The following is a 46,164-nucleotide window of genomic DNA, read 5'->3' on the forward strand; positions in this document are numbered from 1 at the left end:
CTGGCGGATCTTCGGCGTCACCCTGCTGATCACCGTCGTGACAGTCGCGGTAGAGCTGGTCCTGGGCTTCGCCCTGGCGCTGGTGATGCACCGGGCGCTGAAGTCGCTGCGCGGAGCGCTGCGCACCGCGATCCTGGTGCCCTACGGCATCATCACGGTAGTGTCCGCGTTCGCCTGGTACTACATGTTCGACATCAACTCCGGCTTCGTCAACAACTGGTTCAGCTGGGTCCCGGGCATCGACAGCGACCTCGACTGGTTCTCCAACTTCGGCACCGCGATCACCGTCATCATGGCCTCGGAGATCTGGAAGACCACACCCTTCATCGCGCTGCTGCTGCTGGCAGGTCTCGCTCAGGTCCCCGACGAACTCGTGGAAGCGGCCCGGGTGGACGGGGCCACCAAGGTCCAGCAGTTCACCCGCGTGATCATCCCGAACATGAAGGCAGCCATCATGGTCGCCGTCCTCTTCCGCGCCCTGGACGCCTTCCGCATCTTCGACAACGTGTTCATCATGACCGGTGGTGACGCCAATACCGAAGTGCTGGCCCTGCTGGCCTACCGCCAGTCGATCTCCCGACTGGAGATCGGCCTGGGCTCCGCGGTCTCCGTGGTGCTGTTCATCTGCGTGCTGCTGCTGTGCCTGCTGGCCGTCAAAGGATTCAGAGTGGACCTCGCCAGCGGCACTGATTCGTCCGGCGGCAAGAAACAAGGGGGGAAGTGATGGCAGGCTCCAAGGGCCTCACCGGCCGGCAGAAACTGGGCTGGGCGGTCGTCTCCGTCGTCGTTCTGGTCTACGCCCTCTTCCCGGTGGCGGCGATCTTCGCCAACAGTTTCAAAACGCAGGCAGACCTGGGGAACCCGTCCTTCTGGCCGAGGAACTGGACGCTGACCCACTACGAGATGATCTTCGTCGGCGGGGCCCAGGAACTGTTCCTGACCTCACTGCGCAACAGCATCGGCATCACCCTGATCGCGACCTTCGTGGCCGTGGTGCTGGCGACCCTGTGCGCCTACGCCATCGCCCGGCTGAACTTCCCCGGCAAACGCATTATTCTCGGTGCAGCCCTGGCAGTCTCCATCTTCCCCGTCATCTCTGTGGTAACCCCGCTGTTCAACCTATGGCGGACCATCGGGCTGTATGACACCTGGCCGGGTCTGATCATCCCCTACCTGTCGCTGACCCTGCCGATCTCCATTTGGACACTGTCCGCGTTCTTCCGGCAGATCCCCTGGGAATTGGAGCAGGCGGCCCAGGTGGACGGCGCCACCCAGTGGCAGGCCTTCCGCAAGGCGATCGTCCCGCTGGCCGCACCCGGGGTCTTCACCACCGCCATCCTCGCCTTCTTCATCGCCTGGAATGACTTCGTCTACGGAATCTCACTGACCTCCACCGAAGCTGCGCGGCCGGTCCCGGCAGCGCTGGCGTTCTTCCAGGGCGCCAGCCAGTTCGAAGAACCCACCGGGGCAATTTCGGCCGCGGCGATCGTGGTAACTATCCCCGTCGTCGTACTAGTGCTGCTGTTCCAGCGGCGAATCGTCTCCGGCCTGACCCAGGGCGCGGTCAAGGGCTAGGGCTTTCAAAGGCCAAGGAAAGGAAACGTCTCATGGCATCGATCACGATGAAGAATATCGTCAAGGAGTACGACGACGGCTTCCCAGCGGTCAACGACATCTCCATAGATATCGAGGACGGGGAGTTCGTGATCCTCGTCGGCCCCTCCGGCTGCGGAAAGTCCACCTTGCTGCGCATGATCGTCGGCCTGGAGGACATCACCTCCGGTGAGATGCTCATCAACGGGGAACGCGTCAATGACAAGCCGCCGCGTGAGCGCAACCTGGCGATGGTCTTCCAGAACTATGCGCTCTATCCCCACCTGACCGTCTTTGAGAACATCGCCTTCCCGATGCGGCTGGCCAAAGGCCAGTTCAGCGATTCCGAAGTCAAGGAGAAGGTCCAAAAGGCCGCCGGGATGTTGGAGCTCACGGAGCACCTGGAGCGCAAACCTGCCAACCTCTCCGGCGGTCAGCGCCAACGCGTGGCGATGGGAAGAGCCATCGTCCGGGACGCCAACGCGTTCCTCTTTGACGAGCCGCTGAGCAACCTCGATGCCAAGCTGCGCGGACAGATGCGCGCCGAGATCTCTCAGCTGCAGCGCAGGCTCAACACCACCAGTGTGTATGTCACCCACGACCAGACGGAGGCGATGACGCTCGGTGACCGCGTCGCAGTGCTGAAGAAGGGGCTGTTGCAGCAGATCGCCTCGCCCCGAGAACTGTACGAACAGCCTGCGAACCTCTTCGTGGCAGGGTTCATCGGCGCGCCCTCGATGAACTTCCTGCCCGGCACCGTGGAGGATGGTCCGGTCGGATCCATGAGCCTGAACACGCCGCTGGGCTCCATCGAGCTGCCCGAGGAGCTGGCCGCCGCCGGCAAAGGCAGGGACATTGTGCTGGCAGGCATCCGCCCCGAGTTCTTCGCCGAGGCCTCCACGGTGGATGAGAGCAAGCGGGGCCGAGGGTCGATCGTCCGGGCAGAGCTGACCCACGTGGAATGGCTGGGCAACGAGCAGTACGGCTACATCAGCTATGAGAACGACCCCCGTGTGGTCGACACCCTGCAGAACCTGGCACATGACATGGATGCCGATGACCTGCGCACACAGCTGGTGGTCGCGCTCGACGCCACCTCTCGGGTCCGCGGTGGTGACTCCGCGGACCTGTGGGTCGACACCCGGCGCATCCACCTGTTCGATCCCTCCACGGGCGAGAACCTCACCCGTGATGAAGAGGCCGGTGCGGAGCTGACTCGCCTGGCGGCCGAGGACCGCAAACGCGACCGGGAGAGAACCGCCGCCGACTGACCCCGGGCTCTGCCGCAGGGGTGCTAAGTTGTACTCGGAACCATTTCCCGTGATGAGAAGGAGCGCCCTGATGAGCAACATTCCCGCAGATCTGAAGTACAGCGCCGAGCACGAATGGATTGGCGCAGCAGACGCCGAGGGTGTCGTTCGCATCGGAATCACGGACTTCGCTCAGGATGCGCTCGGTGAAGTGGTTTACGTGGAGCACCCCGAAGTGGGTGCCGCTGTCTCAGCCGGCGACGTCGTCGGCGAGGTGGAGTCCACCAAATCGGTCTCCGACATCTACGCTCCGGTCACCGGAGAGGTCACTGCGGTCAATTCCACGCTGGATGATCAGCCCCAGACCATCAACTCCGACCCTTACGGCGAGGGATGGCTCTTCGAGGTCAAACTCTCCGACGCCTCCGAGACTGACAGCCTGCTCAGCGCCGAGGACTACACCCAGCAGGTGGGCTGAACCGCCCCAGCTGTTATATAGTTGTTATCCTCACTTCGGACCTGACCCTGCGGGCGGTCCGTCGGCCATCACAGGTGCAGTCGCACCCCACATGCACAGAGAGGAGGGCCAGGTGACTGAGCAGCACAAGAAGCAGCAGCCCGTCCCAGAGAGCGCGTCGGAGACCACCTCGGTGGCTCTGCCGCCGGCCAACTTGGGTCCCCTGGAAGCTCACCTCTCGGAGCAGGACATTGCCGCCATCAGTGCCCTGCCGAAGAGTTCTGCGCTGCTGATCGCGCACACCGGAGCCAACCAAGGTGCACGATTCCTGCTGGACAAGGATGAGATCACCGTAGGACGGCACCCCGAAGCTGACATCTTCCTCGACGATGTCACCGTCTCGCGGCGGCATGTGCGGATCGTCCGGGGGCAGGGCGGGTTCGAGGTACTGGATTTGGGAAGTCTCAACGGCACCTACGTCAATAACGACCGGGTGGACCGCTACCGGCTGTGCACCAATGACGAGGTTCAGGTCGGGAAGTTCCGCCTGACTTTCTACTCCGGAGGCAGCTGAACCCTCCGGGGAGTGACAAATGACTGATCTTCGGCGACTCGCACGATATTCTGAGGCTGACTTCTTTCCTTCCCCTGAACCTGAAAGAGGATGCGCCCGTGAGTGCAACACCTGCTCGTCAGCCTAAACCGGCGGCGAAGGCCGGGCCCGCAGATACCCATGTCTTCACCATTTCGGAAGTGCTGCGTGAACTCCAGCGCGAGTTTCCGGACCTCTCAGCATCGAAGCTGAGGTTCCTCGAAGAGCGGGACCTGGTGGAGCCGGCCAGAACCCAATCCGGCTACCGCAAATACTCGGCATCCGACGTCGAACGCCTGCGTTTTATTTTGGCGCTGCAGCGGGACCGCTATATGCCCCTGGATGTCATCAAACAGACGATGGACGCCATCGACGTCGGCGAGCAGCCGGAGGCGCTGCCGGAGTCAGCACCGGTGGGTCCCAAGGAGGTCACCGGGGAACTCGCCGCCCAGATCACCGGGCGCAGCCGCCCGATGAGCCGCAAAGAGCTGCGCGCCCTCTCCGGTGCCACCCGGGGCATGCTGGACACTCTGGAGAAGTTCCGCATCATCAGCGCCGACGTTCAGGGCAACTACAGCCATCACGATCTCAAAGCAGTCAAAGCCGTCCGGGTCCTGGCTCGTTACGGCCTGGAGCCCAAGCACCTGGTGACGCTGCGCCGTTCCGCAGATGCGGAGCTTGACCTCATCGGACGGGCCATGGCCCCGCATGCGGCCCGGAAGGACGCCGCGGCACGGGCCCGGGTCGCCGAATCCTCCAAAGAGATGCTGCAGTGCCTGAAGGATCTGCGCGCCTCCATCATGGACGCCGCTGTGGAGCGAATCGACCGCCGGTAGCCCTCCGAGGGGCCCGTAGGGGGTCCATCCCTCCGCCGTTCCGGCATACACTGGAAGTATGGAGGACCCGCAGGTGCAGCTCGAGGTGGTGGGTGTTCGGGTGGAACTGCCCAGCAATCAGCCTGTGCTCATCCTGCGCGGGGTAGATCCGGGGACTGAGAACCTCCACGTGGCCGTGGTGGTGGGACCTGCCGAAGCGGCCGCCGTCGCCCGGGCCTTGCAGGGGGAGGTGCCACCGCGCCCCATGACTCATGATCTGCTCACCACTGTGCTGGAGAGCTGGGGCCGCGGGATCGGCGGGGTGGAGATCAGGCTCCTGGACAGCAGCACCTACGCCGGCTCGCTCCGGCTCAACAGCGGCACCACCATCGACGCCCGCGCCTCCGACGCCATCGCGGTGGCCGTGCGGGCTCAGTGTCCGATCAGCATGGCTCGGACCACCTTGGAGGCGGTCTCTGTGACTCCCCGCTACCGTTCCTCGTCCAGCGAGCCGTCACCGGGGGCCAGCCCCGAGGCCCAGCAGCTCGCCGGCCGCGGCCCCATCTCCGAGGATGAGATCCGCGAGTTTCAGAAGTTCCTCTCTGAGGCTGACCCCGAAGACTTTGACAGGTCATGAGACACGCCGAGCCGGAGTGCACCTGTCACCACATCCCGACGTGGCGCGGATAGACTGGCACTATCATCCGCAGCTACGTGACGCACACCACCAGAGAGGTGCCTGAGTGAAGGACCAACGCGCTGAACTACCGCGCACCCGCCAGCACTCCCGCCCCACGGCTCAGGACACCCTGTTTGACGACGGACTTCCTGACCTGGATGAGGACATGGGCTACCGCGGCCCGGTAGCGTGTTCGGCCGCCGGCATCACCTACCGCCAGCTGGACTACTGGGCGCGGACTAAGTTGGTCGAGCCCTCTCTGCGCAACGCCTCCGGGTCCGGGTCGGCCCGGCTCTACTCCTTCCGGGACGTGCTGGTGCTGAAGGTGGTCAAGCGGCTGCTGGACACCGGGGTGTCACTGCAGCAGATCCGCGCGGCGATCGAGCACCTGCGCGAGCGCGGGGTCGAGGATCTCGCAGAAATCACCCTGATGTCTGACGGTGCCAGCGTGTACGAATGCACCTCCACGGACGAAGTCATCGACCTGGTCCAAGGTGGCCAGGGCGTCTTCGGAATCGCCGTGGGCCGAGTCTGGCGTGAGGTCGAAGGCAGCCTTGCAGAGCTGCCCAGGGAACGCAGCGAAGCCGCTGAGAGCGCGGAGGCAGCCCCGGCCGCCACCCCACCGGCCATGGATGAGCTGTCACAGTTGCGCGCCAAGCGCCAGCAGGCCTCCTGATCGAGGCTTCCCCCGACCGCAGCGCACAGGTTCTGCTGTGCTGCCCCTCCAGCATTAGGATGGACCCGTGCAGATTCTCAGTGTCTCCAGTCTGAAAGGCGGGGTCGGCAAGACCTCGGTCACCATGGGTTTGGCGTCGGCGGCCCTCCACGGGGGCGTCAGGACCCTGGTCATCGACCTGGATCCGCACGCCGATGCCACCACAGGCCTGAACGTCTCGCGCGGCGCCGGCCGGGAGGCGGCCCAGCTGCTGAAGGAGTCGCGCAAGGCCAGCATCTCAGACCACGTGGTCCGCTCCGGCTGGGTGGATCTGATGGATGCCAAGCAGCAGAAGACCGCTGTGCTCGACGTCGTGGTCGGCTCAGCGCTCTCCGCCACCTTTGACCGCCCAGACATTCGTCCCCGAGACATGAAACGGCTGAAGACCCTGCTGAGCAGAGTCAGCGGGTATGACCTGGTGCTCGTGGATTGCCCGCCGTCACTGTCCGGGCTGACCAGGATCGCCTGGGCGGCAGCCCACCAGGTGCTGCTGGTCGCTGAGCCCTCCCTGTTCTCCGTAGCCGGCACCGAACGCACCATGCGCGCCATCCGGATGTTCTCCAATGAGTTCGCCCCCCAGCTCACCCAGGCAGGGGTGGTGGTGAACAGGGCGCGGGCCGACTCGGCCGAACATGAGTACCGGCTGCTGGAGATGGAGCGCCTCTACTCGGACAAGCTCCTGCTTCCGGTGCTGGAGGAAAACCCGCATTGGCAGCAGATCCAGGGTGCGGCCTACCCGGTCCACCAGTGGCCGGGCGACCAGGTGCGGGATATGGCGAAGAGCTTCGATGAGATCCTCAAGCAGCTGGTCCCCGCCAAGAGTCTCACCTCGTGAGGCCCGGCACTCCCTATGACCTGGCCATCATTGGGTCCGGCTCCGGGAATTCGCTGATCACGCCTTATTGGGATGATAAGCGGGTGGTCTTGGCTGACCAGGGCATCCCGCACACCGGTGCTTTCGGCGGAACCTGCCTCAACGTCGGGTGCATCCCTACCAAGATGTACGTCCGCCCCGCGGCGCTGGCACGCTCACCGGAGGAGGCCGCCCGTCTGGGGGTGGAACTCTGCGAGGCGCAGGCCGACTGGCCACGCATCCGGGACCGGATCTTCGGCCGGATTGACGCGATCTCCGAGGCAGGCCGCGAGTACCGCGAGCGGCTGGAGCATGTGGATCTGATCTCGGAACGAGTCACCCTCACTGGCCCCCGATCGTTCCGCACCGCCTCCGGTGCGGAAGCCTCCGCCGAGCAGATGGTGATCGCCGCTGGCTCCCGCCCGGTGATTCCTGAGGTCCCGGGCACCGGGCTGCCCCAGGTGCACACCTCGGAGACCATCATGCGGATTCCGCAGCTGCCGGAGAAGATCCTCATTGTCGGCGGCGGATACATCGCCTGCGAGTTCGCCGGCATTTTCTCCGGACTCGGATCCGAGGTCATCCAAGTCAATCGCAGCGTCGGGCTGATGAACCAGCTCGATGCCGAGATTGCTGCCGCCTACTCCGCCCAGGCGGAGGCGAACTGGACGGTCCACTACCAACGGACCTTGGCCGGCGTCGTCGAAGATGCCCACGGCAGGGCAGTAGCGCAGCTGGTGACCAGTGACGGCCGTATCGAAGAGATCACTGCTGATGTGGTGCTCCTGGCCATCGGACGGGTGCCCAACAGCGACGCCGTCGGTGCGGCCGAGGCAGGCCTGGACATTCACCCGGACGGGAGGATCGCGGTCGATGAGTACCTGCGCGTGCAGCAGGATGGCGCGCCGGTCGAGGGCGTCTACGCCATCGGGGACATCTCCTCACCGCCCATGCTCAAGCACGTGGCCAACCACGAGGCGCGGGTCGCGGCGCACAATCTGGAGCACCCGCAGCACCTGCGGCGAGTCCGGCATGAGGTCATCCCCGCCGCGATCTTCTCTCACCCGGAGATCGCCCACGTCGGGCTCACCGAGGACCAAGCGGCGCAGCAGGTCGGGGCCGAGCACCTGACGGTGAAGACACAGCGCTACGCCGACACCGCCTATGGCTGGGCCATGGAGGACCAGTACGGGATCATGAAGGTGATCGCTGATTCCCGCAACGGGCAGATCCTGGGCGCACACGCCATGGGCTACCACTCCTCGAACCTGATCCAGCCCATCATCCACGCCATGAGCTTCGGCCAGGATGCCTACACGGCAGCCCGCGGCCAGTACTGGATCCACCCGGCCCTGATGGAGGTCACCGAGAACGCCCTGCTGGGTCTCGACGTGCCGGCACCGCCCGACGCCCCGCTGTAGCGGAATGACTGGGACCGGTGTCCGGTTGGCATGGGAGGAACCCCTGTAAGCTGACTGAAAGGACCTCAAATGGCCGAGCGTGTGGACTTCTGGTTCGACCCCATCTGCCCCTTCGCCTATGCGACCTCCCGCTGGATCCTCGAAGTGGAGAAAGTCCGTGACATCGAGGTGCAGTGGCATGTGATGAGCCTGGGCGTGCTCAATGAGCAGAAGAACCCCGCCCCTACGGAGGACGAGGATGTGCTGGCGCGCTGGATCCCGGCTCGGACCTCCACTGCAGTGGCGCAGACCGCGCCGGAGAAGATTGGTGACTTCTACAGCGCGATTGGGCACGACATTCATGTCAACGGTCACCGCGACTTCGAAGCGGCCTCCCGCCGGGCGCTGGCGGAGATCGGCCTGGACGAGTCCCTGGTGGATGAGGCGAAGACCGACACCTACGACGACGCCATGCGCACCTCACATGAGTCCGGCATCTCACAGGTCGGGCAGGATGTGGGCACCCCGATCCTGGCCATCGCTGGTACTGCTTTCTTCGGGCCGGTCATCACACGGGTCCCCACCGGGGAGACCGCAGGCAAAATCTTCGACGGCGCGGTAGCGATGGCGGAGTACCCCTACTTCTTCGAGCTCAAGCGCTCCCGCACCGAACGCCCTCAGTTCAGCTGAGCCTGGGCGGTGCCCCCATGGGGGGCGCCCCAGTTCGGGTGGTGCGCTGCGCCGGGCCCTGGGGGAGCTCCATCATCAACCTCAGCCCACATCGGCATCGTCAGCGCTGCCCCGGGGCGCTGGGGGAGAGCTCCGCCCTAGAACCCGGCGGCGTATCTCGTGGTGGCATGTGCGCACCGCGGAAGCCTGGTGACGCAACATCCGAGACGCAACATTCGATGGGACACCTCCCCGGACATCGACCATATATCCCATCGGATGTCCCACAACAGGCCGCTCCTGAGGCACAGACGCAACATTCGTGGGGACTCAGGGGCAGACAAGCGGCCAGTGTCCCACTGAATGTTGCAGCAGCCTGCGTTATCCACAGGCAGGGGCGGACGCTCTGCACCGATTCCGTTGCTCTGCCAGGATGAGCACTATGCCACGCCACACAGCGCGCACACGGGCAGGACCCGCTCAGCCGGTGCGAATGACCTTGTGCTGAGCAGCCTGCGCCACCGGGCGGATGACAATCTGGTCCAGGTTCACATGGTGCGGCAGGGTGACCGCACGGGCGATCACCTCTGCCACGTCCTCGGCCACCAGCGGTTTCTTCACCCCGGCGTAGACCTTGTCCGCCGCCGCGGCGTCGCCCCGCAGCCGTTTGGCAGCGAACTCCTCGGTCCGCACCATGCCCGGCAGGACCTCAATGACTCTCAGATTGTGCTCGGCCTCCTCCAGGCGCAGCACCCCGGTCAGCGAATGCTGCCCGAACTTTGCCGCGTTGTACCCGGCCCCGCCCTCGTAGGCCACTGTGCCTGCGGTCGAGGTCAGGTTCAGGACTGTGCCTTCTCCGTGGGCCCGCAGCATGGGCAGGAACGCCTGGGTGACGTTCAGGGTCCCCAGCACGTTGACCTCGTACATCCACCGCCAGTCCTCTGCCCGGCCCTCAGCGACTGATTCCACCCCGAGGGCGCCGCCAGCATTGTTGATCAGAGTGTCGATCCCACCGTCTTCGCTGACCGCCTCCAGCAGGGAAGCGACCTGGTCAGGGTCAGTGACGTCGCAGACCACCGGGATGATGCCCTCCTGTTCGGCCAGGTGCTCCAGCTTCTCTGCCCGACGAGCAGCAGCGAAGACCCGCCACCCCTCAGAGGTCAGGCGCAGTGCGGTGGCCGCGCCGATCCCCGAGGAGGCTCCGGTGACAAGGGCGCGGCGGGGGGCTGATTCGATGTTCATAAGAACACCCTAGCCAGAAGGCTCGGAGCGGAGGATGCTGTTTCCGACATGTGAGACGGACCGGTGAGCCTGAGCATGCGTGGCACAATGGCCCCATGGCTGAGAACATAAAGGGCACAGACACGCCCGCATACAAGACCCCTGAAGTCCCCGAGAAGCCCGCACTCGAAGGGCTGGAGACCAAGCTCAGCGCAGCCTGGTCCCAGGAGGAAATCTTCCACTTCGACGATCGCGCCCCCCGCGACGAGGTGTACTCCATCGACACCCCGCCGCCCACGGCTTCCGGGTCACTGCATGTCGGCCACATGTTCTCCTACACCCACACCGATGTGGTGGCCCGCTACAAGCGCATGCGCGGCAAGAAGGTCTTCTACCCGCTGGGCTGGGATGACAACGGTCTGCCCACCGAGCGGCGCGTGCAGAACTACTACGGCGTCCGGTGCGACCCCTCCCAGCCGTACGACCCGAACTACACGCCTCCGGAGAAGCCGGCCAAGAATCAGCGCGACTGGGACATGATCTCCCGGCGCAACTTCATCGAGCTGTGCGAGACCCTCACTGTCGAGGACGAGAAAGTCTTCGAGGACCTGTTCACCACCCTGGGCCTCTCAGTGGATTGGCGCCAGACCTACCGCACCATTGACGATGACTCCCGGACTGCCTCACAGCGGGCGTTCATCAGGGATGTGCACTCCGGCAACGCGTACACCGCCGAGGCACCGACCCTGTGGGACGTCACGTTCCGCACCGCTGTGGCCCAAGCGGAGCTGGAGGCCAAGGAGCGCCCCAGCGCCTATTACCGCTACCCCTTCACCGACGACGCCGGCAACGAAGTCACCATCGCCACCACCAGGCCCGAGCTGCTTCCCTCCTGTGTGGCGCTGGTGGCCCACCCCGACGACGAGCGCTACCAGGGGCTCTTCGGAAGCACCGTCACCTCCCCGCTGTTTGATGTGGAAGTCCCGGTTCGGGCGCATCCGCTGGCGGACCCGGAGAAGGGCTCGGGGATCGCCATGATCTGCACCTTCGGTGACATGACGGACGTGACCTGGTGGCGGGAACTGAACCTGCCCACACGTGCGGTCATCGGCCGTGACGGCCGGCTCTCGGCAGAGACCCCGGAGTGGATCACCACCACCCGGGGGCGGGAGAACTACCAGCAGCTGGCCGGCAAGACCGTCCACTCGGCCAAGGAGGCCGCCATAGAGCTGCTGCAATCCGGCGGGCTGCTGCGTGCAGAGCCGGAGAAGATCACCCACGCGGTGCACTTCTACGAAAAGGGTGACAAGCCCCTGGAAGTGGTCACCTCACGCCAGTGGTACATCCGCAACGGCGGCCGGGACGCCCAGCGGCGGGAGCAGCTGATTGAGCGCGGCCGCAAGATCACCTGGAACCCCGGTTTCATGCGCTCGCGGTACGAAAACTGGGTGGAGGGCCTCAACGGAGACTGGCTGATCTCCCGCCAGCGGTTCTTCGGGGTGCCGATCCCGGTGTGGTACCCGCTCAGCAGCGCGGGGGAGCCCGACTACGACCACCCGATCCTGCCCGAGGAGCACCAGCTTCCCGTAGACCCGGCCGCCGAACCGGCACCGGGTTACACCGAGTCTCAGCGCGGCGAGCCCGGCGGATTCATGGGTGAGCCGGATGTCTTTGACACCTGGGCGACGTCGTCCCTGACTCCCCAGATTGCCGGCAAATGGGAGCGGGACCCGGACCTGTTTGAGCGGGTTTTCCCGTTCGACCTGCGCCCTCAGGGCCATGACATTATCCGCACGTGGCTGTTCTCCAGCGTGGTGCGCGCCAACACTCTGCATCAGACGGTGCCGTGGACCAACACCGCCATCTCCGGCTGGATTCTGGATCCGGACCGGAAGAAGATGTCCAAGTCCAAGGGAAATGTGGTGGTCCCCAACGAACCGCTGGAGCAGTTCGGCGCGGACGCTGTGCGGTATTGGGCCGCCTCGGCCAGGCTGGGGGCGGACACCGCGTACGAAATCAGCCAGATGAAGATCGGCCGCCGGCTGGCCATCAAGCTGCTCAACGCCTCCAAGTTCGCCTTCGGCATGGGGGTGACCGAGGAGCACATCGTCGGACCCGGCACCGATTCCAGCGTGATCACCGAACCGCTGGACCAGGCGCTGTTGGCGAAGTTGCGCACTGTGGTGCAGCAGGCCACCGAGCACTTTGACGACTATGACTACGCCCGTGCGCTGAGCCTGACCGAGAGCTTCTTCTGGTCCTTCACCGATGACTACGTGGAACTGGTCAAAGACCGGGCGTATGGGGCACAGGGAGAGCAGGCCCAGGCCTCAGTGCGGGCCACCCTGGCCACAGCGCTGGACAAGCTGCTGCGTCTGTTCGCCCCCGTGCTGCCGTTCGCCACTGACGAAGTGTGGCGCTGGTGGCGCCGCGGATCGGTGCACGCCGTGAGCTGGCCCCAGCCCGCCGAGCTGGACGCCGTGGCAGGTTCCCCTGCCGTGCTGGACGCCGTGGCCGCCGGGCTGACCAGCCTGCGCCGGGCCAAGGCCGAGGCCAACGTCAAGCAGCGCACGGAGATCCTCTCGGCGCGGATCACGGGTTCGCAGCAGGAGATGGAGTCGGTCCGCTCAGCACTGCGGGATCTGCAGGCAGCCACCAAGTCACAGGTCCTTCAGCTGGAGAGCGCCGACGACGCCGCCCCGGAGATCGTGGTCTCGGAACTGCAGCTGGCCGAGGCCGGCACCGCCTGAGCCCACCACCGCTTGAGCCCACCACCTCGGGTGACTCGCTCGTGCCCGGTTGGCCATCACCACAGGATTCGTTTGGGCGAGTACCCAACCGGAGCCGACCACGGTGGTCCGTGTCGTCGATGGTGACACGGTCGATGTACGCCTCGATGGTGAAGTGGAGCGTGTCAGGCTCCTGAACATCGACACTCCGGAGACGAAACACCCGCAACGCGGGATGGAATGTCTGGGGCCCGAGGCGACCGCGTTTCTGGAGGATCGGCTCACTCCCGGGGAGGAGATCGAGCTCGAGTTCGATGTTGATCAGCGGGATCGATACGGCCGGGTGCTTGCCGGAGTATTCGCCGATGGCAGTCTGGTCAACGCTGAGATCGCCCGCGCCGGATTCGGCGCCGCTGTCTACTACGCTCCGAACCGGCGCTTTCTTCACGAGGTGCAGCAGGCCGAGGATGAGGCACGAGCCGAGGGCGTAGGCCTGTTCAGTGACGAGATTGAATGCACGATCCCGGCGGCTATTGTGGCATTTGAGCAGCAAGCGGCTGCGGTCCCAACGGCACCACCTGAAGAAGAGGCCGCATTGGAGGAGGTCCTGGCTGCTGTGGCTGTGGTGGCCGCTGCTGCAGTTGTGCTCAATGAGAGCTTCGACGGTCTCGAAGCCCACCCGACCTCAGCGGTGGGCCGGGCGTTCCGAGACGACTTGGACGACCACCGTCAGCGACTCGATCAGACCATGAGCGAAATGTCGGAGCTTGAGGAACGCACCACTGTGCAGATTGAGCAGATCCGAGAAGCGGAGCGAGTAGAGCGCGAGCGGGAGGAAGCCGAACGTGAGGCGGCCCGGGTCGAGGCTGAACGGGCCGAGGCTGAACGGGAAGAGCTCGAACGGCAGGAGGCTGAGCGTGCGGCCGCTGCGCAGGCTGAGGCTGAACGGGCTGAGCAGGAACGGCAGGAGGCCGCGAACCGAGAAGCAGACCGCGGGCGTGACGCACCGGCAGTCCCGCAGCCCGACCCGGCAGATGCTCCCGCGCCACCCCGACCGCCGGCCAACCCTCCGCCACCGCCGGCACCCAATAACCAGGCACCGCCGAGTCCTGCTCCTCCGGGACCAGAGACGGGCCCTCCGGGTCATTTTCATAAGGACGCACCGACGACCTACACCGGCCCTCGGTGCTTTGCCCCCGGCGGAAAGTGGTGGAAGCCCTGCGGATAGTGAGGCTGAGCCTCACTCGTGCTCGGCCTCGGCGGAGCGGACCTCCAGAACGCCGTCCAATTCGCTGAGCCGGCGGTGCAGGTGGTCGGGGGAGAGGTACTGGGAACGCGAGAAGCTCAGCTGCGCGTCGACCACCGCACCTTCGCTGGTCTCCTTCCGGCGGGTGTGGTTTAGACCCACCTCGTAACCCAGGCTGGAGGCGGTGGTGAGCACATCGCGCAGGATGCCCTGCCCGTCCCGGTACCGCACTTGGAACCGATGGGTACGCCCACGTTTAGGGATGCGTCGCGCTAAGCGGGTCACGACTGTCACTGCCAGCAGGTAGAACGCCACCGTCAAGGCAGCAATCAGCGGCATGCCCGCCCCGCAGGCCATGCCCACCGCGGCAGTGACCCAGATCGATCCCGCCGTGGTCAGCCCCGAGACGATGTTCTGGCGCACAAAGATCACCCCGGCGCCGATGAAACCGATCCCGGAGACGATCTGCGCGGCAATGCGGGAGGGGTCCAGGATGACGTCGCCGCCCAGCAGATGTGAAAAGCCGTAGGCCGAGACCAGGGTGAACAGCGCCGAGCCCAGCCCGACCAGAATGTGGGTGCGCGCCCCGGCGGATTTCTGGCCCAGCTCACGTTCCAGACCCACCACACCGGAGAGGACGAACGCGCTCGCCAGCAGCAGAGCCTCCGTGGCGAGCGAGTCGGGTATCAGGTCAATGTTCATTCCACTTACGGTAGGCTCCCAGGCTTGAGTCAGGCTGGAGGTCCGCCTGGGCGTTTCACTGGCCGAATATGCCGGCAGATCTCACCCTGCAGCCGCATTGACTCGGCATTTTCGGCCACTGAGCGCGATTGGGACGGCGTGCGGGTTTCGCGTAGAATCCGAGGCAGCAGCTTTGACCCGGCCATCACCGGTGAGCTTCCGGAAGAACTGGAGAATCTGGCATCAGCCTCTCCACAGTAGACCCGGACGGGTAAGCCCGTCACAGCAGTCATGAAGCGGCTCGAATCCTTGGACAGCACCGGGGTTTCGGCAAGCAAGGTGGTACCGCGCACGCGGCCGGGGGTCCCCTCCCGCTCCAGGCGTCCTTGCAGAACCGGCCACAGCGATGCATCAGGATGCCTTCATGACTGAGAACACCTCTCCCATCTACCCGCGCGCCACCTCGGACGCCCAGCCCAAGGTGCACACCGCTGTGCGTTTCCCGGAGATTGAGCAGCGCATCCTGAAGTACTGGGACGCCGACGGCACGTTCCAAGCCTCAGTGGAGAACCGCCCGGAGGACAACGAGTTCGTCTTCTACGACGGTCCGCCCTTCGCCAACGGTCTGCCGCACTACGGCCACCTGCTCACCGGCTACGTCAAGGACCTCGTGCCGCGGTACCAGACCATGCGCGGCAAACGGGTGGAACGCCGCTTCGGCTGGGACACCCACGGGCTGCCCGCTGAGCTCTCCGCCATGCAGGACCTCGGCATCGCGGACAAGGCGGAGATCGAGGCCATGGGTATTGAGCATTTCAATGATGCCTGCCGCGCCAATGTCCTGAAGTTCACCAATGAGTGGGCCGCCTACGTGAACCGGCAGGCCCGCTGGGTGGACTTCGAAAACGACTACAAGACGCTGAACGTGGAGTTCATGGAATCGGTCATCTGGGCCTTCCAGCAGCTGCACCAGAAGGGCCTGACCTACCAGGGCTTCCGCGTGCTGCCCTACTGCTGGAAGGACGAGACTCCGCTGTCCAACCATGAGCTGCGCATGGATGACGAGGTCTACAAGGACCGGCAGGACCCCTCGGTGACTATCACGTTCCCCATCACCGGCGGCGGCAAGCTGGGTGAGCAGCTCAAGGGCGTGAACCTGCTGGCCTGGACCACCACCCCCTGGACGCTGCCGACCAACTTCTCCGTGGCCGTGGGCCCGAATGTCGAATATGCGGTGGTTGAGGCTCCGGCCGATGGTCCGCTGCCTGGCCGGCACATGGTGGCTGCTGAACTGGTGGGCGCCTACGCGGGGGACTTGGGCTTCACCGAGCACGACGGCGTCTCCGCGGCTGAAGCCGCCCAGGCAGCCGTGGTGGGCCGCTACCAGGGCAAGGACCTCGCCGGAATCGAGTACGAGCCCCTGTGGCACTACTACACCGACGCCGAAGCCTGGGGGACTCAGCACGCCTGGCGGGTATTGGTGGAGGACTACATCACCACCACTGACGGCACCGGCTTGGTCCACCAGGCCTCCGCCTACGGTGAGGAGGACCAGCGGTCCTCCGAGGAGGCCGGCATCCCGGTGATCCTCTCAGTCGACGCCGCCGCCCAATTCCTGCCGATGTTCGCCGAGCCCACCCCGCGCGGAGACGCTCCGCTGGCTGACATCGCCGGGCTGCAGGTCTTCGAGGCCAACCGTGTGATCATCAACCGGCTCAAAGCAGACCGGCGGCTGGTGCGCGAACAGTCCTATGTGCACTCCTACCCGCACTGCTGGCGCTGCCGCAGCCCACTGATCTACAAGGCGGTGACCTCCTGGTATGTGGCTGTCACCCAAATCAAAGAGCGCATGCTGGAGCTCAACGACCAGATCAACTGGATCCCGGAGAACGTCAAGCACGGCCAGTTCGGCCGGTGGCTGGAGAACGCACGGGACTGGTCCATTTCGCGCAATCGATACTGGGGCAGCCCCATCCCGGTATGGGTCTCGGATGACCCTGACTACCCGCGCACGGAGGTCTACGGCTCCCTCGAGGAGCTCAAAGAGGCCTTCGGCGACTACCCCCGCAATTCCGCAGGTGAACCGGACCTGCACCGGCCCTGGATCGACCAGCTGACCCGGCCGAACCCCGATGACCCCACCGGGAAATCCACCATGCGCCGGGTGGAGGATGTCCTCGACGTCTGGTTCGACTCCGGCTCCATGCCATTTGCCCAGGTGCACTACCCCTTCGACAACGCCGACTGGTTCGACGGCCACAACCCGGCGGACTTCATCGTGGAGTACATCGGTCAGACCCGCGGCTGGTTCTACACCATGCACATTCTGGCCACCGCACTGTTCGACCGGCCAGGCTTCAGCAACGTGATCAGTCACGGGATCGTGCTGGGCTCCGACGGCCACAAAATGTCGAAGTCGCTGCAGAACTACCCGGACGTCAACGAAGTCTTCGACCGGGACGGCTCCGACGCCATGCGGTGGTTCCTGATGAGTTCGCCCATCCTGCGCGGGGGCAACCTGGTGGTCACCGAAGCCGGGATCCGCGAAGGCGTCCGCCAGGTGCTGCTGCCGATGTGGAACGCCTGGCACTTCTTCGCCCTCTACGCCAACTCCGCCCGGCACGGTCAGGGCTATCAGGCTCAGCCGGTGGAGAACGACGACGCCCGGCTGACTCCGCTGGATCACTACATCCTGGCTGCCACTGGTGACCTGGTGCGGGATGCCACTGGTGCGCTGGATGAATTCGACGTCTCGGGGGCGTGTGATGCGCTGCGCCGGTTCGCCGAGCTGCTCACCAACTGGTACATCCGCCGGTCCCGGCAGCGGTTCTACGACGAGGACTTCACTGCCTACGATGTGCTCTACACCGTGCTGGAGACCTTCACCCGGGTGGCGGCGCCGCTGCTGCCGCTGATCTCTGAAGAGGTGTGGCGGGGACTCACCGGTGGTCGCAGCGTCCATCTGGCAGACTGGCCGGACCCAGCCCGCTATGTCCGCGATGAGCAGGCGGTGGAGCTGATGGACCTCACCCGCGCAGTGACCTCCGCGGGGTCCGCACTGCGGAAGCAGGCCCAGCGCCGGGTCCGTCAACCCCTGGCGAGCTTGACCGTGGTGGTGCCAAACGCCCAGGCGCTGGCCGGAACGTACGAGCAGATCATCGCTGATGAGCTGAACATCAAACACGTGGAGCTGCTTGACGCCGAGCAGGCACCGGCGGAGAAGTTCGGAATCGGTCAGCAGCTGGTGGTCAACGCCCGCGTGGCGGGCCCACGGCTGGGCAAGGAGGTCCAGCACGCTATTCGCGGCGCCAAGTCCGGCGATTGGTCAGTCTCCAACGGGGTGGTCACCGCTGGCGGGCTCGCCCTGCAGGAGGGGGAGTACACGCTGAGCACCACCGTGTCGGAGGAACTCGGTGACCAGGCGGTCACGGTCCTGGACCGGAACGCTGGGGCGGGTCAGGGCTTTCTGGTACTGGACACCCGGCTGACCGACGAGCTGATCGCCGAGGGCACCGCACGCGACGTCATCCGCACCGTCCAGGCCGCTCGCAAGGATGAAGACCTGGAGGTCTCAGACCGCATCGCCACCACACTGACCGCTTCACCGGAGGTGATCGAGGCTGTGGAGGCCCATGCGGACCTGGTGAAGGCCGAAACGCTGACCGTGCAGCTCTACCTGGTGGCTGGGGAGCAGACAGAGGTCACCCATGCCAGCGTCGTCGCCATCAAGGAGTCCCATGCCTGAATCAGCCCAACCCGTCGACGCGTTCTCCGTGGAGAGCATCTACGCTGAGATGCTCTCCCGCGCCCCGGAATCGGACATGCGTCCCCGCCTGGAGCCCATGCAGCGGGCCATGGACGTCCTGGGAGAACCGCAGCGGGCCGCGCCGGTGATCCACGTCGGCGGCACCAACGGCAAGACCTCCACCGCCCGCATGATTGAGGCGGGCCTGCTGGCTCATGACCTGCGGGTCGGCCGCTACAGCTCCCCGCACATGGGCAAGGTCACCGAACGCATCGCCATTGACGGTAAGCCTGTCTCGGACGAGACATTCGTGCGGATCTGGGATGAGATCCGTCCGCACATCGGGCTGATCGACGCGCAGCTGGCTGAGCAGGGGGAGCGGCCGCTGACCCTCTTTGAGCTGCTCACTGTGCTGGCCTTCGCGATTTTCGCCGATGAGCCCGTCGATGTGATGGTCCTCGAAGTCGGTCTGGGCGGATCCTGGGATGCGACCAATGTGGCTGATGCTGCGGTGCAGGTCATCGGCCCGATCAGCCTCGACCACACCGAGATGCTCGGTGATTCGGTCGACGAGATTGCCGAGGAGAAGGCCGGAATCATCAAACCCGGCGGGTTCCTGATCTCCGCAGCCCAAGAGCGCGACGCCGCCGATGTGTTGCTGGAGGCTGCCCAACGGGCCGGGGTGCCCTTCCGCTTCGAAGGCGTCGAGTTCGGTGTGGAGTCCCGGCTCCCCGGGGTGGGTGGCCAGCAGGTGACCGTTCAGGGGCTCGCCGGGCGCTACCCGGACCTGATGCTGCCGCTGCTGGGAGCCCACCAGGCGGAGAACTTCGCTCTGGCAGTGGCGGCGCTGGAGGCCTTCATCGGCGGCGGGGAGCAGCAGCTGGCGGTGGAGAATCTGCGCACCGCATGTGAGCACATCACCTCTCCGGGCCGGTTGGAGACGCTGCGCTCAGCTCCTGCCATCATCGTCGACGCCGCCCACAACCAGGCGGGAATCGAGGCCAGTGCGCAGGCGCTGAAGGAGAGCTTCGGGCTCACCGGGCTGACCCTGGTTGTCAGCATCCTGCGGGAGAAGGACGTCCGGGCCATGCTGCGGGAGCTGTTCGAGCAGTACAGCGACCTCGCTGACGCGGTCTGCTTCACCGCCTCCACCTCGCCACGGGCCATCCCCGCCGCCGAGCTGGCCGAGCTGGCCCTGGACGCCGGTTTCCCGGAGGCCGCAATCCACACCACGGAGCGGCTGGATGAAGCAATCAGCTGGGCGGTCGCCCACACGGATGAGGCCGGCGCCACCGAGACCGGCGGGATCCTCGTCACCGGTTCGATCACCGCAGTCGCCGAAACCCGCGCACTCTTCGGGGCCGTGGATCGCGGTATCGCTGACCCCGAGGCCGCAGGAGAGGAGACTTAATGGCCTGGCAGACACGCTCGCAGCGCGAGTGGGAACCCGGGCAGGTCCGGCCGCCCCGCTCGGTGAAGGCCCTTTTCGCCTCCACCGTGCTGTGTCTGGAGGCTGCACTGATGTTCTTCTTCGGCCTGGCGGCCTGGGGGCTGAACCAGAACGAGTGGTACGCCTGGTGGATCTTCACCGCGGCCTGCGTGGTGGCGCTGCTGTGCGTGGCCCTGTGCGCAGTGCTGCACCGGCCCTTCGGCTATCCCGCCGGGTGGGTGATGCAGGGACTGATCATCGCCACCTTCGTCAGTGTGGCTCTGATCACCGCAGAAGGGCTCATTGTGCCGCTGGCGCTGCTGCCAGGGCTGGGCTTCGCCGCGTGCTGGTGGTACGCCGTCTCTCGGGGTGCGCAGGTAGACGTCGAAAAGATGGAAAGATACCGAGTAGAAGAAGAACTTGCCGCGGAAGCGGGGAGGGAGGAGAACCCATCATGACCGAACGCACACTGGTGCTCATCAAGCCCGATGGCGTGGAGCGAGGCCTGACCGGTGAGATCCTGCGCCGGATTGAAGCGAAAGGTTATACTTTCGCCGAGCTGCGCAAGCAGCAGGCCAGCGCGGAGCAGCTGGCTGCGCACTACGCCGAGCATGAGGGCAAGCCCTTCTACCAGCCGCTGGTCGACTTCATGCTCTCCGGGCCCGTGGTGGCGGCCGTGGTGACCGGCAACGAGGTCATCAAGGGGTTCCGCTCCCTGGCAGGCGCCACCGACCCCACCGGCGCAGCCCCGGGAACCATCCGCGGCGACCTGGGCCGCGACTGGGGAGAAAAGGTGCAGAAGAACCTCGTTCACGGCTCCGACTCGGTGGAGAGTGCCGAACGGGAGATCAGCATCTGGTTCGGCTGAGCAGCTCTTGACCCCGTCTTGCCGCGACTCATACCATCGAGGTGGAAGGTGGAGGGCCGCACACCAGCGGTACCAGTGAGAGGAGCTCAGCGATGACACACATCACCTCAATGTTGAACGCCTACCCCCAAGGGATCGGCTCCCTTGACCGGGACAAGCTCGCAGCCTGCATCGCGGCCTGTTTCGAATGCGCCCAAACCTGCACCGCCTGCGCAGACGCGTGCCTTGCGGAGGACATGGTCGCCGAGCTGACCTCCTGCATCCGCAAGAACCTCGACTGTGCCGATATCTGCGCAGCCACCGGGGCGGTGCTCTCCCGGCAGACCGGCAACAATGCCGAAGTCACCCGTGCCATGCTAGAAGCCTGCCGCACCGCCTGCGAAACCTGTGCCGATGAGTGCGGACAGCACCAGGAGCACCACGATCACTGCGGCATCTGCGCCGAGGCGTGCCGCCGCTGCGCGCAGGCCTGTGCCGAGCTGCTGGCCGCCCTGGACTGACCACCACTGAAGAGAGCGTATGACCCCACACCACGTCGACCGTGCCCCCTGCAAATCCGCCTTGGCCGGAGCAGCCGCTGCGGCGATCCTTCTGCTCTCCGGGTGTGCCGGAGGCGGCGAAGCCCAGGAGCAGGAGGTTGCCGAAGGCGGCGCCGACGTCGGGACAGCCTTCGGCCATATCCACGGCTTAGGCGTGGACCCCGCGACTGACGAACTCTTGGTGGCCACCCACTACGGACTGTTCGATCTCGCTGACGAGTCGCCGCAGCAGATCAGTCCCACCAAAGACTTCATGGGATTCGCCGTGGCCGGGCCTGACCACTACTACGCCTCCGGCCACCCCGGCCAAGGATCGGAAAAACCTGACCCCATGGGGTTGATCGAATCCACTGACGGCGGCGAGACCTGGCAGGAGATCTCCCTGCAGGGAGACTCCGACTTTCACGCCATGGCCGTCTCCTCGGAGGGAATCATCGGGTTCGACGCTATGGACGCAGCGCTCCGGTTCACCCCCGACGGCGAGGACTGGACGGAGGTTGAGACGCAGATGCAGCCGGCGCACCTCAGCGCCGCCCCCGAGGGGCCGGTAGTGCTGGCTACCACCGAGCAGGGCGTCCAGCGTTCCACGGACGGAGGTCTGACCTGGGAGCTTGCTGAGGAAGGTCCGGTGCTGCTGGTCACCGCGTTCATCGATACCGACACCGCTGTGGGCATCACCCCTGAGGGGCAGGTGCACCTCAGTGACGACGCCGGATCCACCTGGGAGGAGACTGGTGGGACGACCGGCCAGCCGGTGGCAGCTGCCGGTCAAGAGACGGACGGAGAGCTGCGGCTCTGGGTCGCTACCCAGGACGGCGTCGAGCTTTCTGAAGACGCAGGCGAAACCTTCTCCGGCATTATGGCGGTGATGGAGCAGGGATGAGCTATTCACGCCAGCGACAGTCCTGAGCGAGATTTCCTGCGTAGCTACGGTACCCCACCGTGAAGTCGGCAGAACTTTTCCCACCGGCTTGTGATTAATCTGACCAGGCTTTGCCGGGGGGTCACATGCCTCGTGGAGTGGTTTAGACGCACTGTGTCGCCGACGGCTTGGGCCGATAGCATCGCGGCACCGAGTGCTGGGAGATGGGATTCGCTATTCAGAAGGAACGATGTAGCAAATATATCGGCGGCCAGCTGCATGAAGTGATCGTTGCCGCTCACGTCTCCCGACAGCATTAACCGGGGGGGCGGCACCTGCGGGTAGCTAGCTGCAATCATCCTGTCCGCAAACAGCACGCCCTCGACCGCTGCCCAGGCCATCGAAGTTTCGTCCGCGTCCGCGGTGAGTTCCAGGAAACCGGCTCGAGATTTCTCTGTCCAGAAGGGGGCCCTCTCAGGCCGTACGTGTGGGATAAAGACTGGCGCGCAGTCAATCGTTTCAGCGTCGGCGCCCATTGCTCGGTCGACCATGGCCGAGACCGCGCGTCCCCCCTTACCGTAGCCCAGGGTCCTCGCTGCCACTGACAATGCCAGGCCCCCGTTGGCCGCTCCGTGCTGCAGCCACTGGTCACGTTGGACATAGGCCCGCTGCAGGTGTTGGTGGTCCTGTGCGGGGTTGTTCCGGTGGTCGGTGACGACGTGGGTGGTCCCCAGCGTGACGAGACGTGTTTCACCCTCGCCTAGGTCTGCAGCAAAAGCAGCACAGGCGGTGTCCCCGGCCCCGGTGACCACCGGCGTGCCGGGACGCAGCCCTAGATCATGCGCCGCGTCGACCGTGAGTTGGCCAAGCACGCTCGAGGAGGGTTGGATCCGCGGAAAGATGTCAAGAGGCAAGCCTAGTCGCTGGATCAGATCTCCTTGCCACCTCCAATCGCCCACAGTGTCGAAGGGCCCGAAGTAAGAGGCCTGCGTAGGATCAATGGCTCTTTCGCCCGTGAGGCGGTGGCCGATGTATGTACCCACAGCACCCAGCGTCGTCACGTCCTTGGCAGCCTCCGGTTCCTGCTCCATCATAAGGAGGTATGCTGCCGCGATAAAGGTGGACGGCGAGATCCGGTTTCCTGACCGGTGAATCTCTTCCTCGGTCAGGAGCGGTCGCAGTTTCGCCACCGTGTCTGCCAGTCTTGGGACCTCATAGCGATAACCAGCGGCCAGGTCTTTGCCAGAAGCACCCATTGGCACGGCCACAGGCGAGTGCACTGAGAGTCCGATTGCAGACAAGTTAATCTGGTCGGCATCCAGCTGGCGGCACGCCTTCTGGACACTTTTCCACCACGAGCCTGGGTCAACGCGTCCGGGAGGCAACTGATACTCTGCGGGATGGGCGGCGCGAACTCTCCGGACAGGTTCGCCAGCATCCGTCAGCACGACGGCTTTGGTAGCCGTGGTGCCGACGTCGATACCCAAAAAGTGTCGTGGTGTCACCATGATGGTTTAGGCCAGCTTCTCGGCCGCCGAACCTGCAGTTGCCCCGTCATGCACGATAGCGCGGAGGGCCTTGATCATCTTAGTTGGGTTCTCGGCGCCCCAAACGTTGCGGCCGAAGGTCAGTCCGGCGGCCCCGGCCTGCATCACAGAATCAGCCATCTCCAGCACCTCCTGGTCGGTATCAGCTTTAGCACCACCGGCAACCATTACCAGGGCAGGCGTGCCTGCGACCACCTCGGCGAAGCTCGCGGAGGAACCCGTGTACCAAGTCTTCACGATGTCCACCCCCAGCTCTGCTGCCGCACGCGCTGCATAGAGTACGGATTCGGGGCTGTTCTTGCGCTCGCCCCAAAGTTCCCCACTCGGGTATGCATGGCAGACGGTGGGCATTCCGACTTCGGCAGCGCGCCCCACCGTCGCGGCAAGCATCTCCAACATCTGTGGTTGAACCTTCGAGCCAGCGCTAATGCCGACTGCGACGGCGTCGGCGCCCAATCTGACGGCGTCGTCCACGGTACCGATGGCGGCGTCAATCGTCGCGTGGAAGTCCACTGAGAAAGAGGACGCCTTGAGGATCCACGGGAGGGGCTGCGGGTCGCCCGCGAAAAGGCTGCCGCCGACACCGCGGGTCACCGTAACGGCGTTGGGGTTACCGGCTTTTACATCTTGGTACGTTTTCTCGATGGCGGCCAGCTGCGGGGCGACGCCGCGGGGAACGGCCTGGTCGAGCGCCACCACCAGGGCCCTGCCGGTGACACCGAAAAGCCGACGCAGACGGATGGCTCGTCCGAGTCCACTTGTTACCCCGAAGGAAGTGAAGGGAGAAATTTCGTTGCTCATTATGAGGGTCTCCTCTAAAAGTTGTTAAACGTGGGAATATCGGGAGTTAGGAGCGGGCGGTGATGCCAACTCGCAGATCGTGGCCGGCCTTGGCTGCTTCTATTGCGGCCTCGGTTTCATCGATTGCCATGATGGTGGTTATAAGGTCTTCCACCTGCAAGACGCCGTCGGTGACCAGAGAGGCGACAAACTCGAAGTCGGAAAGGTGGCAGGAGGAGCTGCCCACTATGGAATATTCGTTGTAGTGAACCTCATTGGCTGGCACCGCGAGAACATCCTCACCGGTCGGGAAGCCGGCGAAGAGATTCACCTTGGCTCCCGGGCTCAGTGCGTCTAGGTAAGGTTCAAATGCATCGGCACGACCCACCGCCACGACCATCGCCTCGACGCCATCACCACGAGTAAACTCGAGGATTTCGCGGGCTGCGGTATCTCCGGGAGCCAGCGTGCACTGGGCACCCGACTTCGCGGCGACCGCTAACCTCTGCGGGGATGGGTCTACCGCCACAATCCGTTCGACACCGAGGGTACTGGCCAGCCGAATGTGCATGAGGCCCAGTGGTCCGCACCCTACGACGAGTAGCGAATGCGCCGCTGGAGCGTCGATAAGTTTGAGTCCGTTATACGCGCAGGCTAGCGGTTCGATGATGGAGGCGCTTGTTGGGTGGACGCCGTTGACCTTCACGAGGTTGCCCGCGCGCGCCGCCGCCGCCGGGACGTGGACATATTCGGCGAAACCGCCGGGGATCTGGTAACCAAAGGCTTGACGGTTTCGGCAGATGTTGCTCCGCCCACGAATGCAGGCGGTACAGCGACCGCAGGGGACGATCGGATAGACGGCCACTAAATCGTCGACAGTAAGCCCTGGGGCTAGAGGTCCGTTGCACTCAACGATGGTTCCTGAGAATTCGTGGCCCATCACCGTCGGGTAGGTGACGTTCTTTTTTTTCTTTCCCTCGAAGATTCGAACGTCCGTGCCGCAAACGAGTGCGGACTCCACCCGGAGTAGGCAGTCGCCGGGCTTCAGGCGGGGTATCGGTTGCTCCTTGATACTCATGTCCAAGGGGCCGTTTAGGATGGCTTGTTTCACAAGATTGACCTTTCAGTTGCCGGTGGAGGGGCAGTGCCCCGGCGCCGTTTGGGAAAATACGGAGTGTGGCGGCACCGTTCAAGTGACCACCTTCTGGTCTTCGCTTAGGCGAGAGAGCGGACATACGGTCAGGTAGAGTTTGTCCGCGGACCGGAAGGGTGACAGAGCCTGCTCATCGGCATCTGCGTCTGTCAGGATTTGGCACGCAGAGGGTAATGCTGTCCAATAGGTGGACCACGTGGTGTTCAGCTTGGATGAGTCAGCGACGATCACGGTGTGCCGGGCCTGGGCCACCATGAGTTGCTTGAGCGAGTTCTGTTCCAGAGTTCGTGAAGAGAATCCTCGTTCGACGTCGAGACAGTCTGTGCCGAGGAAAGCAAAGTCGGCATACACATTCCGCACCATAGTCTCCGCTAGGGGACCCACCAGTGCTTGGTTAGTGTGTCGTAGCACTCCACCCAGAGCAACGACCTGAATGTCCAGCTCCGACTCGACGAGGACGTTGAGAGCGTTTAGACCGTTGGTAAACACCGTCAGTTGGGGGATACGAGCCAGGTAGTGGCTCAGTCGCCCTGTCGTCGTGCCAGCATCGAGGAGCACTGTCGCTCCGGGCGGTACAAGAGCTGCGGCCTCTCGCGCGATCGCATCCTTACCCGCCGCGTTGCTTATTTCGCGTTCCCGGAGGGTTTGCTCCGTTCGGGGATGGCCGAGAACCGCACCCCCGTAGGTTCTGGTTATCAGTCCGTTTCGTCCCAGCGAGTCCAGGTCTCGCCGAATGGTGGCGACTGAGACGCCAAAGGTCCGGCTGAGGTCCTCAACATGAATGCTGTCGGTGCTGTACCGGAGCTTGTCGAGAATAAGCTCCCGTCGCTCCTCTGCGGCCGTCCGGTTTCGCTGCGCCAAAGTGACCCCCTTCATGGATGCCACCTAAATGATCACATCAATCATAAGTATGAGTCAAACGCGCATGACAACTAACACAATCGGCACGGCACCAGCAAGCAAACTGGCTAGACCCGTCTACCCTGACCGAGACTATTGCGCGTTTCAATCACGAAGCGCCGACACCATGTGATCCAGCTACTTGGTAGCCAGCAGGCGCTGGTGGACTTGAAGGTGCAGTCTGCGCAAAAGTCCCCTTGGCCCTGGCCAAAAAATGTGGCACAGATCTCAAAAAACCCTTGCACACCGTATTTGGTATACCGTATGCTCGCTTCATGAAGCCGACATTTGCGCCCGTCGTGGAACGCAAGCTCAGTTCACACCTGTACCGCGAACTTGAAAACGCGATCGTGGACTGCTCGTTCGCGCCCGGCGCTCCTTTGAGTGATCGGGAACTGGCTGCCCAGTTCAAAGTTTCCCGAACCCCGGTGAGAGACACCTTGCACCTCTTAGAAGTGTCGGGTTTGGTGGAGCGGGGTGAGCGCACAGGATGGTTCGTTACCCAGATCAGGTCCCAAGACGTCGAGGAATTGTATGAACTCCGGTCTCTGTTAGAACCGGCTGGCCTTAGTCGGATTGTCGAGTGGAATGCCGAGGACCTGCATTACGTGGGCACCCTCTTTGATGACTTTGTTATGCCGGTTTCGCGGGACGACGTAGAGCGATACCTGCTCCGGGACGACGAATTTCATCAACTTATTATCCAAGGGACGCAGAATTCGCAGCTAATTAAGGCGTATCGCGTCGTGGACCGTCAGCTGGCGCGGTGCAAACGCTTTGTGTCCTATCAAGACAACTTGCGCCGCGAAGAGAGCCTACGAGAGCACCGAGCAGTCTGCCACGCACTGGCCGCGCGGGATCTCGACACGGCCCGCAGTGCCCTTATTCATCACATCTATGAAGCCAGAAATGCCCTTATGGGCGCCATCACAGCCTCGGTAGCGACGGCCAAATAGGTCATCGAACCGAACTCGATTCGAAGGAGCATCACATGTCCACACGTAAGACACCCGCAGTCACCACAGCTATTGTGCTCGCCGCCCTCCTGGCTGGCTGCGCAAACGGTGGCGCAGATGAAGAGCAGCCGGAGGGGGAGGGCGAAGTGGAAAGCCAAACACTCCGTATGGCCATTGGAGATCCAGCAGCTTCATCCGTCGGAGTCACTGCAGACCATTTCGCTGAAGAGGTCGCTGAGCGTACGGGAGGGTCTATCGAGATCGAGACTCATCCGGACGGAACACTCTTCGGTGGTGACCAAAACGCTGCGGTGAACCTACTGGGTAACGGAACTCTCGATTGCACCATCATTTCCACGTCGGTATACGCGTCGTTTGATGCCAGGATGAACGCAATGAGTCTACCGTACCTGTTCGATGATGAGGAACAGTTCACGGAGTACCTGCAGGGAGAACCGGGGCAAGAACTTCTCGACTCGCTCGAAAGTGAAGGCATCAAGGGTATCCAAATGTTGACCAGAACGCCGCGGCACATCACTAACTCTGTGCGTCCTATCGAGGAGCCTAGCGACTTGGATGGAATTACCATTCGGGTCCCTCAAAACGAGCTGTGGGTCAATTTCTTCGGGTCGCTAGGAGCGAACCCCACGCCTATGGACTTCACAGAGGTCTACACAGCATTGCAGACCGGGACAATCGACGCGCAGGAGAACCCGCTCGAAGTACCTGTAAATAACCGATTCTTCGAAGTGCAGGACTACCTCTCGCTCACTGAACACATCCGGGATGGTTACGTTCTAGGTTGCAATCAGGACCTCTGGGAATCCCTGGAGGCAGAACAACAGGAGGCTATGACAGAGGCAGCCGAGAACACTTTCGAGTTCAGAATTGAAGACGATCAGAGGGACGTGGAGGAGACTCTCGCCTCTCTGGAAGAAGAGGGGGTAAACGTCAACGAACTTACTTCTGAGGCGAAACAGGAATTCCAAGACGCAGCTGAAGAAGTATACCCACAATTCAGTTCTCTGGTCGGTGAAGAGTTCTTCGAGACGACGCTTGAGTATGTCGGAAGGTAACACGCCGTATAGCACCCCCGGGGGTAGCCCCGTGGAGCGGTTCGCCGAGGGGACGGCAGCCCATACCGTCCCCCAAGGCGAATCCCCCGAAAGGCTCGGTTGGATCTGGAAAATAGTCAACGCGTTGCTGTTCCTTGGGGTGACCGTCATGTTACTGAGTGTCGGCGCACAGGTGCTCACTAGGTACCTTGGGGTATCACTAACATGGACCGAAGAACTGACTCGCCTGGTCTTCCAATCCATGATGTTCCTAGGGATGGCTGCAGGTTTCCGCACCGTGGCGCACCCCCGAGTCGCCTTGTTAGTCGCCCGCGGGCCGACCTGGGTAAAAAAAGCCAGCGCCCATGTTTACGCCGTAGTCGGGGCCGCGTTCTTTATTGTGCTAATGGGAATGGCATGGCGTCTCGTTATGCAACAGATTAATTCCGGAGAATCCACCCCTTCGCTGGGAGTAAATATGTATCTGATCTCGATTGTTCTCCTGGGAAGTGCGGCTCTGGCTCTATTGGCTCATATTCAGACAGTTTATTTTTCGAAGGAAATGCGAAGAGCTATCGAGGAGGGTGAAATTACCGCATGAGTTTGACCCTTCTAGTCATCTTTGTCATTCTTTTTCTCCTGGGTGTGCCTCTAGCAGTATCTCTAGGTGTTGGAGTCATCGGAACAATGTTGATTTACGACATTCCGTTGAACTTGTTACCGCAGATGATGTTAAGTTCCATGAATAGTTTTCTGCTAGTCGCGGTGCCTCTATTCGTTTTAGCAGGAAGCGTTATGGCCGGTGGTGGTATTTCTGACCGAATATTTTCCGCCGCTCAGGTACTCTTCGGACGCTATAGAGGAGGCCTGGGTCATGTCAACATTGTCGCCAGCGCCGTCTTCGGAGGAATATCTGGATCTTCAGTCGCTGACGTCGTCAGTCTCGGAAAGATCGAAATCAAAGCCATGACTGACCGCAAATATCCACGTGCCTACGCGGCAGCGACGACTATGGCGACGTCAACTCTCTCCTCGGTTATACCGCCTAGCATTCTCATCATTATTGCAGCATCCACCGCGGGTGTTTCCGTGGGAGCGGCGCTGGCCGGGGGACTTGGACCAGCTGCTGTGCTGATTGTTGTCCTCATGGTCGTCAACTACATCGTCTCAGTGCGTAAGAACTATGGAGAAGTGACACGGACTCGATTCAAGAGGGGATTGGGAGTCGTGTTAGCGAGCATCCCGGCCCTTGGTGGACCTGTCGTCATTCTGGTAGGAATGTTTGGAGGCGCCTTCACTCCAACTGAGGCCGCCGCGATCGCCGTTTTCTACAGCCTGCTCGTCGGAGCTTTTGTATACCGGGATATGAAGTGGCGAGATATGCCAAAGATGATTGTGGATGCTGGCCTAACCTCTGGAACCATACTCTTCATTGCCATGGTGGCGAACGTGGCTACGTATATATTCACTATTGATGGGCTGCCTGCGCGAGTGAGCGATTGGGTGCTTTCGATGACGACGAGCCCCATTATAGTAATGCTGTTAATGGGTCTAATACTTGTATTTATTGGCACTGTAATGGATATAGTCGCAGCGATACTACTTACCATCCCTGTATTGATGCCTGCTGCCCTGGCCGCGGGCGTGGACCCGATCCATTTTGTTGTGTTTCTCGTAGCCTCCCTCTCGATAGGTCTGGTAACTCCCCCCGTTGGTGTAGCGCTCTTTGCGACGTCGTACGTGAGCAAACTCCCGATGGAGGTAATCGTTAGGGCGGCGGTGCCGCATTACACAGTCATGTTTGTGGCGTTGGCGATTTTGGCAGTCTTTCCAGAACTCATTACATGGCCGGCTGAATTGCTCACCGACCGCTGACTGGCGCCGTCGTCGTTTAGCTCTGCCCCTGTATAGCAAAAGTAAGGAATCAAAACAGTGAACATTTCGACGAATAGAACTGCAAGTAGCTACATTGCGGGGGGTTGGGTCTCTCCGGAAAATGGGACCATCCATGAGACGACTGATCCCGGACGTGGGGGGGCCGCCGTGGCCAGCTACACGCTGGCGACGCACGAGGACGCGCGACTAGCAATTACGGCAGCACGTGATGCCGCGTCAGCCTGGGGGGCCACCACCGCGAATGAGCGCATGGAGCTGGTCTACGCGTTGCTCGAGAAGTGGCCTACGCGGCAACAAGAGATGGCTGAAATTGTGACCCGAGAAATGGGCAAGGTGTTCAGCGAGTCATTCGGGGAAAGTTCTCGTGCCGTTATGGAAATGCGCTTTTGGGCAGGGGAAGCTCTTCGCCTGGGGGACAGAACATTCAGCAGCGTGCGCAGTAAGACTGACGCATACTCCATTAGACAGCCGATTGGCCCCGTCGCCGCCATCACACCGTGGAACTTCCCAATTCTGACTCCTATTCGAAAGGTCATCCCCGCACTGGTGTGCGGTTGCCCGGTGATCCTTAAGCCGGCGTTGGAAAGTCCGGGCGCATCCGTCATTTTGGCGGAGTTGCTCCATGAAATCGGGGTTCCGCCTGGCGTGTTCAACCTTCTACTCGGAAGAGGGCGAGAGGTTGGAGAGACGCTCGTGGGTAGCCCGGACGTCGCTGGTATCACTTTCACCGGTTCTACAGACGTTGGTTTGGGAATCGCTGCGACGGCAGCGCAGCGAAATGCCAGGACACAATTGGAGATGGGAGGCAAAAACGCAGCGGTCGTTTCTGCCGTCTCTGACGTGGAACGTGTCGCGAATGAAATTGCGACAGCTGCTTTCACTGCAGCCGGCCAACGCTGTACGGCGATCAGCCGCGTCATTGTTACGGAGGACTTGCGGAGCCGACTCGAAGAAGCTCTGGTCCACGAGGCGCGAGCATTCACTGTGGGATACGGGCTGGATGAGGGAAGCCGGATGGGGCCGTTGGTCAACGACTCTCAGTACACCCAGGTGCACCAGTACGTAGAGCAGGCGACAGGAGAGGGGGCGAAGGTCCTACTGGGTGGGCTGCCGTTGGAGGCCCCTGAAGTCGACGAGGGGAACTATTACCCTGCCACGGTGGTCACGGATGTGGCGCCTGGGAGTCCGCTGGCTGTGGATGAGGTATTCGGGCCGGTGCTGGCAGTGATCCCCGTAGCGGACTTTGATCAAGCAATTGCCGTGGCGAACGAGACAAGATACGGGCTGACCTCGGCTGTGTTTACCGACGATATGGATCTGGCGCATCGTTTCGTGACGCAAGTGCGCAGCGGCATGGTTCACGTCAACCACGGCACCAACAGCGAGGGACACATCCCCTTCGGTGGCGTGGCCCAATCCGGCCAGGGAGCCTACGGCATCGGAGACACCTCCAAGGAATTCTTCACCAACTTGAAAATTGTTTACCAAGTCTACGGCCAGGAGTGACGGACGTTCCCTAGTCTTCTTCGCAACTCGACAATAAAAGAAAGAGTGACTGTGAACTATTACAAACAGTTTTCATTTGAACTGCCGACCCGAATCGAGTTCGGGGTCGGACTTATCGAAAGTCTGGCCGAGCAAGTGACCGGTCTTGAAGCCCAACGCGTCCTGCTCGTTTCGGACCCTGGCCTGCTGGCTGTGGGGGTGGTAGACCGCGTCTCCGATATCCTGCTTGCGGCGAACCTCGACGTGACAGTATTCACGGAGGTGGAACCGGAACCCGATGCCGCAGGGGTAATGTTAGGCGCCAAGCTGTGCAAGGACGAGGGCCGTGACCTTGTGGTAGGCCTCGGTGGCGGCAGCGCCTTAGACACCGCCAAGTCCATTGCTCTCATGGCCAAAAACGAAGGTCACATCCGGGACTTTGCAGGTTTGAATGTACCCAGTGCACCAGGGCTGCCTGTCATTGCTGTGCCCACTACAGCTGGAACCGGCAGCGAGTGCGCAGTATGGTCCGTAATTTCAGAGAAGTCCCTCAACGTGAAGTACGGCATCGGGGGGCGCAATATGACGGCCACGGTGGCACTCTGCGACCCTTCCCTGCTAGTGAGCCTCCCAGCGCGCCTAACCGCCGGCACCGGGGTCGACGCGCTTGCCCACGCGCTGGAGTCCTACGTGAACAAGGCGACTCAGCCGATATCCGAAGCCCTATCGGAGAAGTCGATGGAGCTCATCGCGCAGTCTCTGCGGACCGCTGTGTATAACGGCGCGGATCTTCAGGCGCGCTCCGAGACGCTCATTGCATCCACAATGGCTGCCTGTGCTTTCGCGCCCACACGCTTAGGGCTGGCGCACGCTATGGCTATGCCACTTGGCGCGAAAGCCAAGATTCCTCACGGAGACGTCATTTCTATACTCCTGCCTGAGGTAATGAGATTCAATATGGTCGCGAATCTCGACAAGTTCGCCCGTATCGCCCGTATATTCGGCGTCGATACACGAAATTTGTCAAAGCGTGAAGCTGCCGCGGCGGGAGTGGATGCTGTAGCTGAGCTGGTCTCAGACATCGGCGCGCCCAACAGCCTTGCCGCCTATGGGGTGGCGGAGACTGACCTGGAGGAACTAGCGGCTGAGAGCATGGAGTCCGGAAACATAGAGGTCAATCCTCGGGCTACCACAGCAGGCGACTTGGTCGACATTATGCGGAGGTGCATGTGAAGGCGACCGACGGACGAACCCGGGACGATGCTGGTGGCAGCGTGCCTCACAACGAGAATCCTCTGGTCAGCTCCGTAAGGCTACAGGGCTACTGCGCCTCTATCCTCTCGGCAGCTGGGCTCCCGGACGCGGACGCCCGCATCGTGGCCTCGTCCCTGGTTGACGCGAATCTGCGGGGTGTGCATTCCCACGGTGTCAGCCGCATACCGATTTACGTTGACCGGCTTCGCCGTGGACTGGTCAACACGGACCCGCAAGTCAAAGTCGTCCGAGAGGCTGGCGGCACGCTCGTAGTTGATGGAGACAATGGCATGGGCCAGGTGGTGTTGCAGCGGAGCCTGGAGTTGGGCTTGCAACGAGTTCCGGAACATCGAACGGTCTCTGTAGCTGTCCGTGGGTCCAACCACTACGGGTCGGGGGCGTACTTCGCCAGGCAGGCGGCCGCCTCGGGCTTGGCGATGTTCCTTTACGGCAACGCCCCCGCTACGATGGCTGCCTTCGGCGGCCGGGACCGGTTCCTCGGTACTAACCCTTACACGTTTGCGGTTCCCGCAGGAGACCGAGAACCGATGGTTTTGGATATGGCTACCAGCGTGGTGGCCCGGGGCAAGATTATCGCAGCAGCACAGTTGGGTTACCCAATCCCGGAAGGTTGGGCTGTGGATGAAAACGGGGTAGCCACCACCGACGCGGAAGCAGCCCTGGCCGGCAGTGTCCTCCCCTTTGGAGGGCCTAAAGGGTATGGGATTGCTCTTATCGTGGAGGTCATGGCCGCGATGTTTTCTGGTGCCCACTCCGGCCCGCAGGTGGGAGACCTCTACGAGGACCTCGACCGCCCCCAGGGGGTAGGTGCCTTTTTCACCTTGCACGACATTGAAGCCTTCGTTCCGGCCAACGAGTTCGCGGAACGTATGGAGTGGTTGTACGAGGCCATCAAGAAGAGTGGGCCTCCAGACGGAGAAGTGCTGCTTCCCGGCGAGTTAGAAGAACGGGCAGCACAACGACAATTGCGAGAAGGCATTGCCGTTCCCCCCGCAGTCATCGCGCAGCTTGAGGAACTCTCGCCTGAGTCGTCACCCGTGACTTCCCAGACCGATGGTGCCCACGGAAGGAAGTAGAAATGAATATCGTGCATCTTTACCCAACAGCGTCGCAAATTCCCGAGAAGCTGTTAGCTCGGGCTCGCTTGTTGCAGGCTTCCTTGATAAGTGACAGTCAGGAACGAGTCCAGGGAGGGGTGGGCATCGCCCCCGTAGGGGACTGCCTCGATTCACTTCGCGGAGCTTCAATGGTCGGGACAGCACTGACGGTGCGTACCAGGCCCGGTGATAATCTCGCCGTGCACCAGGCACTTGAGCTGGCCCGCCCGGGTGACGTGCTGGTCATAGACGCGCGCGGTGAGGTTACCAACGCGATACTGGGGGAACTCATGACGTTGTACGCCGCCTCGCATGGTGTGGCTGGCATAGTGGTGGACGGCGCTGTCCGTGACCGGGCCGACCTATCCGAAGGCCCGATTCCTGTCTTCGCCAGGGGCGTCTCGCACCTGGGACCCTACAAGAGTGGTCCCGGAGCCATTCACGGGCCCGTTACCCTCGGTGGGGCCGTAGTCCACGACGGTGATCTCGTCGTGGGAGACTCTGATGGTGTCGTATTCGTATCCCGAGCTCGGGCAGAGTCCGTGATAACCGCGGCAGAGGAGGTCGTCACCAGCGAAGCAAGGCAACGCGAGGCGATCAGTCGTGGGGAATGGGACCGATCTTGGATCGAAGCCGCGGTGAGCCTGGTCCCTGTAGAGAATGCGCCCCGCCATGTCTGAGAACCACGTCTTCGTCACCCGCCCTCTGTCGGCGAAGGTCATGCAGGAGGCCCGGAGGTCGCTCCCGGTGACCCTGGAGAGCCATCCCAGCAAGCATGTTCCTCCGAACCGGAAAGAACTCCTCAATGGTTGCCGGGGCGCAAGTGGACTGATCGTCATGCTCACCGACCGAGTCGACGAGGAGGTATTGGACGCAGCGGGGCCCCAACTACGGGTCATTGCGAATGTGGCGGTGGGCTTCGACAATATCGACGTCGAAGCTGCGGCGCGACGTGGGATTGTGGTCACTAATACCCCCGGTGTGCTCGATGAGGCTACCGCAGACCTTGCCTTCGCCCTTCTTCTTGCGACGGTGAGGCGACTGGTCGAGGCTGATCGCTTTGTGCGCGCCGGGAACCCGTGGATCTGGGGCCCACAGAGCTTCGTTGGACTTGATATCAGCGCCGGTGCCACTCTTGGCATAGTTGGACTGGGCCGCACCGGTATGGCGGTGGCTCGCCGCGCGCACGCGTTTGGTATGAGAATTCTTGCTACGGGAAGCCGAGCCTCGTCGGCAGAAGCTGCGGAGCTCGATGTTGTCGCCTCGGACCTGGAAGGATTGTTGGAGGCCAGTGATGTCGTAAGCCTCCATTGCCCTCTGACTGCGGACAACCGCCATATGATCGGCCGGGCGCAGTTGGACTCCATGAAGCGGGGCAGCTTTTTGATCAACACAGCGCGCGGGCCGTTGGTTGACGAAGAAGCGCTGGCGGACGCGCTGGATAATGGGCATCTGGCAGGGGCCGGACTCGACGTCCATGAACACGAACCGCAGGTCAATGCCCGACTTCGGGAGATGGAAAAAGTGGTGCTGCTTCCCCATGTTGGCAGCGCCGCAGCCACCACCCGCGATGCCATGGGGGCGCTCGCCGTTCGAAACGTGACTGAGGTGCTCTCCGGTCGAGAACCTGTGAGTCCGGTAGGCACCCCGCCGGGGTAGGGTGACGTGGCGGGTCTCTGCTTGGAACTTGGCGGACTGGTGGTCGAGAGGCGGTAGCGCTCCACACGACGCAACATACTGAAGTCGGGACTGCGGGCGGTGAATTGCATTGTTTGAAAGCGGCATTTTTGGCGATGGTGCCCCTGCGGCGGCCCTCTCTCACAGGCGGATCGAGGTGCGGGTGCCCGTCGGCCAGGGTTAGGGAACGAATCGCCGAATTTCCGACTCCCGAAGTCGGAGTCGTAGGCACTCAATCCGGCAGTTAGGCACTGAGTAAGATCTAGGCCGGAGGGCAGTCGTGTGGTGCTCGCTCCTATTCCGCGAATGTCCCCAGGACGCTCTTATGACGGTATTTCGTGCCTCGCGGCTCTGGACCTGGAAGCTGATGCACCGTCGTTCCGGCGCGGATGCAGATGGTACGCCCTCCTGCCACTCGGTAGTCTTCTCATGAGAATGTCTTGAATCTACCCCGAAAGACGGAGATCCTCATGACTGACCCGGTTGGACCCGAGCCCGGAGCCCACCAGAGACCGCGCTGGGTGAAAATAGCAGGACTGATCGTGCTGGCAGTGGCGGGTCTTCTGCTGCTGCTCTGGGTCATCGGTGGACCCGGTGAGCACGGGCCCGAGCGGCACAGCCAAGCTGCCCCCGCCGGCGTCTCAGTTCAGAGCGCGGATTACGGGCTAGTGCGGTGAGTCCACGCCTGCGCAAGACAATGCTGCTTGCGCACGTGGGGTGCTCCGTCGGTTGGCTCGGAGCCGCCGTCGCCTTCCTGGCGATTGCCGTGGTGGCACTGACCAGTTCAGATGGGCCTACGGTCCGTGGCGCTTACCTGGTGATGGAGCAGGCCGCGTGGGTCGCACTGGTTCCCTTAGCGGTGGCGTCGCTGGCAACGGGGATCGTTCAGTCACTGGCCACGCCATGGGGACTGTTCCGGCACTACTGGGTGGTGTTCAAGCTCGTGCTCACCGCAGGGGCCACCGGGGTGCTGCTGCTGTACATGCAGACATTCCAGTCCTTGGCCGAGGTCGCGGCAGACCCAGGTGCAGACCTCCAGGCGGTGCGCAGCCTCTCACCGGCGCTGCATGCCGCCGGGGGACTTCTGGTGCTGCTGGCCGCACTTGCGCTGGGAATCTACAAACCGCGGGGCCTGACCCGCTACGGCTGGAGCAAGAAGCATCAGCAGCCGCCAGCAGCGGAGGGCTAGCTTGCCTTGGTGGGCCGGGTGCCTTCCAGGAACTCCACTTGGATGGGGGAGAGTTTCAGCCGGGTGCGGTCGTAGACAATCTGGGCCGCACGCATCCGCCCGTTGGACTTATGGTCGGTGTACTCCTGGTACTGCGCGCAGACCCATTCAGGGTCACCGTCGGCCAGCATGCGGCCCTGCTCAATCCAGATCACGCGGGTGCACATCTGCTTGATGGTGCCCAGGGAGTGCGAGACCAGGAACACGCAGCCAGCCTGAGCGCGCACCTGGTCCAGGCGTTTCTTGGTTCGTGCCCGGAACTGGGCGTCCCCGGTGTTCAGCGCCTCATCGATGAGCAGGATGTCCGGATCCACGCTGGTGGCGATCGCGAACTGCAGCCGCGAGGCCATCCCGGAGGAATACGCCTTCAGTGGCATATCCAAAGCATCCTGGAGCCCGGAGATCTCCACGATCATGTCGAACTTCTTCTTGGCCTCCTTCGGGGAGAGCCCCATGGCCAGGCAGCCGAGCTTGATGTTCTCCCGGCCGGAGATCTGGCGCACCAGTGCCGCGTTGACCCCCAGCATGATCGGCGTGGAGGTGGCGTAGACCTCGCCGGAGGTGGGGCGGATCTTGCCGGTGAGCAGTTTCATCAGCGTGGACTTCCCGGAGCCGTTGGTGCCGATGACCCCCACTGTCTCCCCGCGGTTGACCACAAAGCTGAGTTCGTCCAGGGCCGGGATCTCGGACCAGCCGGAGCCCAGGGCGCGCTGGAGGTGGCGGCCGATGCGTTTGGTGGAATTGCGGTACTCCGTGTTGGAACGGATGCGGTAGATCTTGGAGGCGCAGTCCACTGCGACCGACACCCGCTCCGGGTCCACGGTCTCCACCTGCGGAGCGTTCTGCGTCAGCGGCTGATCATCCCAGGCGATCTCTTCGATCGCCTCAAATCCGAAGCCGTTGTCGAACGCCTCAGGATCCAAGTCCAAGCCGTCACCGGTGGCGCCGTTGCCGCCGGGCCAGGTAGCCCGTCGGGGGGTGTAAGGGGAGGTGGGGGTGCTCATATCGCGCGTCTCAGCGCTCCCGTCCGTAGGTTTCTTCCCCGCGCCAGAAAATGATCATGCCGATCGTCATCGCGCCGACGGCCCATCCGCCCAGGACGATCCACCGGAAGGGCTCACCCAGGCCGTCATAGAGCCAGGCGTCGCGGATGATGTCCAGGATGCAGAAGGCGGGGTTGTAGTACATGACCGTGATGATCCAGTCATGACCGCGGTCGGCGAAGCGGTCCACGCTGAAGATGACCGCCGAGGCGTAGAACCAGAGCCTGACACCGATGGTGATGAGGTGTTTGACGTCGTTGTAATTGGCCACCACCCGGGCCAGGATCAGGCTCAGTCCGGTCATCACCAGCAGACCCAGGAAGATGGCTGGGAAGAACATGAGCCATTTCCAGTCAAGGGTGATGTCCGCTCGGCTCATATCAGCGATCTGATAGTCGCCGATGAAGTACACCAACACCGCCATCACCACGAAGGTGGGAACGGTGGCGAAAAGCTCCCGCACGGTGGAGGAGATGGGCAGGCAGGCACGGGGGAAGTTGAACGCCTGAACCACCTGCTGATTGCCAGCGATCGAATTGGACCCACTGACCACCGCACCCTGGATGAAACGGAAGGTGAGCACCCCGATGATGAGGTACCCGATGAAGTTCACAATCCCGCGGTGGGTCTCCAGGATGTAGCCGAAGATGAAGAAGTACACCGCCGCCTGCAGCAGCGGGTTCATCACCATCCAGAAACGCCCTAGGGAGTCCAGGTTGTTCTGGGAGGAGGTCCTGGCGTGGGCGTCGTACTGCAGGAAGTGCCGGAACGCCCAGATATTGCGGATGTAGCGCAGCAGACCCGGCCGGGCTCCGACTCGCACCAGCTGCTCGCCGTCCATCTGGACCACCCGCTGCGGTCCCAGCTGAAAACTGGGCGTATGCCGTTCAGCGGCAGGTGCTGCCATGAGAGTCCTCCCGGGGTGAAGTGCGCGCCTCGCACACAGCGGGGCAAAGCGGGGACCAGTCTACCAGCGGGCCCCACGGCGCCGGCGGAGGCGAAGTGAGCAAGTGATGTCCGGCTCTTTCATTGCGCCACGTGTCACGAGTCTGGGCCCAGGACGTTCTCGGTCTCTAGAATCGGCTCATGCCCTCATCCTCCACTGGCGCGCCCACGGACACTACCTGGAATCCGACTCATTACTTGGCGTTCGCCTCAGAACGCACCCGTCCGTTCGTGGACCTGCTGGGCCGGGTGAGCCTGCCCAATGCGCGCACCGTGGTGGACCTCGGCTGCGGACCAGGCAATGGGATGCCGGTGTTGCGGCACCATTGGCCAGCCGCCCACATCACCGGGGTCGACTCCAGTCAGGAGATGCTGGACAAGGCACGCGAATCCACCCGCGACGACGCCAAGATCACCTATCAGCGCGCAGATATTCGCGCGTTCGCCACGCCAGAGCCGGTGGACCTGATCGTCTCCAATGCGGCGCTGCAGTGGCTGCCGGATCACCGCGACCTGCTGCCGGGCATCCAGCGCTCCATTGCCCCCGGGGGAGTTCTCGCGGTCCAGGTGCCGGGGAATTACGCTGCGCCCAGCCACCGGCTGCTCTATGAACTCTCAGGGCGCAGCCCCTATGCCGAGCATATTGACCCCTCCACACTGCTGACACCTACTGCCGGGGTCATTGACTACATGCTCGATGTCAGCGCAGAGGGCTGGGAGGTCGAGGCGTGGGAGACCACCTACCAGCACGTGCTGCAGGGAGAAGACCCGGTCTTCGACTGGATTTCCGGCGCAGCGGCCCGCCCGGTGCTCTCCGCCTTGCCGCCGGATCTGCTGGAGAAATTCACCGCGGAGTATAAGGCGGCGCTGAAAGAGGCCTACCCGGAAACCCGGATCGGGACCATCCTGCCGTTCCGCCGCATCTTCTTCATCGCACGCCACACCGGCTGAGACTCAGCTCAGCCGGCCTCCTCACTCGCTGGAGAGGTCGGCGGCGGAATCGGCTTCTCCCAGTACTGAGCGCGCAGGCTCAAGACTTCGGTCAGTTCCCATATCACCCGGCGTCGCCTGCCGAAGGCGGGAAAGCGGTGGACCAGCGCGCTGGCCCACGGGTCGGCGTCCAGCACCACAGCGCCCGCGGCGGAGTCCAGCTGCGGGGTGATGAGGTCAATCCCCACTGCACCGAGCCCGGGAATCGACTGTGCGGCACCCTCAGCCAGAGTCCGCAGCTCGGCAGAGACCATCTCGGTGACATCAAACGGCAGGCCCCCGGCAGTCAACCGGCCATCCTCCCGCAGCAGCCGCAGCTCACCGGTGTCCAGCACCGTCTCGCTGGTCAGGGGTTCCGGCAGCCGGGCGAGCACCGTGCCTACGCTGGGCAGCGTGGAGTTCAGCAGGGCGTGCTGCTCCCGGTGGGCAAAGCTGGCACGGACCAGGTCCGCCACCGTGCTTGAGCCATCTCCCATGACAAACAGCGGGACCCGCACTGCGGCGGCGTAACAGGTGCCACCGACCACGAAGAATCGCACGAGGAGCCCGTCATGGAAGGGCTCCACCACGATGTCCTGTGAGAAGCGGGCGTCCCGCGGCTTCGCCCGCACCGCACGCTGCCAGGCATCAGCAAAATCTGCCCCGGTGACCTTCAAGCTGACTCCGCGGGCCCGCCGCGCACCGTCAGGTTTGACCACCCACAGCCCGCTGTTGGCCACACGCTGGTGCGCTTGGTCAGCGTCCGTGTAGGGCTGGCCGCCAGCCACGGGTAGCCCAGCGGCGGCAGCATAGCTCTGGGTCAGGGTCTTGCTGGCACAGGCCTCGGCCGCCTGATCACTGACCAATGTGGTCATGCGCTGGTACCGGCCGCCGACAATATTGCCGTTGTACAAGAAGGCCGCGTAGGACCCCGGGAACTGATGCACCGGCATGCGGTGCCGCCGAAGCCCGTAGTCCATGGTGTCGTTGTGCCGCACCAGCCGAGAAAATTGGTTCAGCTGATCCCACGCGGGTTGGACGTGATCGGTGATGAACGTGCCGATTGGTCTCTGGGCATCAGCAGCGGGGGATTGAACTGGCACGATGCACAGCCTAATAGGCATTGGCGCTAAAGTGGCGGTGATGACCTCTTCCACACAGTGGCGGCGCCGACTCGGCCGACTCCGCCAGCGAGTGACCGGTGCGGACCTGGAGGCATTGCGCACCCAGGTCGCAGAACTCTCCGGTGAGCTCAGCACCGTCTCCGCTCAGCTTTCCCGCACCGGGCCTGAGCAGGTCCGCGAAGTAGATGTGGCGATTGTCTCGGACTTCCGGCTTCCCGGCGGGACCACCGCTTCCATAGCCGAGGAGACTCGCGCACAGTCCGCTGCTGGAATCTCCACTGCATTGATTCACGCCCAGTCGCAGATCACCACCACGGTGACAGGCTTCAGTCAGCACATCATGGGGGTCGCGGACTTGCCCCGGGTCCATATCGTCTCCGCCCGGGCGGCGCTGCACGCCCGGTTGGTGATTGTCCGGCACCCCACGGTGATACAGACCAGCGCCACCGCGTTTCCCCGCCTGACTGCAGACCAGGTAGTTCTTGTCGCCAACCACCCAGCAGTGGACGCCGACGGCACGTGGCAGTATGACGTGGCCGCCGCTGATGCCGCCGCGCAGCGCTTCTTCCACCAGGTGCCCGAGTGGGCACCGATCAGCCCTGTGGTGCGCGCCAGCATCACCGAGCAGCCCGCACCAGAGGTGCGCCTGGCAGAGCAGGACTGGGTCAACGTGTTCGGCCGAGAACTGGTGACGACGCCGCGGACCGGTTTCGTCGCCGACCGGCCGGTCATCGGCCGTCACTCCAGGCCCCAGAAGGAGAAGTGGCCAGATACTGCGGAGGCGATCCTCAGCGCCTACCCGGAGGACCCCACGTACCGGGTGGAGGTCCTGGGCGGGGCCGATGTGCCCGGAGAGATCCTGGGCAGAATTCCGCAGGCTTGGTCGGTGGCTCCGTTTGGCGCCGAGGCGCCTGCCGATTTCCTGCAGCGGATCGATTTCTGGGTCTACGCCCACCACCCGCAGTGGAGAGAGGCCTACGGCCGGGCGATCATGGAAGCGCTCGCAGCCGGCTGCCTCGTGGTGCTTCCTGAATACCTTCAAGAGATCTACGGTGACGCCGCCTGCTATGCCGAGCCCAGTGAGATCAAAGCTGTGGTGGACCGCTTCTGGCGAAATCCGCAGGCGTTCGTGGAGCAGTCCCGGCGCGGTCAGCAGTTCGCGGTCGACCACGGCCCGGGCCGGCACCTTGAGCGGCTGCGCTGGCGCGGGGTGACACCGTGACCGGCGCCCATGCGCTGCAGCCCACGGCCGCATGTGGAGTCCTAGGGCGGATGACCCCGGCACACCGAGCTCGGGCGGACCGCATGGCGGAACTGGCCGAGGCCGAGGGCGTCACCTGGCAACCCTCCTCCCTGCTTCCCGGTCTGAGCCTCCGGGTGACGAATACCGCGGGGGTGCAGCGCACCGAACGCAGCCTCAGCGCGGCGTGGAACGCCGCCGGTCACCTTGACCCCGCGCTGCTGGACCAGGCCTGGGAAGCGGCGGCGCGGGAAGCCGATGTGTGTGGACTGCGCACCTACGCCCACGGGGCCGGCACAGTCCACGGCAGCGTCTCCGGCTGCCAGGTGCTCTATGTACAGGTCGCGGACTCCGCGGTGTTCTTCTCCACCCGGCTGCGCTGGCTGGCCGAAACGGCTGAGACTCTGACCGCGGACTGGCAGGCATGGAGTGAGATCCTGGCCTTTGGTGCGCCATTGGCAGGACGGACCACCTTCCAAGAAATCCACCGCCTGATGCCCATGGAGTACGCCGAAGTCACCGACTCCGGGGCGGTGCACCTGCGCCAGCACCACTGGCCGTGGGAAGACTACGCCCCGCAGGCCTCCGCAGACCTTGCGGAAGTCACACGGGAGACTGTGGAAGTGATGGCCGCCCATATGCGGCCGCATCTGGTCTCCACAGGAGCCGGCGCAGCCGCTAACCCGATGCTCTCCGGTGGCAGAGACTCCCGCATGCTGACCGCGCTGGCGGCCCGGGAGAGCCCGGACCCCACCCAGTTGACCGCATGGTCCACCAGCTCTGATGCTGGCTCCGCTTTGGAAGAGCTGGTTGCCGCTGAGGTGGCTGAAACCCTGCATGTGAAGCACCGGATCGTCACTGGTCACTACAGAGCCTTCGGGGAAGACTTTGCTGACTACGCCGAGGCAGTGGACTACCAAGCGTCCTTCCACTTCTGGCTGATGCCGGTAGTACGTGCCCTGCGGGAGACTCCTGGGTCGATCTTCGACGGGATCGGCGGCGGAGTGCTGCTCGGGGGAGGGTTCGCCGACCCCGCTGACGCTGCCCGCCGGACCCGGCGGGACCTGATGAGCAGCCGTATCCAGGCTCGCTCCCGGTATCTCACCGAGGCGCAGAAAGTGCTTCAGCACGGGGTTGCGGGCGCCGTCGCAGACCGTGCCCAGAGTGGGGCGTGGCCGACCGCGGAGCGCTATGCGGATCACCCCAACGCCCACACCCTGACCTCATACCTGCTCAGGACAGTGCCCGGAATCGCACCGGCACCGGCGAAGGTGCTCGGCGGTGCGCAGCTGACGGTCATGCCCATGGTGACTGATCAGGTCGCGGGACTGGCGCTGCAGCTGCCCCACCATGCGAAAGCTGACGGTGCCTGGTACCCGCACCTGCTCCATGCGGCAGACCCACGCTTGAGCGGCATGCCTACCGCTGATGATCTCACCGGCACCCGGCACCACAAGCGGCGGATTGCCAGCCGGGAAGGCGCGCGACATCTGGCGGGACTGGTGCGCAACGGTCCGGCCGCCGGGCTTCTCTCCGCTGAGCTTGCTGCTGCAGATCCCGCTACCGGCGCCGGAGTGGTGGTGTGGCAGAGGCTGCTGAACAGTCAGCGCTCCCAGCACTTGATTCGGGGTCTGGCGCTGCTGAGCCTGTGGCTGGACCAGTACGGCACCATGGTCGATGACCCCGACCCGCGGAGGATGCGTCATGCCTGATAAGCCGGTGGATACCACGTGGGTCGGTACCCGGGTGCTGCCTGCGGCCCGTCGGCTCAAGCGAGCCGGCCGGCAGCTCGGGCGCCGGGCCCGCAGCGCTGTGGCCCCGCGGCTGGGCAGCCTGGGTGCTGTCCCGCTCAACGTCACCACCATTGGATTGACGGCCGCCGGGTCTGGTAGTGGGCAGGTGGGGCGGTGCGGCGTCGTCGTGCTGAGCGTTCCGAAGGATCCCCAGATTCCTGCGCAGTGGCGGAAAATACTGATCGAAGCTGAACAGCACAGCGTGCCCACCGTGCTGATAGTGGACTCCGTGCAGGACCTGGAGCACCCGTTGGCCGCCGTTGTCACCCACCTGATGACTCCGGAGCCGACAATGCTGCAGACCCTGCGTGATTTTGCCGGGGCTGAACGCACTGCCGTGCTGGACCCCCTGGCCGGGAAGCGCGAGCAGACTCATGCGCTGTTCGCGCTGACCCGGGTCCACACACCGGTGGAGCCGAACGCTTAGACCACGCCCCGGGCCCGGTAGTAAGCGGCCGCCCGCGGATCCGCCAACAGCGGGCCGTGCACCTGCAGCACGTTCATCCCGGAGTTAATGTTTGCCTCCAGGATCACCGGTCCCTGTTCGGTGATGATGATGTCCCAGCCGATGTACTCCATGAACGCCAGCCGGTGGGCAGCATCGAGCACCAGCTTCTTGGTCTCTTCCCAGAAAGGCACCTGGTGGCCCTGGATGCGGGCACCGGAATCGGGGTGCTCGGCGAACCACTGGAGGTCATTGCCCTCCGGCAGCTGGGCAGCCGCGGAGAGCTTACCGGTCTCCAGGTCCACATTGGCGGAGAGTCCACCCTTGGTCCAGTTGTCGATATGCCCGGAGCGTACTGAGCCGATCCGCTGCGAGGCCCGGGCGATGAATGGGGTGTGGTCATCGGTGACATCAGGCATGGTCAGCAGCCGGATGGTGTTGGTGGAGTGCGGGTTCAGGTAGGCCTGAGACTCATGCTGGGTGATCGCCGCCTCGAACAACACCGGCCGCGGGAAGTCCCTCACCCACTGGGCCATTTCCTCGATACTGCTGGGCTTGCCGTCCAGGCGGTACTTACCGTCGGCGAACTTCATGGACCGCACACCATTGGCTTCGGCCCCGTGGAGTGGTTTGACGAAGATGTGGCTGCGCTCGGCCAGGGTTTCGGTGAGGAACTGTTCCACCGGAATGCGGTTGCTGTGCGGAAACGGGTGGACATGGCCGCGGGTGTGCAGACCCAGCAGGTCGACCACATCGGTTTCCAGTCCCAGATTCTTCACCAGCAGGAAGAAGGAGAATTTATTGTTCAGCACCTCCTGCAGGTGCGGGTTGACCATCCGTTTGGTGCGGAAGTAGCGCTGAACATCGTTGATGTAGAGCGAAGGGTCATTGTCAGGCAGCTGATACAGCGTCACTGACCGGGAGAGGAATCCGCGGCGCCACCAGTCGGGCTTCCGGTTGCCCCATTCGGTCTCCCAGCGGAATTCCTTGCGCAGGAACCGGCGGGCGGCCCCGAACTGGCGCCGGCGGTAACGGTAGGTCTTAGCAGTGCGCTCCGGAATCCCCAGCGGGTCTTTGACGTTCTCCAGCAGGCGCTGGGCCAGGCGTACGGGGTAGGGGGGCTTCTTCGGGGAAGGGGCCAGGTCATGAGACATATCAGCGATGGTACCGGAGCAGCACCGCCGGGGGTGTCAATTAGTTTGTGTACCGGGTC

44 protein-coding genes (1 of these 44 only partly in view) are annotated in these 46,164 nt (G+C 63.4%); 34 read left to right on the top strand and 10 right to left on the bottom strand.

Annotated elements, in window-relative coordinates; all coding sequences use genetic code 11:
* The 11 genes from FEF27_RS04885 to FEF27_RS04935 form a co-directional block, all read left to right on the top strand.
* Positions 1–724: the 3' portion of a carbohydrate ABC transporter permease gene (locus FEF27_RS04885; protein ID WP_243729097.1), read on the top strand. 257 nt of this gene lie to the left of the window's left edge; only the last 724 of its 981 coding nucleotides appear in the window; its start codon lies beyond the left edge, outside the window; its stop codon occupies positions 722–724.
* Positions 724–1,575, top strand: a complete 852-nt coding sequence (locus tag FEF27_RS04890; RefSeq protein WP_138169724.1) for a carbohydrate ABC transporter permease — start codon at positions 724–726, stop codon at positions 1,573–1,575. The genes FEF27_RS04885 and FEF27_RS04890 overlap by 1 nt, the downstream gene beginning before the upstream one ends.
* A 32-nt stretch (positions 1,576–1,607) precedes the next feature.
* Positions 1,608–2,864 carry an ABC transporter ATP-binding protein gene (locus FEF27_RS04895; RefSeq protein WP_138169725.1) on the top strand — a complete coding sequence of 419 codons (1,257 nt, stop codon included), beginning with the start codon at positions 1,608–1,610 and terminating at the stop codon, positions 2,862–2,864.
* Positions 2,865–2,934: 70 nt separating this feature from the next.
* On the top strand, positions 2,935–3,321 hold the full coding sequence (gene gcvH / locus FEF27_RS04900) for a glycine cleavage system protein GcvH (RefSeq protein WP_138169726.1): 387 nt from the start codon (positions 2,935–2,937) through the stop codon (positions 3,319–3,321).
* A 112-nt stretch (positions 3,322–3,433) separates the two neighbouring features.
* Complete coding sequence (locus FEF27_RS04905; protein ID WP_243729098.1) at positions 3,434–3,874, top strand: FHA domain-containing protein; 441 nt, start codon at positions 3,434–3,436, stop codon at positions 3,872–3,874.
* A gap of 98 nt (positions 3,875–3,972) precedes the next feature.
* On the top strand, positions 3,973–4,728 hold the full coding sequence (gene ftsR / locus FEF27_RS04910) for a transcriptional regulator FtsR (RefSeq protein WP_138169728.1): 756 nt from the start codon (positions 3,973–3,975) through the stop codon (positions 4,726–4,728).
* A gap of 58 nt (positions 4,729–4,786) precedes the next feature.
* Positions 4,787–5,344 (top strand): bifunctional nuclease family protein, encoded by a 558-nt coding sequence (locus tag FEF27_RS04915; protein WP_138169729.1) that lies wholly within the window; start codon positions 4,787–4,789, stop codon positions 5,342–5,344.
* Between the two features lie 106 nt (positions 5,345–5,450).
* Positions 5,451–6,062, top strand: a complete 612-nt coding sequence (locus FEF27_RS04920; RefSeq protein ID WP_424991668.1) for a MerR family transcriptional regulator — start codon at positions 5,451–5,453, stop codon at positions 6,060–6,062.
* A gap of 67 nt (positions 6,063–6,129) precedes the next feature.
* The gene (locus FEF27_RS04925) at positions 6,130–6,936 is read left to right on the top strand and encodes a ParA family protein (RefSeq protein ID WP_138169730.1); all 807 of its coding nucleotides are present in this window, start codon (positions 6,130–6,132) and stop codon (positions 6,934–6,936) included.
* Positions 6,933–8,375, top strand: coding sequence for a mycothione reductase (locus FEF27_RS04930; RefSeq protein WP_138169731.1), 1,443 nt, complete (start codon positions 6,933–6,935; stop codon positions 8,373–8,375). Before FEF27_RS04925 ends, FEF27_RS04930 begins: the two co-directional genes overlap by 4 nt.
* A 69-nt stretch (positions 8,376–8,444) precedes the next feature.
* Positions 8,445–9,044 (top strand): mycothiol-dependent nitroreductase Rv2466c family protein, encoded by a 600-nt coding sequence (locus tag FEF27_RS04935; protein WP_138169732.1) that lies wholly within the window; start codon positions 8,445–8,447, stop codon positions 9,042–9,044.
* A gap of 459 nt (positions 9,045–9,503) precedes the next feature.
* On the opposite strand, the gene FEF27_RS04940 is transcribed toward FEF27_RS04935, so the two are convergent.
* The gene (locus tag FEF27_RS04940) at positions 9,504–10,265 is read right to left on the bottom strand and encodes an SDR family oxidoreductase (RefSeq protein WP_138169733.1); all 762 of its coding nucleotides are present in this window, start codon (positions 10,263–10,265) and stop codon (positions 9,504–9,506) included.
* Between the two features lie 95 nt (positions 10,266–10,360).
* Here FEF27_RS04940 and valS point away from each other — a divergent pair, with 95 nt between their 5' ends.
* Together valS and FEF27_RS04950 are read left to right on the top strand one after the other, a co-directional pair.
* Positions 10,361–12,994: a valine--tRNA ligase gene (gene valS / locus FEF27_RS04945; protein WP_138169734.1), complete on the top strand. Its 2,634-nt coding sequence runs from the start codon at positions 10,361–10,363 to the stop codon at positions 12,992–12,994.
* 103 nt (positions 12,995–13,097) lie between these two features.
* Positions 13,098–14,201, top strand: a complete 1,104-nt coding sequence (locus tag FEF27_RS04950) for a thermonuclease family protein (RefSeq protein WP_166429914.1) — start codon at positions 13,098–13,100, stop codon at positions 14,199–14,201.
* A 12-nt stretch (positions 14,202–14,213) separates the two neighbouring features.
* On the opposite strand, the gene FEF27_RS04955 is transcribed toward FEF27_RS04950, so the two are convergent.
* A complete protein-coding gene (locus FEF27_RS04955) occupies positions 14,214–14,921 on the bottom strand; it encodes an MgtC/SapB family protein (protein WP_138169736.1) in 708 nt (235 codons plus the stop codon).
* Positions 14,922–15,324: 403 nt separating this feature from the next.
* Between FEF27_RS04955 and ileS the strand changes: the two genes are divergently transcribed.
* The 6 genes from ileS (at position 15,325) to FEF27_RS04985 (ending at position 22,364) form a co-directional block, all read left to right on the top strand.
* Positions 15,325–18,645, top strand: coding sequence for an isoleucine--tRNA ligase (ileS, locus tag FEF27_RS04960; RefSeq protein ID WP_279526780.1), 3,321 nt, complete (start codon positions 15,325–15,327; stop codon positions 18,643–18,645).
* On the top strand, positions 18,638–20,056 hold the full coding sequence (locus FEF27_RS04965; protein ID WP_138169738.1) for a bifunctional folylpolyglutamate synthase/dihydrofolate synthase: 1,419 nt from the start codon (positions 18,638–18,640) through the stop codon (positions 20,054–20,056). The genes ileS and FEF27_RS04965 overlap by 8 nt, the downstream gene beginning before the upstream one ends.
* Complete coding sequence (locus FEF27_RS04970) at positions 20,056–20,532, top strand: DUF4233 domain-containing protein (RefSeq protein ID WP_138169739.1); 477 nt, start codon at positions 20,056–20,058, stop codon at positions 20,530–20,532. The genes FEF27_RS04965 and FEF27_RS04970 overlap by 1 nt, the downstream gene beginning before the upstream one ends.
* Positions 20,529–20,942: a nucleoside-diphosphate kinase gene (gene ndk, locus FEF27_RS04975; RefSeq protein WP_138169740.1), complete on the top strand. Its 414-nt coding sequence runs from the start codon at positions 20,529–20,531 to the stop codon at positions 20,940–20,942. Before FEF27_RS04970 ends, ndk begins: the two co-directional genes overlap by 4 nt.
* A gap of 92 nt (positions 20,943–21,034) precedes the next feature.
* On the top strand, positions 21,035–21,442 hold the full coding sequence (locus FEF27_RS04980) for a four-helix bundle copper-binding protein (RefSeq protein ID WP_138169741.1): 408 nt from the start codon (positions 21,035–21,037) through the stop codon (positions 21,440–21,442).
* Positions 21,443–21,461: 19 nt separating this feature from the next.
* A complete protein-coding gene (locus tag FEF27_RS04985; protein ID WP_138169742.1) occupies positions 21,462–22,364 on the top strand; it encodes a F510_1955 family glycosylhydrolase in 903 nt (300 codons plus the stop codon).
* A 44-nt stretch (positions 22,365–22,408) separates the two neighbouring features.
* Here FEF27_RS04985 and FEF27_RS04990 read toward each other — a convergent pair whose 3' ends face one another.
* The 4 genes from FEF27_RS04990 to FEF27_RS05005 all read right to left on the bottom strand — a co-directional run bounded on the left by FEF27_RS04990 (position 22,409) and on the right by FEF27_RS05005 (position 26,699).
* A complete protein-coding gene (locus FEF27_RS04990) occupies positions 22,409–23,851 on the bottom strand; it encodes a xylulokinase (protein WP_138169743.1) in 1,443 nt (480 codons plus the stop codon).
* Between the two features lie 6 nt (positions 23,852–23,857).
* Positions 23,858–24,691 (bottom strand): class I fructose-bisphosphate aldolase, encoded by an 834-nt coding sequence (locus tag FEF27_RS04995; RefSeq protein ID WP_138169744.1) that lies wholly within the window; start codon positions 24,689–24,691, stop codon positions 23,858–23,860.
* Between the two features lie 46 nt (positions 24,692–24,737).
* Positions 24,738–25,781: an alcohol dehydrogenase catalytic domain-containing protein gene (locus FEF27_RS05000; protein ID WP_138169745.1), complete on the bottom strand. Its 1,044-nt coding sequence runs from the start codon at positions 25,779–25,781 to the stop codon at positions 24,738–24,740.
* 78 nt (positions 25,782–25,859) lie between these two features.
* Complete coding sequence (locus tag FEF27_RS05005) at positions 25,860–26,699, bottom strand: DeoR/GlpR family DNA-binding transcription regulator (protein ID WP_138169746.1); 840 nt, start codon at positions 26,697–26,699, stop codon at positions 25,860–25,862.
* A gap of 299 nt (positions 26,700–26,998) precedes the next feature.
* Here FEF27_RS05005 and FEF27_RS05010 point away from each other — a divergent pair, with 299 nt between their 5' ends.
* From FEF27_RS05010 to FEF27_RS05060, 11 genes are all read left to right on the top strand, one after another.
* Positions 26,999–27,679: a GntR family transcriptional regulator gene (locus FEF27_RS05010; protein ID WP_138169747.1), complete on the top strand. Its 681-nt coding sequence runs from the start codon at positions 26,999–27,001 to the stop codon at positions 27,677–27,679.
* A 35-nt stretch (positions 27,680–27,714) separates the two neighbouring features.
* Positions 27,715–28,755: a DctP family TRAP transporter solute-binding subunit gene (locus FEF27_RS05015; RefSeq protein ID WP_138169748.1), complete on the top strand. Its 1,041-nt coding sequence runs from the start codon at positions 27,715–27,717 to the stop codon at positions 28,753–28,755.
* Positions 28,756–28,786: 31 nt separating this feature from the next.
* Positions 28,787–29,335, top strand: coding sequence for a TRAP transporter small permease (locus FEF27_RS05020; RefSeq protein WP_166429915.1), 549 nt, complete (start codon positions 28,787–28,789; stop codon positions 29,333–29,335).
* On the top strand, positions 29,332–30,609 hold the full coding sequence (locus FEF27_RS05025; RefSeq protein ID WP_138169750.1) for a TRAP transporter large permease: 1,278 nt from the start codon (positions 29,332–29,334) through the stop codon (positions 30,607–30,609). Before FEF27_RS05020 ends, FEF27_RS05025 begins: the two co-directional genes overlap by 4 nt.
* A 57-nt stretch (positions 30,610–30,666) precedes the next feature.
* Entirely contained in the window at positions 30,667–32,136 is a 1,470-nt protein-coding gene (locus FEF27_RS05030) for an aldehyde dehydrogenase family protein (protein WP_166429916.1), read from the top strand.
* Positions 32,137–32,187: 51 nt separating this feature from the next.
* The gene (locus FEF27_RS05035) at positions 32,188–33,348 is read left to right on the top strand and encodes an iron-containing alcohol dehydrogenase (protein ID WP_138169781.1); all 1,161 of its coding nucleotides are present in this window, start codon (positions 32,188–32,190) and stop codon (positions 33,346–33,348) included.
* Positions 33,345–34,466, top strand: a complete 1,122-nt coding sequence (locus FEF27_RS05040; protein ID WP_166429917.1) for an Ldh family oxidoreductase — start codon at positions 33,345–33,347, stop codon at positions 34,464–34,466. The genes FEF27_RS05035 and FEF27_RS05040 overlap by 4 nt, the downstream gene beginning before the upstream one ends.
* A 2-nt stretch (positions 34,467–34,468) precedes the next feature.
* Positions 34,469–35,167, top strand: coding sequence for an RraA family protein (locus FEF27_RS05045; RefSeq protein WP_138169753.1), 699 nt, complete (start codon positions 34,469–34,471; stop codon positions 35,165–35,167).
* On the top strand, positions 35,160–36,146 hold the full coding sequence (locus FEF27_RS05050) for a 2-hydroxyacid dehydrogenase (protein ID WP_138169754.1): 987 nt from the start codon (positions 35,160–35,162) through the stop codon (positions 36,144–36,146). Before FEF27_RS05045 ends, FEF27_RS05050 begins: the two co-directional genes overlap by 8 nt.
* 488 nt (positions 36,147–36,634) lie before the next feature.
* Positions 36,635–36,841 carry a hypothetical protein gene (locus FEF27_RS05055; RefSeq protein ID WP_138169755.1) on the top strand — a complete coding sequence of 69 codons (207 nt, stop codon included), beginning with the start codon at positions 36,635–36,637 and terminating at the stop codon, positions 36,839–36,841.
* Entirely contained in the window at positions 36,838–37,353 is a 516-nt protein-coding gene (locus tag FEF27_RS05060) for a DUF2269 domain-containing protein (protein ID WP_138169756.1), read from the top strand. The genes FEF27_RS05055 and FEF27_RS05060 overlap by 4 nt, the downstream gene beginning before the upstream one ends.
* Here FEF27_RS05060 and FEF27_RS05065 read toward each other — a convergent pair.
* Together FEF27_RS05065 and FEF27_RS05070 are read right to left on the bottom strand one after the other, a co-directional pair.
* On the bottom strand, positions 37,350–38,396 hold the full coding sequence (locus FEF27_RS05065) for an ABC transporter ATP-binding protein (RefSeq protein WP_138169757.1): 1,047 nt from the start codon (positions 38,394–38,396) through the stop codon (positions 37,350–37,352). The genes FEF27_RS05060 and FEF27_RS05065 overlap by 4 nt on opposite strands.
* Positions 38,397–38,406: 10 nt before the next feature.
* Positions 38,407–39,342 carry an ABC transporter permease gene (locus FEF27_RS05070; RefSeq protein WP_138169758.1) on the bottom strand — a complete coding sequence of 312 codons (936 nt, stop codon included), beginning with the start codon at positions 39,340–39,342 and terminating at the stop codon, positions 38,407–38,409.
* Between the two features lie 179 nt (positions 39,343–39,521).
* Between FEF27_RS05070 and FEF27_RS05075 the strand changes: the two genes are divergently transcribed.
* On the top strand, positions 39,522–40,331 hold the full coding sequence (locus FEF27_RS05075; protein ID WP_138169759.1) for a methyltransferase domain-containing protein: 810 nt from the start codon (positions 39,522–39,524) through the stop codon (positions 40,329–40,331).
* A gap of 8 nt (positions 40,332–40,339) precedes the next feature.
* Here FEF27_RS05075 and FEF27_RS05080 read toward each other — a convergent pair whose 3' ends face one another.
* Positions 40,340–41,452, bottom strand: a complete 1,113-nt coding sequence (locus FEF27_RS05080) for a hypothetical protein (RefSeq protein ID WP_138169760.1) — start codon at positions 41,450–41,452, stop codon at positions 40,340–40,342.
* Positions 41,453–41,492: 40 nt separating this feature from the next.
* Between FEF27_RS05080 and FEF27_RS05085 the strand changes: the two genes are divergently transcribed.
* From FEF27_RS05085 to FEF27_RS05095, 3 genes are read left to right on the top strand one after another with little or no spacing between them, the layout of a single operon-like run.
* Entirely contained in the window at positions 41,493–42,695 is a 1,203-nt protein-coding gene (locus FEF27_RS05085; protein WP_138169761.1) for a glycosyltransferase, read from the top strand.
* Between the two features lie 50 nt (positions 42,696–42,745).
* Positions 42,746–44,425 carry an asparagine synthase-related protein gene (locus tag FEF27_RS05090; RefSeq protein WP_138169762.1) on the top strand — a complete coding sequence of 560 codons (1,680 nt, stop codon included), beginning with the start codon at positions 42,746–42,748 and terminating at the stop codon, positions 44,423–44,425.
* Positions 44,418–44,933 carry a hypothetical protein gene (locus tag FEF27_RS05095; RefSeq protein ID WP_138169763.1) on the top strand — a complete coding sequence of 172 codons (516 nt, stop codon included), beginning with the start codon at positions 44,418–44,420 and terminating at the stop codon, positions 44,931–44,933. The genes FEF27_RS05090 and FEF27_RS05095 overlap by 8 nt, the downstream gene beginning before the upstream one ends.
* On the opposite strand, the gene FEF27_RS05100 is transcribed toward FEF27_RS05095, so the two are convergent.
* Positions 44,930–46,105 (bottom strand): sugar-transfer associated ATP-grasp domain-containing protein, encoded by a 1,176-nt coding sequence (locus FEF27_RS05100; protein WP_138169764.1) that lies wholly within the window; start codon positions 46,103–46,105, stop codon positions 44,930–44,932. The genes FEF27_RS05095 and FEF27_RS05100 overlap by 4 nt on opposite strands.
* Between the last annotated feature and the right edge of the window lie 59 nt (positions 46,106–46,164).

The sequence above is a fragment of the Nesterenkonia sphaerica genome (assembly GCF_005771565.1).
GTDB lineage: Bacteria > Actinomycetota > Actinomycetes > Actinomycetales > Micrococcaceae > Nesterenkonia > Nesterenkonia sphaerica.

What these genes read in the sequence shown, in the direction of transcription:
- FEF27_RS05005 (WP_138169746.1), bottom strand. Translation starts at nt 26,699, where the DNA reads ATGAAGGGGGTCACTTTGGCGCAGCGAAACCGGACGGCCGCAGAGGAG.
- FEF27_RS04895 (WP_138169725.1), top strand. Translation starts at nt 1,608, where the DNA reads ATGGCATCGATCACGATGAAGAATATCGTCAAGGAGTACGACGACGGC.
- FEF27_RS05025 (WP_138169750.1), top strand. Translation starts at nt 29,332, where the DNA reads ATGAGTTTGACCCTTCTAGTCATCTTTGTCATTCTTTTTCTCCTGGGT.
- gcvH (WP_138169726.1), top strand. Translation starts at nt 2,935, where the DNA reads ATGAGCAACATTCCCGCAGATCTGAAGTACAGCGCCGAGCACGAATGG.
- FEF27_RS04890 (WP_138169724.1), top strand. Translation starts at nt 724, where the DNA reads ATGGCAGGCTCCAAGGGCCTCACCGGCCGGCAGAAACTGGGCTGGGCG.
- FEF27_RS04915 (WP_138169729.1), top strand. Translation starts at nt 4,787, where the DNA reads ATGGAGGACCCGCAGGTGCAGCTCGAGGTGGTGGGTGTTCGGGTGGAA.
- FEF27_RS04995 (WP_138169744.1), bottom strand. Translation starts at nt 24,691, where the DNA reads ATGAGCAACGAAATTTCTCCCTTCACTTCCTTCGGGGTAACAAGTGGA.
- FEF27_RS04990 (WP_138169743.1), bottom strand. Translation starts at nt 23,851, where the DNA reads ATGGTGACACCACGACACTTTTTGGGTATCGACGTCGGCACCACGGCT.
- FEF27_RS05015 (WP_138169748.1), top strand. Translation starts at nt 27,715, where the DNA reads ATGTCCACACGTAAGACACCCGCAGTCACCACAGCTATTGTGCTCGCC.
- ndk (WP_138169740.1), top strand. Translation starts at nt 20,529, where the DNA reads ATGACCGAACGCACACTGGTGCTCATCAAGCCCGATGGCGTGGAGCGA.
- FEF27_RS04985 (WP_138169742.1), top strand. Translation starts at nt 21,462, where the DNA reads ATGACCCCACACCACGTCGACCGTGCCCCCTGCAAATCCGCCTTGGCC.
- FEF27_RS04955 (WP_138169736.1), bottom strand. Translation starts at nt 14,921, where the DNA reads ATGAACATTGACCTGATACCCGACTCGCTCGCCACGGAGGCTCTGCTG.
- FEF27_RS04935 (WP_138169732.1), top strand. Translation starts at nt 8,445, where the DNA reads ATGGCCGAGCGTGTGGACTTCTGGTTCGACCCCATCTGCCCCTTCGCC.
- FEF27_RS05085 (WP_138169761.1), top strand. Translation starts at nt 41,493, where the DNA reads ATGACCTCTTCCACACAGTGGCGGCGCCGACTCGGCCGACTCCGCCAG.
- ileS (WP_279526780.1), top strand. Translation starts at nt 15,325, where the DNA reads ATGACTGAGAACACCTCTCCCATCTACCCGCGCGCCACCTCGGACGCC.
- FEF27_RS05010 (WP_138169747.1), top strand. Translation starts at nt 26,999, where the DNA reads ATGAAGCCGACATTTGCGCCCGTCGTGGAACGCAAGCTCAGTTCACAC.
- FEF27_RS05065 (WP_138169757.1), bottom strand. Translation starts at nt 38,396, where the DNA reads ATGAGCACCCCCACCTCCCCTTACACCCCCCGACGGGCTACCTGGCCC.
- FEF27_RS05055 (WP_138169755.1), top strand. Translation starts at nt 36,635, where the DNA reads ATGACTGACCCGGTTGGACCCGAGCCCGGAGCCCACCAGAGACCGCGC.
- valS (WP_138169734.1), top strand. Translation starts at nt 10,361, where the DNA reads ATGGCTGAGAACATAAAGGGCACAGACACGCCCGCATACAAGACCCCT.
- FEF27_RS05075 (WP_138169759.1), top strand. Translation starts at nt 39,522, where the DNA reads ATGCCCTCATCCTCCACTGGCGCGCCCACGGACACTACCTGGAATCCG.
- FEF27_RS04980 (WP_138169741.1), top strand. Translation starts at nt 21,035, where the DNA reads ATGACACACATCACCTCAATGTTGAACGCCTACCCCCAAGGGATCGGC.
- FEF27_RS04970 (WP_138169739.1), top strand. Translation starts at nt 20,056, where the DNA reads ATGGCCTGGCAGACACGCTCGCAGCGCGAGTGGGAACCCGGGCAGGTC.
- FEF27_RS04940 (WP_138169733.1), bottom strand. Translation starts at nt 10,265, where the DNA reads ATGAACATCGAATCAGCCCCCCGCCGCGCCCTTGTCACCGGAGCCTCC.
- FEF27_RS05100 (WP_138169764.1), bottom strand. Translation starts at nt 46,105, where the DNA reads ATGTCTCATGACCTGGCCCCTTCCCCGAAGAAGCCCCCCTACCCCGTA.
- FEF27_RS04965 (WP_138169738.1), top strand. Translation starts at nt 18,638, where the DNA reads ATGCCTGAATCAGCCCAACCCGTCGACGCGTTCTCCGTGGAGAGCATC.
- FEF27_RS05045 (WP_138169753.1), top strand. Translation starts at nt 34,469, where the DNA reads ATGAATATCGTGCATCTTTACCCAACAGCGTCGCAAATTCCCGAGAAG.
- FEF27_RS05095 (WP_138169763.1), top strand. Translation starts at nt 44,418, where the DNA reads ATGCCTGATAAGCCGGTGGATACCACGTGGGTCGGTACCCGGGTGCTG.
- FEF27_RS05050 (WP_138169754.1), top strand. Translation starts at nt 35,160, where the DNA reads ATGTCTGAGAACCACGTCTTCGTCACCCGCCCTCTGTCGGCGAAGGTC.
- FEF27_RS05090 (WP_138169762.1), top strand. Translation starts at nt 42,746, where the DNA reads ATGACCCCGGCACACCGAGCTCGGGCGGACCGCATGGCGGAACTGGCC.
- FEF27_RS05070 (WP_138169758.1), bottom strand. Translation starts at nt 39,342, where the DNA reads ATGGCAGCACCTGCCGCTGAACGGCATACGCCCAGTTTTCAGCTGGGA.